The sequence below is a fragment of the Sinorhizobium chiapasense genome (genome assembly GCF_036488675.1).
Taxonomy (GTDB): Bacteria; Pseudomonadota; Alphaproteobacteria; order Rhizobiales; family Rhizobiaceae; genus Sinorhizobium; species Sinorhizobium chiapasense.
On sequence record NZ_CP133148.1, the window covers coordinates 2,719,655 to 2,775,876 of the forward strand.

The 56,222-nt window shown below is 61.4% G+C and carries 56 protein-coding genes (2 of these 56 running past the window's edge); 29 read left to right on the plus strand and 27 right to left on the minus strand.

The window, feature by feature from the left end; all coding sequences use genetic code 11:
• On the minus strand, nt 1-265 hold the 5' portion of the coding sequence (locus RB548_RS13155; protein WP_331371740.1) for a secondary thiamine-phosphate synthase enzyme YjbQ. Its footprint begins 158 nt before the window's first position; 265 of the gene's 423 nt are visible here — the first part of the coding sequence; its start codon is at nt 263-265; its stop codon lies off the left edge, out of view.
• Nucleotides 266-522: 257 nt separating this feature from the next.
• Nucleotides 523-876 carry a DUF1428 domain-containing protein gene (locus RB548_RS13160; RefSeq protein WP_331371741.1) on the minus strand — a complete coding sequence of 118 codons (354 nt, stop codon included), beginning with the start codon at nt 874-876 and terminating at the stop codon, nt 523-525.
• A gap of 217 nt (nt 877-1,093) precedes the next feature.
• On the opposite strand from RB548_RS13160, the gene RB548_RS13165 reads away from it, so the two are divergent.
• On the plus strand, nt 1,094-1,546 hold the full coding sequence (locus tag RB548_RS13165; protein WP_331371742.1) for a VOC family protein: 453 nt from the start codon (nt 1,094-1,096) through the stop codon (nt 1,544-1,546).
• 8 nt (nt 1,547-1,554) lie between these two features.
• Here RB548_RS13165 and RB548_RS13170 read toward each other — a convergent pair whose 3' ends face one another.
• Nucleotides 1,555-2,124, minus strand: coding sequence for a transglycosylase SLT domain-containing protein (locus tag RB548_RS13170; RefSeq protein WP_331371743.1), 570 nt, complete (start codon nt 2,122-2,124; stop codon nt 1,555-1,557).
• A gap of 70 nt (nt 2,125-2,194) precedes the next feature.
• Here RB548_RS13170 and RB548_RS13175 point away from each other — a divergent pair, with 70 nt between their 5' ends.
• On the plus strand, nt 2,195-2,908 hold the full coding sequence (locus RB548_RS13175) for a DUF2066 domain-containing protein (protein ID WP_331371744.1): 714 nt from the start codon (nt 2,195-2,197) through the stop codon (nt 2,906-2,908).
• Nucleotides 2,909-3,160: 252 nt separating this feature from the next.
• Here the strand turns inward: RB548_RS13175 and RB548_RS13180 are convergent, their stop codons facing one another.
• From RB548_RS13180 to RB548_RS13210, 7 genes are all read right to left on the minus strand, one after another.
• Nucleotides 3,161-3,454: a GYD domain-containing protein gene (locus RB548_RS13180; protein WP_225106605.1), complete on the minus strand. Its 294-nt coding sequence runs from the start codon at nt 3,452-3,454 to the stop codon at nt 3,161-3,163.
• A gap of 342 nt (nt 3,455-3,796) precedes the next feature.
• Nucleotides 3,797-5,857, minus strand: coding sequence for an RNA polymerase sigma factor RpoD (gene rpoD, locus RB548_RS13185; protein ID WP_331371745.1), 2,061 nt, complete (start codon nt 5,855-5,857; stop codon nt 3,797-3,799).
• Nucleotides 5,858-6,473: 616 nt separating this feature from the next.
• On the minus strand, nt 6,474-7,508 hold the full coding sequence (tdh, locus tag RB548_RS13190) for an L-threonine 3-dehydrogenase (RefSeq protein WP_331371746.1): 1,035 nt from the start codon (nt 7,506-7,508) through the stop codon (nt 6,474-6,476).
• Nucleotides 7,509-7,542: 34 nt separating this feature from the next.
• Entirely contained in the window at nt 7,543-8,730 is a 1,188-nt protein-coding gene (locus RB548_RS13195; protein ID WP_331371747.1) for a glycine C-acetyltransferase, read from the minus strand.
• Nucleotides 8,731-9,165: 435 nt separating this feature from the next.
• Nucleotides 9,166-11,031, minus strand: coding sequence for a DNA helicase RecQ (recQ, locus tag RB548_RS13200; RefSeq protein ID WP_331371748.1), 1,866 nt, complete (start codon nt 11,029-11,031; stop codon nt 9,166-9,168).
• Nucleotides 11,032-11,282: 251 nt separating this feature from the next.
• Nucleotides 11,283-13,265: a DNA primase gene (gene dnaG / locus RB548_RS13205; protein ID WP_331371749.1), complete on the minus strand. Its 1,983-nt coding sequence runs from the start codon at nt 13,263-13,265 to the stop codon at nt 11,283-11,285.
• Nucleotides 13,266-13,446: 181 nt separating this feature from the next.
• Nucleotides 13,447-13,896, minus strand: coding sequence for a GatB/YqeY domain-containing protein (locus RB548_RS13210; RefSeq protein ID WP_331371750.1), 450 nt, complete (start codon nt 13,894-13,896; stop codon nt 13,447-13,449).
• A gap of 327 nt (nt 13,897-14,223) precedes the next feature.
• On the opposite strand from RB548_RS13210, the gene carA reads away from it, so the two are divergent.
• Nucleotides 14,224-15,429 (plus strand): glutamine-hydrolyzing carbamoyl-phosphate synthase small subunit, encoded by a 1,206-nt coding sequence (gene carA, locus RB548_RS13215; RefSeq protein ID WP_331371751.1) that lies wholly within the window; start codon nt 14,224-14,226, stop codon nt 15,427-15,429.
• A 68-nt stretch (nt 15,430-15,497) separates the two neighbouring features.
• Here the strand turns inward: carA and RB548_RS13220 are convergent, their stop codons facing one another.
• A complete protein-coding gene (locus RB548_RS13220) occupies nt 15,498-16,382 on the minus strand; it encodes a LysR substrate-binding domain-containing protein (protein ID WP_331371752.1) in 885 nt (294 codons plus the stop codon).
• Between the two features lie 117 nt (nt 16,383-16,499).
• Between RB548_RS13220 and RB548_RS13225 the strand changes: the two genes are divergently transcribed.
• On the plus strand, nt 16,500-17,261 hold the full coding sequence (locus RB548_RS13225) for an SDR family oxidoreductase (protein ID WP_331371753.1): 762 nt from the start codon (nt 16,500-16,502) through the stop codon (nt 17,259-17,261).
• Between the two features lie 23 nt (nt 17,262-17,284).
• Nucleotides 17,285-18,151, plus strand: coding sequence for an NAD(P)-dependent oxidoreductase (locus tag RB548_RS13230; RefSeq protein ID WP_331371754.1), 867 nt, complete (start codon nt 17,285-17,287; stop codon nt 18,149-18,151).
• Between the two features lie 124 nt (nt 18,152-18,275).
• On the opposite strand, the gene RB548_RS13235 is transcribed toward RB548_RS13230, so the two are convergent.
• Nucleotides 18,276-19,478, minus strand: coding sequence for a pyridoxal phosphate-dependent aminotransferase (locus RB548_RS13235; protein ID WP_331371755.1), 1,203 nt, complete (start codon nt 19,476-19,478; stop codon nt 18,276-18,278).
• A 564-nt stretch (nt 19,479-20,042) separates the two neighbouring features.
• Here RB548_RS13235 and RB548_RS13240 point away from each other — a divergent pair.
• The 3 genes from RB548_RS13240 to RB548_RS13250 all read left to right on the plus strand — a co-directional run bounded on the left by RB548_RS13240 (nt 20,043) and on the right by RB548_RS13250 (nt 21,923).
• Nucleotides 20,043-20,255 (plus strand): hypothetical protein, encoded by a 213-nt coding sequence (locus tag RB548_RS13240; RefSeq protein WP_331371756.1) that lies wholly within the window; start codon nt 20,043-20,045, stop codon nt 20,253-20,255.
• Entirely contained in the window at nt 20,248-20,649 is a 402-nt protein-coding gene (locus tag RB548_RS13245) for a sortase family protein (RefSeq protein WP_331371757.1), read from the plus strand. Before RB548_RS13240 ends, RB548_RS13245 begins: the two co-directional genes overlap by 8 nt.
• Nucleotides 20,650-20,732: 83 nt before the next feature.
• The gene (locus RB548_RS13250) at nt 20,733-21,923 is read left to right on the plus strand and encodes a PQQ-dependent sugar dehydrogenase (RefSeq protein WP_331371758.1); all 1,191 of its coding nucleotides are present in this window, start codon (nt 20,733-20,735) and stop codon (nt 21,921-21,923) included.
• 44 nt (nt 21,924-21,967) lie between these two features.
• Here the strand turns inward: RB548_RS13250 and RB548_RS13255 are convergent, their stop codons facing one another.
• Nucleotides 21,968-22,405: a hypothetical protein gene (locus RB548_RS13255; protein ID WP_331371759.1), complete on the minus strand. Its 438-nt coding sequence runs from the start codon at nt 22,403-22,405 to the stop codon at nt 21,968-21,970.
• Between the two features lie 223 nt (nt 22,406-22,628).
• On the opposite strand from RB548_RS13255, the gene RB548_RS13260 reads away from it, so the two are divergent.
• From RB548_RS13260 to RB548_RS13270, 3 genes are all read left to right on the plus strand, one after another.
• Complete coding sequence (locus RB548_RS13260; protein ID WP_331371760.1) at nt 22,629-23,525, plus strand: DMT family transporter; 897 nt, start codon at nt 22,629-22,631, stop codon at nt 23,523-23,525.
• A gap of 778 nt (nt 23,526-24,303) precedes the next feature.
• Nucleotides 24,304-24,519 carry a cold-shock protein gene (locus RB548_RS13265; protein WP_128442587.1) on the plus strand — a complete coding sequence of 72 codons (216 nt, stop codon included), beginning with the start codon at nt 24,304-24,306 and terminating at the stop codon, nt 24,517-24,519.
• 146 nt (nt 24,520-24,665) lie between these two features.
• Nucleotides 24,666-25,082 (plus strand): BA14K family protein, encoded by a 417-nt coding sequence (locus RB548_RS13270; RefSeq protein WP_331371761.1) that lies wholly within the window; start codon nt 24,666-24,668, stop codon nt 25,080-25,082.
• A gap of 220 nt (nt 25,083-25,302) precedes the next feature.
• Here the strand turns inward: RB548_RS13270 and RB548_RS13275 are convergent, their stop codons facing one another.
• Nucleotides 25,303-25,944 (minus strand): MBL fold metallo-hydrolase, encoded by a 642-nt coding sequence (locus RB548_RS13275; protein ID WP_331371762.1) that lies wholly within the window; start codon nt 25,942-25,944, stop codon nt 25,303-25,305.
• Between the two features lie 125 nt (nt 25,945-26,069).
• The gene (locus RB548_RS13280) at nt 26,070-26,225 is read right to left on the minus strand and encodes a hypothetical protein (RefSeq protein WP_331371763.1); all 156 of its coding nucleotides are present in this window, start codon (nt 26,223-26,225) and stop codon (nt 26,070-26,072) included.
• Between the two features lie 214 nt (nt 26,226-26,439).
• Here RB548_RS13280 and RB548_RS13285 point away from each other — a divergent pair, with 214 nt between their 5' ends.
• Nucleotides 26,440-27,069, plus strand: coding sequence for a DUF1236 domain-containing protein (locus RB548_RS13285; protein ID WP_331371764.1), 630 nt, complete (start codon nt 26,440-26,442; stop codon nt 27,067-27,069).
• A 462-nt stretch (nt 27,070-27,531) separates the two neighbouring features.
• On the plus strand, nt 27,532-27,798 hold the full coding sequence (locus RB548_RS13290) for a hypothetical protein (protein ID WP_331374965.1): 267 nt from the start codon (nt 27,532-27,534) through the stop codon (nt 27,796-27,798).
• 223 nt (nt 27,799-28,021) lie between these two features.
• On the opposite strand, the gene RB548_RS13295 is transcribed toward RB548_RS13290, so the two are convergent.
• Nucleotides 28,022-28,912, minus strand: coding sequence for a branched-chain amino acid aminotransferase (locus RB548_RS13295; RefSeq protein WP_331371765.1), 891 nt, complete (start codon nt 28,910-28,912; stop codon nt 28,022-28,024).
• Between the two features lie 268 nt (nt 28,913-29,180).
• Here RB548_RS13295 and RB548_RS13300 point away from each other — a divergent pair, with 268 nt between their 5' ends.
• The 4 genes from RB548_RS13300 to RB548_RS13315 all read left to right on the plus strand — a co-directional run bounded on the left by RB548_RS13300 (nt 29,181) and on the right by RB548_RS13315 (nt 32,878).
• Entirely contained in the window at nt 29,181-29,660 is a 480-nt protein-coding gene (locus tag RB548_RS13300; protein ID WP_331371766.1) for a MarR family winged helix-turn-helix transcriptional regulator, read from the plus strand.
• A 142-nt stretch (nt 29,661-29,802) separates the two neighbouring features.
• Nucleotides 29,803-30,504: a response regulator transcription factor gene (locus RB548_RS13305; RefSeq protein ID WP_331371767.1), complete on the plus strand. Its 702-nt coding sequence runs from the start codon at nt 29,803-29,805 to the stop codon at nt 30,502-30,504.
• Between the two features lie 14 nt (nt 30,505-30,518).
• On the plus strand, nt 30,519-31,901 hold the full coding sequence (locus RB548_RS13310; RefSeq protein WP_331371768.1) for an ATP-binding protein: 1,383 nt from the start codon (nt 30,519-30,521) through the stop codon (nt 31,899-31,901).
• A gap of 194 nt (nt 31,902-32,095) precedes the next feature.
• Complete coding sequence (locus RB548_RS13315; protein WP_331371769.1) at nt 32,096-32,878, plus strand: hypothetical protein; 783 nt, start codon at nt 32,096-32,098, stop codon at nt 32,876-32,878.
• Nucleotides 32,879-32,933: 55 nt separating this feature from the next.
• Here RB548_RS13315 and RB548_RS13320 read toward each other — a convergent pair whose 3' ends face one another.
• From RB548_RS13320 to RB548_RS13345, 6 genes are all read right to left on the minus strand, one after another.
• Nucleotides 32,934-33,617: a glycosyltransferase family protein gene (locus tag RB548_RS13320; RefSeq protein WP_331371770.1), complete on the minus strand. Its 684-nt coding sequence runs from the start codon at nt 33,615-33,617 to the stop codon at nt 32,934-32,936.
• Between the two features lie 324 nt (nt 33,618-33,941).
• Nucleotides 33,942-34,505, minus strand: coding sequence for a protein tyrosine phosphatase (locus RB548_RS13325; protein ID WP_331371771.1), 564 nt, complete (start codon nt 34,503-34,505; stop codon nt 33,942-33,944).
• A gap of 5 nt (nt 34,506-34,510) precedes the next feature.
• A complete protein-coding gene (locus tag RB548_RS13330; RefSeq protein WP_331371772.1) occupies nt 34,511-34,852 on the minus strand; it encodes a tRNA-binding protein in 342 nt (113 codons plus the stop codon).
• A 26-nt stretch (nt 34,853-34,878) separates the two neighbouring features.
• A complete protein-coding gene (gene proC, locus RB548_RS13335) occupies nt 34,879-35,697 on the minus strand; it encodes a pyrroline-5-carboxylate reductase (protein ID WP_331371773.1) in 819 nt (272 codons plus the stop codon).
• Between the two features lies 1 nt (nt 35,698).
• Nucleotides 35,699-36,199: a type III secretion system chaperone family protein gene (locus RB548_RS13340; RefSeq protein ID WP_136506450.1), complete on the minus strand. Its 501-nt coding sequence runs from the start codon at nt 36,197-36,199 to the stop codon at nt 35,699-35,701.
• Nucleotides 36,200-36,745: 546 nt separating this feature from the next.
• A complete protein-coding gene (locus RB548_RS13345; RefSeq protein WP_180938567.1) occupies nt 36,746-37,012 on the minus strand; it encodes an accessory factor UbiK family protein in 267 nt (88 codons plus the stop codon).
• A 185-nt stretch (nt 37,013-37,197) separates the two neighbouring features.
• Between RB548_RS13345 and lgt the strand changes: the two genes are divergently transcribed.
• The 6 genes from lgt to RB548_RS13375 all read left to right on the plus strand — a co-directional run bounded on the left by lgt (nt 37,198) and on the right by RB548_RS13375 (nt 43,706).
• The gene (gene lgt, locus RB548_RS13350) at nt 37,198-38,040 is read left to right on the plus strand and encodes a prolipoprotein diacylglyceryl transferase (protein ID WP_408642417.1); all 843 of its coding nucleotides are present in this window, start codon (nt 37,198-37,200) and stop codon (nt 38,038-38,040) included.
• A gap of 12 nt (nt 38,041-38,052) precedes the next feature.
• A complete protein-coding gene (locus RB548_RS13355) occupies nt 38,053-39,156 on the plus strand; it encodes a class I SAM-dependent methyltransferase (protein ID WP_331371775.1) in 1,104 nt (367 codons plus the stop codon).
• A gap of 251 nt (nt 39,157-39,407) precedes the next feature.
• On the plus strand, nt 39,408-40,202 hold the full coding sequence (pgeF, locus tag RB548_RS13360; RefSeq protein ID WP_331371776.1) for a peptidoglycan editing factor PgeF: 795 nt from the start codon (nt 39,408-39,410) through the stop codon (nt 40,200-40,202).
• A gap of 1 nt (nt 40,203) precedes the next feature.
• The gene (locus tag RB548_RS13365) at nt 40,204-41,355 is read left to right on the plus strand and encodes a M24 family metallopeptidase (protein ID WP_331371777.1); all 1,152 of its coding nucleotides are present in this window, start codon (nt 40,204-40,206) and stop codon (nt 41,353-41,355) included.
• A gap of 179 nt (nt 41,356-41,534) precedes the next feature.
• On the plus strand, nt 41,535-42,458 hold the full coding sequence (locus tag RB548_RS13370; protein ID WP_331371778.1) for a hypothetical protein: 924 nt from the start codon (nt 41,535-41,537) through the stop codon (nt 42,456-42,458).
• Between the two features lie 315 nt (nt 42,459-42,773).
• The gene (locus RB548_RS13375) at nt 42,774-43,706 is read left to right on the plus strand and encodes a ribose-phosphate pyrophosphokinase (protein ID WP_331371779.1); all 933 of its coding nucleotides are present in this window, start codon (nt 42,774-42,776) and stop codon (nt 43,704-43,706) included.
• A gap of 171 nt (nt 43,707-43,877) precedes the next feature.
• Here RB548_RS13375 and RB548_RS13380 read toward each other — a convergent pair whose 3' ends face one another.
• Nucleotides 43,878-44,912 (minus strand): aldo/keto reductase, encoded by a 1,035-nt coding sequence (locus tag RB548_RS13380; protein ID WP_331371780.1) that lies wholly within the window; start codon nt 44,910-44,912, stop codon nt 43,878-43,880.
• Nucleotides 44,913-45,036: 124 nt separating this feature from the next.
• On the opposite strand from RB548_RS13380, the gene RB548_RS13385 reads away from it, so the two are divergent.
• Nucleotides 45,037-45,957, plus strand: coding sequence for a LysR family transcriptional regulator (locus tag RB548_RS13385; protein ID WP_331371781.1), 921 nt, complete (start codon nt 45,037-45,039; stop codon nt 45,955-45,957).
• Between the two features lie 18 nt (nt 45,958-45,975).
• Here RB548_RS13385 and RB548_RS13390 read toward each other — a convergent pair whose 3' ends face one another.
• The 4 genes from RB548_RS13390 to RB548_RS13405 all read right to left on the minus strand — a co-directional run bounded on the left by RB548_RS13390 (nt 45,976) and on the right by RB548_RS13405 (nt 50,021).
• A complete protein-coding gene (locus RB548_RS13390; RefSeq protein WP_331371782.1) occupies nt 45,976-46,563 on the minus strand; it encodes a hypothetical protein in 588 nt (195 codons plus the stop codon).
• Nucleotides 46,564-46,767: 204 nt separating this feature from the next.
• Nucleotides 46,768-47,157: a DUF779 domain-containing protein gene (locus RB548_RS13395; RefSeq protein WP_331371783.1), complete on the minus strand. Its 390-nt coding sequence runs from the start codon at nt 47,155-47,157 to the stop codon at nt 46,768-46,770.
• 85 nt (nt 47,158-47,242) lie between these two features.
• Complete coding sequence (gene adh, locus RB548_RS13400; protein WP_331371784.1) at nt 47,243-48,751, minus strand: aldehyde dehydrogenase; 1,509 nt, start codon at nt 48,749-48,751, stop codon at nt 47,243-47,245.
• Between the two features lie 313 nt (nt 48,752-49,064).
• Nucleotides 49,065-50,021, minus strand: a complete 957-nt coding sequence (locus RB548_RS13405) for a helix-turn-helix domain-containing protein (RefSeq protein WP_331371785.1) — start codon at nt 50,019-50,021, stop codon at nt 49,065-49,067.
• Nucleotides 50,022-50,326: 305 nt separating this feature from the next.
• Between RB548_RS13405 and RB548_RS13410 the strand changes: the two genes are divergently transcribed.
• From RB548_RS13410 to pth, 5 genes are all read left to right on the plus strand, one after another.
• Nucleotides 50,327-51,508: a benzoate/H(+) symporter BenE family transporter gene (locus tag RB548_RS13410; RefSeq protein ID WP_331371786.1), complete on the plus strand. Its 1,182-nt coding sequence runs from the start codon at nt 50,327-50,329 to the stop codon at nt 51,506-51,508.
• Between the two features lie 159 nt (nt 51,509-51,667).
• Nucleotides 51,668-52,285 (plus strand): 50S ribosomal protein L25/general stress protein Ctc, encoded by a 618-nt coding sequence (locus RB548_RS13415; protein ID WP_331371787.1) that lies wholly within the window; start codon nt 51,668-51,670, stop codon nt 52,283-52,285.
• 383 nt (nt 52,286-52,668) lie between these two features.
• Nucleotides 52,669-55,041, plus strand: coding sequence for an EAL domain-containing protein (locus RB548_RS13420; RefSeq protein WP_331371788.1), 2,373 nt, complete (start codon nt 52,669-52,671; stop codon nt 55,039-55,041).
• A gap of 25 nt (nt 55,042-55,066) precedes the next feature.
• A complete protein-coding gene (locus RB548_RS13425) occupies nt 55,067-55,801 on the plus strand; it encodes a substrate-binding periplasmic protein (RefSeq protein ID WP_331371789.1) in 735 nt (244 codons plus the stop codon).
• A 254-nt stretch (nt 55,802-56,055) separates the two neighbouring features.
• Nucleotides 56,056-56,222 carry the beginning of an aminoacyl-tRNA hydrolase gene (pth, locus tag RB548_RS13430; protein WP_331371790.1) on the plus strand. 553 nt of this gene lie beyond the right edge of the window, so only the first 167 of its 720 coding nucleotides appear in the window; it begins with the start codon at nt 56,056-56,058; its stop codon lies beyond the right edge, outside the window.

Here is a 56,222-nt window from a genome sequence, read left to right on the forward strand (position 1 = left end):
CGTCCGGCCCCTCCTGGGTGTGAACGATCCAGCGCATCGAGGGGTCTGACGACGGCGGCACCAGACGGCGAAAGAATTCGTTGAGATCGCGTTTCACGTCCGGGTCGGCGTTTTCCTGGATGAGCAAGGATGCGGACGTATGACGGACGAATAGGGTGAGAAGCCCCTCCGCGACGCCTGATTGCCGCACGAATTCGGCAGCCGCATCGGTGAACTCGTAGAGCCCCTGTCCACGGGTTGCGATGGTGATGACGGTCTGCGGCATTGCGGCTCTTCCCGTTCGCTACGGCGCGCGTCATATCAGACGCGCAATGGACGCCGTGGCACTTTGAATTGCTGCATGTTTTCATCCTCAAATCGGCTACGATTCAAGGAAACATGCAGTAGCGGCGACAAACTTCTCCTTGAACGAGTGAATTTAGGAAGAATATCCAGCGGTTCAAAATCCGGGACAGCCCGCGCGGGAACGAACGGAGCATCAGGGCCGCATCTTGCCAACCGGCGAAGCGCGGCCCCTGCGCGCTATAGTTCCAGAAACGGCTCGAAGCCACCATAAATCATCCGCTTGCCATCGAAGATAGACTTCCACTCGTCTCCCTGAAGCCGCGGATCGGCTATGACCCTGGCAACGATCGCATCACGATCCTGGCGCGACCGGTAGACGACCCAGGAGAAGACCACCGTCTCGTCGTCCTTCGCCTGCACGGCGCGTGGAAAGGACGTCAATTCTCCATAGGGTACGTCGTCTGCCAGGCACTCGACGTAGTTGAGCGCACCGTGTTCCTTCCAGACGTCGCCCGCCCGGCGTGCGAGCGCCTTGTACTCCTCGACCTTCTCCTTCGGCACCGCGACGAGAAAACCATCAACATAGGGCATCTTCATCTCCTCCTATTGCCTGGACAGGCAAAGGACGATCGAAGCGGAAAGGTTCCGACAGCGGATGATGATTTTTCATCATTCTTGCCGCGTCCGCGAAGAAGAGGCCGTCTTCGCTGGCGTATCTGGGCGAATTGCGCAGAATGCGTAATTGATTGTCGGAATGGCCTCTTCCCGTTCGTCTTTGATCTGTAACGACGATCAAGGGAGAAACGCCATGCAGAAGATCACGCCTTTCCTCTGGTTCGACAACCAGCTTGAAGATGCCATCGAATTCTACACCTCCATCTTCCGCGACGCCCGCGTCAAGGACCTCAAGCGTGGACCGGACGGCAAGGCCTTCACCGCGACCTTCGAGCTCGAAGGCCAGCAGTTCATGGGATTGAACGGCGGACCGCATTTCAAGTTCACCGAGGCTATTTCGTTTTTCGTCCGATGCAGCGACCAGGCGGAGGTCGACTATTACTGGGACCGGTTGATCGAGGGCGGCACGCCGCAGCAATGCGGCTGGCTGAAGGACCGTTACGGCGTTGCCTGGCAGATCATTCCCGACGCGCTCATCCGCCATCTCAATGACGCGGACAGCGCAAAGGCCGGCCCGGTGCAGCAGGCAATGATGGGGATGGTCAAGATCGACGTCGCGGGACTGGACGCCGCCGCAGCCGGGTAGCGTCTCGTTTAACTACCGCAGCCGCGCAGTTGCTGTGCGTAGAGCGTCGCCATGCCAGAGGCACGCTTTGCGCCCGTCTGCGCCGTTTGGCTCCAGTTGCCGCGCGCGTAGCCGCCATGACCGTGGTAGTAGGCGATGTAGAGCCGATAAGGGTCGCTGAGCGCGATGCCGTTCTGCTGGTGGCTTTGATTGTGGTACCAGGCGATGAAGCGGATAGCGTCGGCGAAATCCGTCCGGCGTGCCGTCCAGCGTCCGGTTTCGGACTGATAACGCGCCCAGGTGCCGTCGAGCGCCTGCGAGTATCCATAGGCGGAGGAGACGCGCGTCCAGGGAATGAAGCCGAAGAGCTTGGTGCGCGGCGGCCTCGCGTTGTGCTGGAAACCGGATTCCGTGTAGATCGTCGCCATCAGCACCGGAACGGGCACGCCGTATTCGCGCTCCGCCGCATAGGCGGCCCGACGCCAATTGTTGAAAAGACCGTCTCGCTGCTCGAAAACCGCGCAGGCGTTCCGGGTGTTTTTCGGCACCGTTCCGCAGCCGGCCAGCAACAGGAGGACGACGACAAAAACGCAACGCATCGCGGAACCTCTCGTTTGCGAGAGATTGATAAAGCGTAAATCTTAAGGATCGGTTTTGAGGCGAAGTTGAATGGCCGCCAGAATGACAGCTGTCCTGCCGTTTCTCGTCACGCTTGCCGGCGTTATCTCGTCGGGGATGGCACAGGCCGCCAACGCGCAGGATCTTTACGTCAGCGACGCGATCGTTACCGGAACCGGCGAGGAAAACCGGGAAATCGGTTTCCGCGAATGCCTCGGCGAAGTCTTGGTCAAGGTCTCCGGCGACCAGCGTGTGCTGGCCTCGCCGGCGCTCGCGCCGCTTATTGAACGCGCCGGCAGCTTCGTCGCGTCCTTTGCCTATCGCGATCGGCTGGAGGGTATTCCGATCCACGACGAACAGGGCACGCACGACCGGCCGCATGACCTGACCTGTCATTACGAACCGGCAACGATAGACCGGCTGCTTGACACGCTGGGAAGCAGACCCTGGCCGCAGCCGCGCCCGAGGATTGCCGTGCTTCTCGCCGTCCAGGACCAAAAGCGCGGCTTCATGCTGACGAGCGACGGCGCTGAGAGCCCTTACATGGCGGAGTCGCTCGCCGCCGCGACCGTGCCCCTCGCGCTTGAATCAAGACTGCCGGACCGGAAAACGCTTGCCGCGGAAAAGCTCGAGTTCGGCGTCCTGTCGAGCGAACAGGCGGTGCGGCTGGAACAATTGGCAAAGAAGATCGGTGGCGATGTCGCCTCGCCGGTAAGATTGCCTGGAGCGACGAAGCGCTCGGCTGGATCGCCGAGTGGCAACTGAATAGCGCCGGAAAGACGCACTGGTGGCACGTCCGCGGCGTCAGCTTCGACGAGGCGTTTCGCAATGCGATCCGCGGCGCGGCGCAAATCCTGTCGGGCAACGGCGGGCCTTGATGCAGGCCAATTCATCTCGCCGCGACGGCGTCATCGGTCGCAAGATGAAGTCGCCGCCCTGACGGGCATCGAAGCCGAGATCATCTCACTGTTTCACTGAAAACAATGAGATGATCCAACTCTTTGAAAACGACCCGGTCTAGCCGAGTGTGCCGATCAGTTCACGATAGGCGGCCTCCGGAAATGCCTTCAACGTGCGGGTGCGCACATTGCCATTCATCCCAAGCGTCAACGCAAACCGTGCTGCGACCGCGTCGTCAGGCGCCTCGCAAACTGCGACCATGTCGTATTCGCCCATCGTCAGATAGAAGTCCTTGAAGGAACCGCCCATTTCGGAAAGCACCTTCCTGGCGGCATCCAACCGCTTCGGGGACTCGCGTACATTCTTGATACCCTGCTCGGTCCAATTGAGAAGCACGACATAAGTGGTCATCTCACACCTCCCCACAGAGCATTCCGCTTCCGGATGAAAGCGAACAAAATGCTCTGGATTCAAAGGACTAGCGGGATGGGGAACATGTACGCGGTTTTCCGCCCCGCATCCCGCTCTAACTCGTTCGCGCGCCGATGATGCGTTCATCGCGCGGCGCTCTTGGTTTGCACCCCGCGGTGCGTTTTCCCTGCGTCGCGGGATCGCTGCAAGCCGCAAAGTATAATCCCGTGGTCATGGGCGAACAAGCGCGGCCGGAACAGGGTGCGTCAGCAAAAAGGGGAAAGAAGGGGGCATAAAAAAGCCGGACGCGAGGCCCGGCTTTTTAGACTTTATCTGTTTCGCTTAGCTGTCAAGGAACGAGCGCAGCTTGCGCGAACGGCTCGGATGCTTGAGCTTTCTCAGCGCCTTCGCTTCGATCTGGCGAATACGTTCGCGGGTAACCGAGAACTGCTGGCCGACCTCTTCGAGCGTGTGGTCCGTGTTCATGCCGATGCCGAAACGCATGCGCAGCACGCGCTCTTCGCGCGGCGTCAGAGAAGCGAGAACGCGGGTCGTCGTTTCACGCAGGTTCGCCTGGATGGCGGCGTCGATCGGCAGCAGCGCGTTCTTGTCTTCGATGAAATCGCCGAGGTGTGAATCTTCCTCGTCGCCGACCGGCGTTTCGAGCGAGATCGGCTCCTTGGCGATCTTCAGCACCTTGCGCACCTTCTCGAGCGGCATGGCGAGCTTTTCGGCCAGTTCCTCCGGCGTCGGCTCGCGGCCGATCTCGTGCAGCATCTGGCGCGAGGTACGGACGATCTTGTTGATCGTCTCGATCATGTGCACCGGAATGCGGATCGTGCGGGCCTGATCGGCGATCGAACGGGTGATCGCCTGCCGGATCCACCAGGTGGCATAGGTCGAGAACTTGTAACCGCGGCGGTATTCGAACTTGTCGACCGCCTTCATCAGGCCGATGTTGCCTTCCTGGATGAGATCCAGGAACTGCAGGCCGCGGTTGGTGTACTTCTTGGCGATCGAGATGACGAGACGCAAGTTGGCCTCGACCATTTCCTTCTTGGCGATGCGCGCCTCGCGCTCGCCCTTCTGCACCATCGAGACGATGCGGCGGAACTCGGCGATGGAAATGCCGGTCTCGGTCGCCAGATTCTGGATTTCCTGGCGGATGTCGCGGATCGTCTGGTTCTCGGCCTTGGCAAACTCCTTCCAGCCCTTGCCGGCGAGGTTGCTGATCGACTTCATCCAGTTTGGGTCGAGCTCGGCGCCCGAATACTGCTCCAGGAACGAGTCGCGCTTGACGCCGTAGGATTCGGCAAGACGCAGCAGCCGGCCTTCGTTCTGCATCAGGCGCTTCGAAATGTCGTAAAGCTGCTCGACCAGCGCGTCGATGCGGTTCTGGTTGAGCGACAGCGACTTCACAGCCTTGATCAGCTCATCCTTGAGCTCCTTGTAGCGGCGCTCCTGCGCCGGCGACAGCGTGCCGGTCGCGGCAAGGCGTGCTTCCACCTGCTGGTCCTGCAGCTTGCGGAGCTTCTTGTAGGTCTCGGCGATGATGTCGAGCGTTTCCATCACCTGCGGGCGCAGTTCCGCTTCCATCGCGGCGAGCGAGAGGTTCGATTCGTCATCGTCCTCTTCCTCTTCTTCGGGCGGTTGGCCGTCGCCGCCGACATTGGTGATGTCGTCGTCATTGGAGGCAGCTGCGCGCGTCTTGCGCACCTTTTCCTTCTCTTCGGCCGCCTTGCGGTCAGCCTCGATCTTTTCCGGGCTCTGGAACTGCGGAGCAGCCTTCGCCTCGGGACCGGAATAGGTCGTTTCGAGATCGATGATCTCGCGCAGCAGCGTCTGGCCTTCGTTCAGTTCATCGCGCCAGATGATCAGCGCCTGGAAGGTGAGCGGGCTCTCACAGAGACCGGCAATCATCGTCTCGCGGCCAGCCTCGATGCGCTTGGCGATCGCAATTTCGCCTTCGCGGGAGAGAAGTTCGACCGATCCCATCTCGCGCAGATACATGCGCACCGGATCGTCGGTGCGATCGGTCGGCTCCTTCTTCTTGCCGGTCACAAGCGCGGTGCCGCTCGAGGTGGTGAGTTCGCCGCCCTCGCCATCACCGTCGTCGCCGCTGTCTTCGTCGTCGCCGCCAGCGGCGGCTTCCTCGGCTTCTTCATCCTCGATGACGTTGATGCCCATGTCCGAAAGCATGGCCATCGTGTCTTCGATCTGTTCGGAGGTGACCTCCTCCGACGGCAGGACCGAATTCAGTTCGTCCATCGTCACATAGCCGCGTTTCTTGGCGGCCTTGATCATCTTCTTGACAGCGTCGTCGGAAAGGTCGAGAAGCGGGCCGTCCGGAGCGCCTTCGCGTTCAACGTCTGCTTCTTCGTTTTCTTTCACTTTAGTTGCCATTTATTCGTCGCTTTCCTTGTCGCAACCAGCGTGAGCCTGGTGCCAATGCCGCTTCGGGGTCCGGGCGCCGCGCACCCGCCACCGACTCATTTCCCCTGACGTAACGGGATGAAGTTTAATTCCTGATTAACCACGACAACGATCGCGGTTGAGCGGGCAAGCTTCGACAGTCTTGCCACTGAAACGTCTCTGGCATGATTTTCCTGTCCGCCGTACCGTGTCGCCATTTCTGCTTGAAATGGTGATTCCCAGAATTTTTGATCCCGTCAAGCATTTCCGGTGAAAAACCGCGTAAATCGGCAAAAAACGCTTATTCGCGGGTTTTTGCGCTGTTTATCAGCTTTCGCTCAAGATGTAGGAGCGGTCCAAAAAAAGACAAGGGTGGTGCGGGTTTTCCAAGGCTGAAGTAAGGAAGCCGGCCGCCGGAGCCACCTTCGGCGGGCCTTACAACTGCAGTGCCGCGCGTCTTGTCAGACGCGCAAAGGTCGCTGCAGCACTTTGAATTGCTGCATGTCTTTGTCCTTAAATCGAGGTCGAGGAGACATGCAGTAGATCGAGATCCAATTCGGGTTTACAAACCGAACCGTCGACGTCAGTCAGCGCGAGCTGGCGATCTCTACCAGTCCATCACGACCTTGCCGGAATTTCCGGACCGCATCGCCTCGAATCCCTCGCGAAAATCGTCGATGCCGATCCGGTGCGTGATGACCGGGGACAGATCCAGCCCGCCCTGGACGAAGGCGATCATCTTGTACCAGGTCTCGAACATTTCGCGGCCATAGATGCCCTTCAGGTTGAGCATCTTGAAGATGACCTTGTTCCAGTCGATCTCGAACCCGGCCGGCGCGATGCCGAGGATGGCGATCTTGCCGCCATTGTTCATCTTGTCGATCATGTCGCGGAACGCCGGCGCCGCACCGGACATTTCGAGACCGACGTCGAAACCTTCGGTCATGCCGATCGATCGCATCACGTCGGCGAGGTTTTCCTTGGACGCATCGACGACATAGTCGATACCGACCTTGCGGGCGAGTTCGAGGCGCGTCGGGTTGATGTCGGTGATCACCACCTTGCGCGCGCCCGAGCGCTTGGCGACGAGCGCGCCCATGATGCCGATCGGGCCCGCTCCGGTGACGAGCACGTCCTCGCCAACGAGATCGAAGGAAAGCGCCGTGTGAACGGCATTGCCGAAGGGATCGAAGATGGCGGCGATCTCGTCCGGCACATCGTCAGGGATCGACACGACATTATATTCCGGGATGCAGACGAACTCGCCGAAGGAGCCCGGACGATTGACGCCGACACCGAGCGTGTTGCGGCAGAGGTGCCCCCTGCCCGCCCGGCAATTGCGGCACTTGCCGCAGACGATGTGGCCTTCGCCGGACACGCGTTCACCCACGTGATACTTGGTAACCGCGGAGCCGACTTCGGCGATCTCGCCCATGAACTCATGGCCGACGACCATCGGCACGGGGATGGTCTTCTGCGCCCACTGGTCCCAGTTCCAGATATGAACGTCGGTGCCGCAGATCGCCGACTTCTCCACCCGGATCAAAACGTCGTTGGGCCCCACTTCCGGCACCGGAACGCGCTCCATCCACAGCCCGACTTCCGGCTTCGTCTTGACCAGCGCCTTCATCATGTTCGTCATCGCAGGATCCTCACTCGCCCCTCAACCCAACTCTTTAGATCACGCCCAGTCCGCGACCGACTTCTTCGAAGACAGCGATCGCCCGCCGCACATCCTGTTCGCTGTGCGCGGCCGACATCTGGGTGCGGATGCGCGCCTGCCCCCGTGGCACCACGGGGAAGGAGAAGCCGATGACATAGACGCCCTTCTCCAGCATCCGTGCGGCCATCTCCTGAGCGAGCGCCGCGTCACCGAGCATGACGGGAATGATCGGATGCCCTTCTCCGGCAAGCGTGAAACCGAGCTTCGACATTTCGGCCCGGAACAGCGCCGAATTCGCATAAAGCCGTTCGCGCAGGTGATCGCCGTTCTCGATCAGGTCGAAGACCTTCAGCGAAGCAGCGGCGATCACGGGCGCCAGCGTGTTGGAGAAAAGGTAGGGTCGCGAGCGCTGGCGCAGCCATTCGACGACTTCAGCCTTGGCCGAGGTGTAGCCGCCAGAGGCGCCGCCGAGCGCCTTTCCAAGCGTGCCGGTAATGATATCGACCCGGCCCTCGACGCCGCAATGCTCGGCGGAGCCGCGGCCGTGATTGCCGACGAAACCGACCGCATGGCTGTCGTCGACCATGACCATCGCGCCGTATTTCTCGGCAAGATCGCACACCCCCTTAAGGTTCGCGATGATGCCGTCCATTGAGAAAACACCGTCGGTGGCGATCAGATTGAAGCGGCTGCCTTCGGCCTTCTTCAGCTCCTCCTCGAGCGCCGCCATGTCGTTGTTGGCATAGCGGAAGCGCTTCGCCTTGGAGAGCCGCACGCCGTCGATGATCGAAGCATGGTTCAGCGCATCGGAGATGATCGCGTCTTCCTCACCAAGCAATGTCTCGAACAGCCCGCCATTGGCATCGAAGCAGGAGGAGTAGAGGATCGTGTCTTCCATTCCCAGGAAGGACGAGATGCGCGCTTCGAGCTGCTTGTGCTCTTCCTGCGTGCCGCAGATGAAGCGCACAGAGGCCATGCCGTAGCCGTAGCGATCGAGCGCCCTCTTGCCGGCCTCGGCAAGCTCCTGGTTGTCCGCCAGGCCGAGATAGTTGTTGGCGCAGAAATTCAGCACGCGGTCGCCTGACGCCACCTCGATTTCACCCGCCTGCTTCGAGGTGATGACACGCTCCGACTTGTAGAGGCCGGCTGATTTCAGGCCTTCGAGTTCGGAACGAAGATGGGATAGAAAGGCTGAGGTCATGGTTGGCCACTCGCTGTAAGAAGGATGTTTCGAACCCGGGCATCTCACGTTCGCGCGCCCTGCGGACACACTGACAACTTGGATCTGCACCTACAGCGCCGCGCGTCTTATCAGACGCGCAAAGGACGCCGTAGCACTTTGAATTGCTGCATGTTTTTATCCTTAAATCGGTTAGGATTTAAGGAAACATGCAGTAGGCCCTTGCAAAGCTCGACTTTGAACTTCGGTGGAGCGCTAGACGACTAGCACGACGGGCCGTTTCTTGCAGCAATTTCCAGCGCCTTGGGAAGGCCGGAACGCACCGAGCAATGAAAACGACAGGGGCTTTCGCGCTGGACACCGCCCGTCGACACTTTCTGTCCCACAGCGCGCCTCAGGCGACATTTTCGTTCCTCAGGGCGGGTCGATCAGTGGTGAGGCACCGACTGCGGCGACCTACCCATCGAGGTAGCCGTCGATGACCGCCAGGAATGCCTCGCCGTAGCGTTCGCGCTTGCTCTCGCCGATACCGGGAATATCGAGGAGTTCGTCGAAGTCGCGCGGACGCTGCTTGGCGAGCGCGATCAAGGTCGTGTCCGGGAAGACGACATAGGGCGGCACGTTCAATTCCTTGGCGATCGAGAATCGCTCGGCACGCAGGCGTTCGAAAAGCTCGAGATCAGTGCCGGCAAGATCGGCCCTCTCGCGCTGAGTGCCGGGCTTGGTGGTTCGGGCGGCCTTGCCCGAGGTCGGCCTGTCCTTGCGAAAGAAGACCTGGCGCTCGCGCTTGAAGACGGCGCGCGCCTCCGGCTCGAGCTGAAGCGCCCCGAAGGCGGAATGATCGACCCTGACGAGGCCGGCGGCGAGCAACTGCCGGAACACCGATTGCCACGTGCGCGCCGGCAAATCCTTGCCCGCCCCGAAGACCGGCATATCGATATGGCCGAATCGCTCGGTTTTCTCGTTGATCGTCCCCATGAGCACATCGATCACGTGGCCGGCGCCGAAGCGCTCGCCGGTCCGATAGATGGCCGCGAGCGCCTTGATCGCGGCTTCGGTACCGTCCCAGGTCTCGACCGGCTTCAGGCAGGTGTCGCAATGGCCGCAGCGGCCGGGATGCGCCTCGCCGAAATGCGCCAGGATCGCCTGCCGCCGGCAGCCCGCCGTCTCGCAGATCGCAAGCAGCGCATGGAGCTTCGACCGCTCGATGCGCTTGATCTCCTCCGCAGCAGCGCCCTCGTCGATCATCCTGCGCCGCTGGATGACGTCGGCCATGCCATAGGCCATCCAGACTTCGGAGGGCAGCCCGTCGCGGCCCGCGCGGCCAGTCTCCTGGTAATAGGCTTCGACCGAGCCCGGCAGATCGAGATGGGCGACGTAGCGCACGTCCGGCTTGTCGATGCCCATGCCGAAGGCGACCGTCGCGACGAGGCAAAGGTCTTCCTCCTTCAGGAAGGCATCCTGATGGGCATCTCGCAGGACGCGGTCCATGCCGGCATGATAGGGGAGCGCACGCACACCCAGCGCGTTCAGCCATTCTGCCGTGTCCTCGACCTTGGCGCGCGACAGACAATAGACGATGCCGCTCGAGCCCTTGAAGCGAGAGAGGAATCGAAGAAGCTGCTGGCGCGGCTGATCACGCTCGACGATCTCATAGGCAATGTTCGGCCGGTCGAAGCTGGTCGTGAAGACCTTCGCTCCGGTCAGCGCCAGCCGCTCGATAATGTCGTCGCGCGTATGCGGATCCGCGGTGGCCGTGAGTGCGATGCGCGGCACGCCGGGAAAGCGCGACGCGAGACAGTCGAGGCCGCGATATTCCGGCCGGAAATCATGCCCCCACTGCGAGACGCAATGCGCCTCATCGATCGCGAAGAGCGCAATATCCATATCGCCGATCATCTCGGCGAAGCCGTCGGTGACGGCACGCTCCGGCGTGACATAGAGCAGATCGAGCGCGCCTGTCGAAAGCGCACGACGGACCGCGATCGCCTCGTCGCGGGTCAGTGAGGAATTGAGCGCGGCGGCGCGAATGCCGAGCTGCTTCAGCGCCTCGACCTGGTCGCGCATCAAGGCGATCAACGGAGAGACGACGACGCCAACGCCGCTGCGGCAAAGTGCGGGAATTTGAAAGCAGAGCGATTTGCCCGCCCCCGTCGGAAAGAGCACTACGGCATCCCCACCCGCCACCACATGCTCGACCACCTCCTGCTGCTGACCGCGGAAGACGGAATAGCCGTAGACGCGTTTCAGAATGTCGAGAGGATTGGCGACGCCTTGGCTTTCGAACAGGCGCGCAGCGGAAGCATTGTCGTTGTGAGGCATAGAATCGCTTTCGTCGGGCGGCTGAGTATGGGGTTTGGGCAGGCGCGATGTAAACCGCTTGAGGCTCGCAAGAAGAGCATCGCCTCGCTCGGCAGCTAACGCCCCTCACCCTGCCCTCGTACGTCGCATCTGGGGCTAGCGTCGTGCACCAAATGCAAGAAGCCTTGCCGAGCCGGCACGGCATCCCCCTCCTCCCCGCCCGCGGGGGGAACGTCGTGGCAGCGGGATGAGGAGCGGTCTGAGGCGATCGCTTACCGCGCAGCCGGACCCTTCACCCTCCCCGAAAGCACGCCGAAACCTTCGATGATGGCCTCCTGGTTCTCGAGCCGCGTTACTTCGAGTTGGACCTCCTGAAGCGTCCTGAGCAACTGCGGCACGACCTCCAGATCCCCCTCCTCCGTGGCGTGGGCCAGTTCACGCTCCAGTTCGCGCCGCTGCCAATGCAGGGCTTTGCTGCGCCTGTGGAGGGCAAGCGCCTGAAGGTAACCCTCGCGTGCATCCTCGGGCGCCGCCGCGGTCGTCGCGGTCCAGAGGCGCGCATAGCGTACCTGCTGGTCGAGCCCTCCAATCAATGTGCCGAAGCCATCCGCCTCCAGTTGCTCGATGAGGGCCTCCCGCGTCAGTCGCGGCCCGTTCGCCGCCGCGGCATTCAGCACCATGGCCCAGCAGCGCTGCAGGTCACGGTGGTCGAACTCGATCGTCGAGATCTCATCATATTCATCGAAAAGCAATTGCGGGTGGTTGACGATGGTGAGTGCCAGCACGCTTTCACGCAACAGCGGCACCGCCTGCTGGCCGCTGACGAGAGAAGAGCGCGCCAGACGATCGGAGATCGCGGTCGGGCCGGCGGCCATGTTCCGGGCGCCTGCGGCACCGCGCGGGCCCCCACTCTGGCGTCCGCCCCGCTCGAACGGCCGCCGTTCATTCCTGAACGGCGCACTGCCCTGCAGAAAGACATTGAGGCGGTCGCGCATGTCCTGGCCATAGTGGCGACGCACGCTCTCGTCGACGATGACGGACGTCACCTGCCTCAACCGCGCTTCGAGTTCGGCACGTTTTTCCGGCGTGTCGAATGCGCCGCCCTGGACCTCGCGTAGCCACACCATTTCGGCGAGCGAACGGGCATTGGCGAGCACCTTGTCGAAAGGTTCGCGTCCGTCATGGCGGACGAGATCGTCCGGGTCCTTCCCGTCCGGCAGCATGGCGAAGCGGACCGATCGTCCGGGCTTCAGATGGGGGAGCGCCAGGTCGACGGCGCGGTTGGCGGCGCGGATGCCGGCGCCGTCACCATCGAAGCAGAGCACGGGCTGCGGCGTCATCTTCCAGAGAAGATCGAGCTGGTTTTCAGTGAGCGCGGTTCCGAGCGGCGCCACGGCATTCTCGATGCCGGACTGATGGAGCGCGATCACGTCCATGTAGCCTTCGACGGCGATGATCGTGCCGGCGCCATCGGCGCCCTGCGAGGCCCGCCGGGCACGCGCGAAATTGAAGAGCACGTTGCCCTTGTGGAAGAGCTCCGTCTCATTCGAATTCAGATATTTGGCCGGCGCGTCGGGCGACATGGCGCGGCCACCGAAGGCGATCACCTTCTCGCGCGCCGAAAGGATCGGAAACATGATGCGGTCGCGGAAGCGGTCGTAAGAGACCGGCACGTCGGCGCCATAGACAACGAGGCCGCAAGCTTCGATCTGCTCCTTGCCGACGCCCTTGCCGGCGAGAAATTCCTTTAGCGCGTTGCGGCTATCGGGTGCAAAGCCCAGCCGAAACGTCTCGATCGTACGCCCGGTCAGCCCTCGCTCGCGCAGATAAGCCCGTGCCTTGGCACCGTTTGCCGTCTGGAGCTGGTCCTGGAAGAACTGCGTCGCCATTTCCATGACGTCGAGCAGGCTGGTGCGTTCCTTCTCGCGCCGCTCGGCCTGCGGGTCGGGCTGGGGCATCGCGACGCCGGCCATGTCCGCGATCTGCTGCACCGCTTCAGGAAAGCTCAGGCCTTCGAGATCCGTCAGGAAGCGGAAGTGGTCACCGGAAACGCCGCAGCCGAAACAATGATAGCGGCCCTTGCGGTCCTCGCAGTGGAAGCTCGGCGACTTTTCACCGTGAAAGGGGCAGCAGGCCCAGTAGTCGCCGCGCGAAACATTGGTCTTGCGGCGGTCCCACGTGACGCGCTTGCCGATCACGTCCGAAATCGGAACGCGATCGCGTATCTCGTCAAGGAAGGTCTGTGAAAAGCGCATGGATAGCCGATACCTCTAGCCGGCCTTCCATACAAGCAGTATGGGCAGCGGAAGTCGTAGCCACTATCCGCCGTGCCCGCAATTCACAGGTAGATATCGCGCGCGCCGGAGCTCGAAGGCGGGGCCGATCGGCGTCGGCGACGGGAAAGGCAATACGCCCGCCACAAGCGGGCGCACGGGCTTACTTCAGCAGTTCCTTGACAAGGCCGGACGCCTTGGCGAAATCCATCTGGCCGGGATAGCGCTCCTTCAGTGCGTTCATGCACTTGCCCATGTCGCGAAGGCCGTGGGCGCCCGTCTCCTGGATGATCGCCGCACAGGCCTGCTTCACTTTGTCCTCTGAAAGCTGTTCGGGGAGGAACTGGTTGATGACGGCAATTTCCTGGCGTTCCTGCTCGGCGAGTTCGGGGCGGCCGCCCCCGTCGTAAATGCGGGCGGATTCCTCGCGCTGTTTGATCATCTTGGCGAGGATCTGCATGATCTCGTCGTCGCCGACCGGATCCTTGCCCTGGCCGCGATTGGCAATATCGCGGTCCTTGATCGCCGCCTGGATCAGCCGGACGGTCGAAGTGCGCCGTGCGTCCTTGGCCTTGAGCGCTTCTTTCAATGCGTTCGCGAGTTGGTCGCGCATGTCCTTACTCCATGTCGAAACCGGCCCGCGGAGCTCATGCCCGCAACCGGTTCGATTACGTCGTTGTTGTCGTCGTCTTAAACCAGTGCGGCAGGTGCAATCAAACGGATTACGCAACCACTTGAATTATAAGGAACTTTATTTCCTCGCAATTCATGGCGGCCGGTTGACCCGGTCAAGGCCTTTCGTTATTTTCCGGCACCTGCACGAACATCGGCATGAACCTTTTCTCGCGGGGTTTCCGCGCGCCATGCCGCATGCGATTTGAAATGGCGCTGAACCGACCGGCTTTCAAGCCTCGCTTTCCGCCGCAACGGGATAGGAACGATGACCGCGACACCCGCATGGACAACCCAGAAACCCACCGCCCTTCTCGTTCTGGCCGACGGCACGGTGATCGAAGGCAAGGGCATCGGCGCGACCGGCAAGGTTCAGGCCGAGGTCTGCTTCAACACGGCGCTGACCGGATACCAGGAGATCCTGACCGACCCCTCCTATCTCGGCCAGATCGTCACCTTCACCTTCCCCCATGTCGGCAACATCGGCACCAATGACGAGGATATCGAGGACCTGACGCCCGCCGCCCGCCACGGCGCCGTCGGCGTCATTTTCAAGGCAGACATCACCGAGCCCTCCAACTACCGCGCCGCCAAGCACCTCGACGCTTGGCTGAAGGCCCGCGGCATCATCGGCCTTTGCGGCATCGATACGCGCGCGCTAACCGCCTGGATCCGCGAAAACGGCATGCCGAACGCTGTCATCGCCCATGACCCCGCCGGCGTCTTCGACATCGACGCGCTGAAGGCCGAGGCCAAGGCCTGGAGCGGTCTCGAAGGCCTCGACCTCGCCAAGGTCGCAACCTCCGGCCAGTCGTATCGCTGGGACGAAAAGCCCTGGGTGTGGAACGAGGGCTATTCGACGCTCGGTGAAACGGAAGCCGCCTATCACGTCGTCGCCCTCGACTACGGCGTCAAGCGCAACATCCTGCGGCTCTTCGCCGGTCTCAACTGCCGGGTCACGGTCGTCCCGGCACAGACCAGCGCGGAAGAAGTTCTGGCGCTGCAACCGGACGGCATCTTCCTTTCCAACGGTCCGGGCGATCCGGCCGCGACTGGCGATTACGCCGTTCCGGTAATCCAGGACCTCCTGAAGACCGATATTCCGGTGTTCGGCATCTGCCTCGGCCACCAGATGCTGGCGCTGGCGCTCGGCGCCAAGACCGAGAAGATGCACCAGGGACACCACGGCGCCAACCATCCGGTCAAGGATCACACCACCGGCAAGGTCGAGATCGTCTCCATGAACCACGGCTTCGCGGTCGATTCGAAGTCGCTGCCGGAAGGCGTTGAAGAGACTCACATTTCCCTCTTCGACGGCTCGAACTGCGGTCTACGCGTAACCGGCAAGCCGGTTTTCTCGGTCCAGCACCACCCGGAGGCGTCGCCGGGTCCGCAGGACAGCCACTATCTCTTCCGCCGCTTCCTCAACCTGGTGCGCGAGAAGAAGGGCGAACCGGCGCTCGCCGAACGCTGAGAAACACTCCCGCTTTTATAGAGGGCCCGCTCGCAGCGGGCCTTCTCTTTTTGCCGTCGTGTCAAAGACTACCCAAGCTGCGCCGCAATGAAATCGACGGTGGCGCGCACGGACGGCAACTGCCCCCGCCGGTGCGGCATCAGGATCGTCGTTGTCACATGCCCCGCGGTCCACTGGGGCAGGACGCGAACGAGCACCCCGCCGGCGATCTCGTTGCGACAAAGCTTGCCGGGCAAGGCGGTTATGCCGAGCCCTGCCACCGCGGCCTCGCGCAGGACGTGCGATTCATCCGCCACAAAGCGCGGCTTGGACGACACGCTGACAACCGTTCCGTCCGGATGCTCCAGCGTCCAGCTGCCCGATGTCAGCGATGTCAGCAGGCCCTCGTGATGTTGCAAGTCTTCGGGATGCACCGGCGCGTTGCGCTGGTCGAGATAGGCCGGCGACGCCACCAGCCAGCTGGCCTCCGAAGCGACGCGGCGCTGCACGAGGCCGGAATCGGCAAGCGGCGCAAAGTGGTCGCGCACGGCGATGTCGAAACCTTCCTGGATGAGATCGACGAACCGGTCGGTCGCATGCACCATAAGACGGATCTTCGGGTAGGCGATCGCCAGCCGCGGCAACAATGGCGCGAGCGAAAGCTGCGCTGTCGGAACGGATGCCGTGATTCTGACAGTACCGCTTGGCTCTGCAAGCCTTCCCTTGACCACGCTCTCGGCGGCTTCCGCCTCGATGAGCATTGCCGCTGCATGACGGTAGAAATCCTCCCCCGTCTCGGTCGCTGCGAAACGGCGCGAAGTGCGGTTGATGAGCCGAACGCCCAATGCCTTTTCGAGTTCCGCCACACGCTTGCTGAGCGTCGACTTCGGCACATTGAGGGCGCGCGCCGCCGCGGCGAAGCCGCCGTGGTCAACGACGTGAACGAAGAACATGAAGTCATTGAGGTTTGCCATCAGCCAGAGAAAAAGTCCGTATTTGTGGATGATAAGTCCACGTTAAGCCATCTGGCGCACGTTCGTCCATAAATGCATCTCTTCCTCATCGTTAATCGAACGCAAGAGGAAGACATCATGACTATCTACGAAGGTAAGAAGGCCGTCGTGATCGGCGGCACCCATGGCATGGGGTTGGCTACGGTCGCGCGGTTGGTTGAAGGCGGCGCTGATGTGCTGCTGACGGGAAACAACGACGACAACCTCGCAAAAGTGAGGGAGAGGTTCGGCACGCGCGTTCATGCCTTGCGCTCCGACATCGCCGATCTCAAAGACATTGCAGCTCTCGGCGCTGCGGCCGGACAGAAGATGGGCGCGATCGATCTTCTCCACATCAACGCTGGCATTTCGGAACTTGAGCCGTTCGATCAGGTGACCGAGGCATCCTACGACCGCCAGTTCGCAGTGAACACCAAGGGTGCCTTCTTCACTGTCCAGCGGCTGGCCCCGCTGATCCGCAAGGGCGGCTCGATCGTCTTCACCTCATCCGTCGCGGACGAAGGCGGATATCCGGGCATGAGCGTCTACAGCGCCACCAAGGCGGCGCTCGTCTCGTTCGCCTCCGTGCTTGCGACCGAGCTCCTGCCGCGCGGCATCCGCGTCAACACTGTTTCCCCTGGCTTCATCGACACGCCGACCAAGGGCGCCGCCGGCCTCGCCGATGCCGAACGGGCCGAGTTCAAGGCGTTGGGCGACGCGGTCACGCCGATGAAGCGCAACGGTACGGCCGACGAGGTGGCGCGCGCCGTGCTGTTCCTCGCTTTTGCGGCGACCTTCACGACCGGCGCAAAGCTCGCAGTCGACGGCGGCCTCGGGCAGAAGCTCGCGACCGCCTTCTGACGCGAAACAGGAAAGGAAGAAGCATGAGCAGGATTTCGGTTCTCGGCCTCGGTGCCATGGGTGCCGCACTCGCCGCAACCCTCATTCGGAAGGGCCATTCCGTAACCGTCTGGAACCGCACGGCGGCGCGCGCGGAGCCGCTTGCCAGCGCGGGGGCAACGATCGCAGCGACGCCCGCCGAAGCTGTGGCGGCAAGCGACCTCACGATCCTCTGCGTCGTCGACTATGCCGCCGCAGGCGCGGTGGTGGCTGAGGCGCAGGACGCGCTCCGCGGCCGCGATCTCGTCAATCTGACGAACGGCACGCCACGCGAAGCGAAGAAACTCGCCGCCTGGGCCGAGGAGAAGGGGGCGGCCTATCTCGACGGGGGCATCATGGCCATTCCGCCGATGATCGGCGAGGCCGGCGCCTTGATCCTCTACAGCGGCACGGACGCGCTCTTCGAGCGACACAAGCCGTCGCTCGATGCCCTTGCCGAAAGCCGCTATCTCGGCGACGACACGGGGCTGGCGGCGCTCTATGACCTCGCGCTGCTCTCCGGCATGTACGGCCTCTTTTCGGGTTTTCTGCATGCCGGCGCGCTCGTGGCAAGCAGCGGCCGCAGGGTCGGCGATTTCCTGCCGCTTCTCCTGCCGTGGATCGAGGCGATGAGCGGCACCCTGCCCGACCTTGCCGACAAGATCGACAACGGGCTGCACGATCGCTCCGTGGTTTCGAGCCTCGCCATGCAGGCGATCGCGCTCGAAAACATCGCCAAGGCGAGCACGGAGCAAGGTGTCGCGCCGGACTTCATCGAACCGATGCTTCGGCTCGCCGCTCGCCGGATTGCCGAAGGTCATGGCAGCGGCGATATCTCGGGCGTGATCGAGGTAATCCGGAGAAAAAAGTGAGTCCGATTTCAGCGCGTTAGCACCGTCGCCTGAATCGGATTGGCAAGTCGTTGAATCGCTTTGTGAGCGGCAACAAAAAGCCCGCCAGCATAGGCGGGCTCTTCTCTTGCGGCAGAGGCCGCTCTTATTTGCAGGCGGCGCAGAAGCGCTGGATGCGGCGGCAGGCCTCTTCGAGCAGTTCCTCGGAGGTCGCATAGGAGATGCGGAAGTTCGGGCCGAGACCGAAGGCCGATCCGTGGACAACCGCAACGCCTTCCGTTTCCAGAAGCTCGGAGACGAAGTCCTCATCCGTCTCGATGACCTTGCCGGACGGCGCGGTCTTGCCGATGAGGCCGGCGCAGGACGGATAGACGTAGAAGGCGCCTTCCGGCGTCGGGCAGGAAATGCCCTTGGCCTGGTTCAGCATCGAGACGACGAGATCGCGGCGGCCCTGGAAGATCTCCTTGTTGCGCGGGATGAAATCCTGCGGTCCGTTGAGTGCCTCGACCGCAGCCCACTGCGCGATGGAGGTAGCGCCCGAGGTCTGCTGGCCCTGGATCATGTCCATCGCCTTGATGAGCTCAAGCGGGCCGGCCGCATAGCCGATGCGCCAGCCGGTCATGGCATAGGCCTTGGAGACCCCGTTCATCGTCAGCGTGCGATTGTAAAGGCCGGGCTCAACCTCAACCGGCGTGGCAAACTTGAAGTCGCCATAGGTCAGGTGCTCGTACATGTCGTCGGTCAGCACCCAGACATGCGGATGCTTCAGCAGTACGTCCGTCAGCGCCTTCAGTTCGTCATGCGAATAGGCAGCGCCCGAGGGGTTGGACGGCGAATTGAAGACGAACCACTTGGTCTTCGGCGTGATCGCCTTTTCGAGATCCTCGGCCTTCAGCTTGAAATTGTTTTCCTGCTTGGTCGCGACGAAGACCGGCGTGCCGCCGCAAAGCGCCACCATCTCCGGATAGGAGACCCAGTAAGGTGCCGGGATCACCACTTCATCGCCGGCATTCAGCGTCGCCATGAAAGCGTTGAAAAGAATCTGCTTTCCGCCGGTGCCGACGATCGTCTGCGCCGCCGTGTAGTCGAGATTGTTCTCACGCTTGAACTTCTTCGCGATCGCTTCGCGCAGTTCCGGAATGCCGGAAACGGGCGTGTACTTCGTCTCACCACGGTTGATCGCATCGATCGCGGCCTTCTTGATGTTGTCCGGCGTGTCGAAGTCCGGCTCCCCTGCACCGAGTCCGATGACATCACGGCCTTTCGCTTTCAGCTCACGGGCTTTCTGCGAAACGGCGATGGTGGCGGAAGGCTTTACACGGGAAAGGGCATCGGCAAGGAAGGCCATGGTGTGAGGTCCTGATCGTTTCGAAACGGCGTGAAGCGCTACGGAACGGAAAGTCAGGCTCCATAGCGGTTAGGTCTATGTCGAAAGAAGCCCGGTCTTGCAAGCGCTTGAGCGGCAAAAACGGCGGCAAGGCCGTGCAAAATGCGTCACCATGACAAAGTTTCATGAATGCCATCTACAGCGCCGCGTGCCTTACAAGACGCGCAAAGGACGCAGTAGCACTCGGAATCGCTGCATGTTTTTGTCGTTAAATCGGCTCCGATTTGAGGAAACACGCAGGTAGGCGATCGATCGGCCACGCCCTTGCGCTCAGGCATGCACAGGTCCTGGCGAAGCCATTTCCAGCTCGCGCCCAGCGGGCGGCGCTGCGGGAGAATGACAACAGAAACGGGCAGTCGCTGCTCCAGGTTTTCTTCTGAAAAATCAGCGTGTTTCGCCGGTTTCCGCAATGCCTTAATTTGGTCACAACAACTGTCGCGGAGCGCCGCAATTTAGTCCCGCAAGAGCCGATTTCCGGGCCTTCTCTGCCATGACGTGAATGCATTGGCATCTTGGGGGTATGCAATGTTTCTCGATGACGAAGTCGCCGCCGCGCGCACTCGGCGCAACGAGGCGCGCTGGGGCTTCTATCTGGCGCTCGCCGCACTTGCAGCCTGCATCGTGATGATCCTCGGCCTGATGCTGCTTGCCATCGCGCTGCTCGCCGGCACGACCTTCGCCCTTTGGCGGCAGCAGATCGCCGCGTTCGTTGTCGCAAGGGTTCACCGGCATGGCTGACGACGATGACCTGTCCGACCGGCCTGCCGGATTCCTTGCCAGGCTATCGGCGATCGAAACGATCGTCGTGGCGATCATCGCCCTCATTGCCCTTGCCGGCCTGCTGCTGATCGGCAAGGGCTTCTACATGAAGGCCAGGGCCGAGGTCTCGCAGGCGCTGTTGCGAAAGAGTTTCGAGGAGCCGCTTCGCGGTGCTGCCAACGGCAGGCGGGCCGGCGAAGCCCGTTGGCACGCAAACGGCATCAACACGTCGGCCAGCGGGCGCCACCTTGCACTCGCCACCTGCTGGCCCTTCGACGCCGTCGAACAGGGGCCGATGCGCTACATCGTCAATGCCGAACTCGTCGGCGAGCAACGCGCGCTTCCGCTCACCACAGGCTCGATCTCCCGATAAAGCCGTTTTGATCCGATGTGACTTGAAAGGCAGGCGTCTGCGCCCCAGCTTACCTCAACCAAAGGCGCAATCCGGAGAATGCCATGTGGCGCTCGCTCTCGAGGGCAGGTTTGACGAACATCCCGACCCTGTTGACGCGGTCCGCGGCCTCTCTCCTGTCCGGTTTTCTATGCCTCCTCGCCCCGCATGCAGCGACCGCACAAGACGCGCAGGAATTTTCAACCCAGGCAGGGACGGTCCTTGTCGAAACGCTCGCGACCGGACTCCGCCATCCCTGGGCCGTGGAGGTGATGCCGGACGGCGGTCTCATCGTCACCGAGCGCCCGGGACGGTTGCGCATTCTGCGCGACGGCGAGCTGTCCGCCCCGATCGAAGGCGTGCCCGATGTGGCCGCTCGCGGACAGGGCGGGTTGCTCGATGTCGCCCTGGATCCGCAATTCGCCACCAACCGGGCGCTTTACCTGACCCATTCCGCCAGTGACGGCGACGGCTATGGCACGGTGCTCGTTCGAGCCACTCTTTCCGACGACCAACGGCGCTTGACCGACGTGAGGGAGCTGTTCCGGATGAGCAAGTTCACCGGCGGGGGCCAGCACTTCGGTTCGCGCATCGCCATAGACAAGGACGGCAGCCTGTTCTTCGGTATTGGCGATCGTGGTCAACGTGACCGCGCCCAGGACCCGCGCGACCATGCCGGCGCCATTCTGCACATCAATCCCGACGGCAGCATTCCGGCGTCCAACCCATATCGCGGCGGCACCGAGGGTCGCGCCGAGATCTGGTCGAAAGGACACCGCAACCCGCAAGGCATCACCTTCGACCAGGGCGACGGCAAGCTCCTGACGGTCGAACACGGCGCGCGCGGCGGCGATGAAGTGAACAACCCGCAGCCGGGTAAGAACTACGGCTGGCCGGTGATCACCTACGGCAAGGACTATTCCGGCGCTGAGATCGGCGAAGGCACGGCCAAGGACGGCTTTGAACAGCCGCTCTATTATTGGGATCCGTCGATCGCCCCGGGGGCGCTCGCCGTTTACCGCGGCAGCATGTTCCCGGAATGGGATGGAGACTTGCTGGTCGCCGCGCTGAAATACCAGCTGCTCGCTCGCCTGGAGCGAGACGAAAACGGCGCAATCACCTCCGAGGAACGGCTGTTCGACGGCGAGTTCGGCCGGATTCGGGACGTGGTCGTGGCACCGGACGGCGCGCTGCTGATAGTGACCGACGAAGACAATGGCGCCATTCTCCGGGTCTCCAAGGCTCCGACGCAGTAACGGCGCTCACAGCAAACAGTTTTCCGTGCGGATTTCGCGTAGTTTCAGCCTGTGCGCAGCGATGCCCGTACCTCCTTGCGAAACATGAATTTGAGCCCCGACCAGACCGGGTCGATGGCGCAGACTTTTACATCGACGAGATCGAGCGGCAGAAAAGTCTCGCGCAAGGCATTCTCGGTCAGGGTCGTCGCAACACCCGAGGCCCGTTTCGGCCACGAGACCCAGAGCATTCCATCCGCCTTCAGCCACGCCGCAAGCATCTCGGCCCGGCTTTCGAGCACGATCCGGTCGGTTTCGAAGACATGGATGTAGTCATAGCGGCGCGAGGTGATCCGGCCGATCGACGTGTCGATGAGGGCGAAACCGGGAAAGGCAGCAATTTCAGGAAGGTCGGCTGGGACGGCGAGAAGCAAGGCGGCCTGCCCGTCGCACAGGCCGAGCTTTTTTGTCAGTGGCGTTCCAGAGTAACCGGTGTCGCTCATGGGGTCACGTCGCCGTTGTGGAGATGGTCAGAGCGCATCGCTTGCCTCTCGGCAGCGGGCATCGTTCGTCGAGCATCTTCGTCACGTCACCGGTTTACCCCATCGAGGAGGCGGAGGATGAGGCTTGCCCGGCAAAAACGCAACTGATAGAGCGGCTATGCAATCACCGGAGCATGGCTTTGGATTGCCTCGTCCAAAACCGTCATGATCCGGGAGCACAGCCGTGACTCGCCTCCAGGCCAATCTTTTCCTGCTGTTTTCGGGCGCGATCTGGGGCGCCGGTTTTGTCGCTCAATCGACGGCGATGGAGGCAATCGGCCCGCTCTGGTTCATTGGCCTGCGTTTCGCGATCGCGACGATCGTCGCGCTGCCACTGGCGGCTGTTGAAGGAAGGCTCGCCAAGACGCCGCTTCCACAAAAGTCGATCCGCAACTTCATCATCATCGGCCTGGCACTCTTCGGCGGCGCGGTCACGCAGCAGTTCGGACTTCTGACGACGAGCGTCACAAATTCCGGCTTTCTGACAGGGCTCTACGTCGTCTTCGTACCGATATTGACCGTCGTCTTCCTGCGCCGCAAGCCGCATTGGGTCATCTGGCCGGGCGCTTTGCTTGCGACCTTCGGCATCTTCCTGTTGAGCGGTGGCGCACTTTCGAGCCTGACCGGCGGAGATCTATTGACGATCATCTGTGCGCTGTTCTGGGCGATCCAGATGCTGCTCGTCGGCATCTTCGCCTCCGATAGCGGTCGTCCGATGCTGCTGTCGATGGTGCAATTCGCCGTCTGCGCCGTTCTTGGTTGCCTGCTCGCAGCCTTCACCGAACCCCTAAGCCTCAGGGTGATCACCGACGCCCTGCCCCAGATTCTTTACGCCGGCATCTTTTCGAGCGGCGTCGCCTTCATCTGCCAGGTCGTCGGCCAGCGCTACACCACGGCACCACAGGCGGCGATCTTCCTGTCGAGCGAAGCCCTGTTCGCCGCCCTTTTCGGCGTGCTGCTGCTTGGCGAAATCATCACGCCCATCGGTTACCTCGGCTGTGCCGTCATTTTCGTGGCGATGCTGGCGGTCGAACTCATTCCGGAACTGGCGAAAAGACGCGAGGCGGAAGCTGCGGCTTGATTCGATACACTACAGCGCCGCGCGTCCTGTCAGACGCGTAAAGGTCGCTGTGGCACTTTGAACTGCTGCGTGTCTTTCTCCTTAAATCGAGGTCGATTAAGGGAGGCATGCAGTAGGCAAGAATTTCTGCACCGTGGGCAAGCTGAACTTACGGTATTACTTATTACTGTCCAAAAGCGCCTATTTTGCTTCAAAATGAGACGGCCAGGCGACGGCGCGACCAAAGCCGCGGTATTCCTTGTAGTTTTTCTGCAAAGTTCGGCGCTAGGACTATGTCGCATGCGGAACATGAGACATATCAGGCGCTTGCGATTTTTCTAACGAAACTGCCAAAAGCCGCAGCATGATCGTGAGCGACAAAATATGGCGCAAACAGTCAAGTCTTCCCGCAGCTGTGTTCAAAAAGCTGTGATTTCAACAGCTTGCAACACATTCTGAATATCCCGCGCCGGAACCGCAACTGATCGGTTTTTGAGCAATGAGAAGCGGCAATACCTCGTCAGAAAAGTTTTGCTTGCCAATTCAAAATAAACCCATCACTCTTACTGTGTTCGGGCAATCTGCGAACACGGGAAGATCTTGAATTATAAGCGGGTCGGAGACGCAAGCCACTCCGGGCGCCAGACCGGGGGGAGGCTTATTTTCCCTTCCTATGGCTGGTCGCGATAACAGGACCCTTTCCTCAAATTTCGAGAACTGCCTGCCCCCACGCCCATTTTGGGCAAAACTGCAATGCTGCCCGCGCCGTCAAGCGGGTGGAGAGAAAAGGACCTGACGCATGGCCGAAACTGGCACTGTAAAATTCTTCAACACTGACAAGGGCTTTGGTTTCATCAAGCCTGACAACGGTGGTGCGGACATCTTCGTACATATTTCTGCCGTGCAGGCTTCGGGCCTGAGCGGCCTTACGGAAAACCAGAAGGTAAGCTTCGACACTGAACCGGATCGCCGCGGCAAAGGCCCGAAGGCGGTCAACCTGCAGATCGCCGGCTGATACGGCCTCTGCTGACAGATTATAAGTTGCAGCCCGGCAAATTTGCCGGGTTTTTTCATTCAGGCTCCGTTCAGTTTGGGCACCATAGAGTCCGTTCATGATGAAAACCGGAACTGATTCCGGCCCCATGCATAGGATTGAAGCCCATGAACAAGTTCATCAAAGCCGCCGTTCTCTCGGTTGCCGCAGCGACCATGGTTCTCCCGACCTTCGGCACCGCCCAAGCAGGAGGCGACGATCACGATGATGCGTGGGCGGCAGGCGCAGTAGGCCTCGTCACTGGAACGCTCATCGGCGGCGCGATCGCCTCGCAGCCGCGCTACTACAGCGAGCCGGTCTATCGCGAGCCCGTCTATGTCGATCCGGAGCCCGAATATTATGAGCCTCGCCCGGTTTACCAGGCCCGCCCGGTCTATCGCCGGGTTGCCGTCGAGAGCTACGGCCTCGAACCCTGGACGCCGGCCTGGTACCGCTATTGCTCGCAGCGTTACCGTTCGTTCGATCCGGACAGCGGCACTTTCGTCGGCTATGACGGCCGCAGTCATTTCTGCACAGCCGGTTGATCGACAGCGCCGTGCGTCTTATCAGACGCACAAAGGACGCTGTAGCACTTTGAATTGCTGCATGTTTTTGTCCTTAAATCGGGTACGGTTTAAGGAAACATGCAGTAAGCGCTATCAAAAGGCACATGCCCCGCGCGAGGCATGTGCCTTTTTTATTTCTCTCCGTGCCACACAGCGACCTTTGCTTCCCTCAGTCGGGTGAAGGACTCATGTCGCGATGTCAGAGACCCCTGAGATAGGGATTGCTGCGGCGTTCCTCACCGATCTGTCCGCCCGGACCATGCCCGCAGATGAATCCGACATGATCGCCAAGCGGCAGGATCTTGTCGCGAATCGAGGCCAGCAGCTGCTGGTGATTGCCGCCGGGCAAGTCGGTGCGCCCGATCGAACCGTGGAAGAGCACGTCACCGACATGGGCGAAATTCTGCTCCCTGTTGAAATAGACCACATGGCCCGGCGCATGCCCCGGGCAATGCAGCACCTCGAAAACATGATCGCCGAAGGTGACGGTATCGCCGTCTTCGAGCCACCGGTCGGGAAGGACGTTCTGCACCTTCATCGTCAAGCCGAAGCGTTCCGCCTGGCTCTCCAATCGCTCGAGCAAGGGCTGGTCGTCCTTGTGCGGACCGATGATCTCGAGCCCCAGCGCCTCCTTCAATTCCTTGGCGCCGCCGGCGTGATCGATATGGCCATGCGTAAGCCATATCGCTTTCAGCGTGATGCCGTTCTCACGAATAGTCTGCAGGATGATGTCGACGTCACCGCCGGGGTCGACCACCACCCCCTCCTTGGTTTCACTGTCGAACAGGACCGTACAGTTTTGCTCGAAATGCGTAACCGGGATAATGCCCGCCTGTAACATGCGACCGCGCCTCGCTTCTGGATCGTATGGGGGACAAGGCAGGCGTAACCGCCAGGCATCCCAAGCCGATCTCAATCCGTTCCGCGGCCACCTATAGCGACATACGGGCGTGATGACAGCCCAATTCAGCGCAGCGCGGCGATTTCTGGCGCAGGTGTAGGCGGAGAGAAGTGCACCGTCGTCAACAGCAGGGCCGATACCGCTAGCTTCGACGCCACGACGACAATCACCAGTGGACGAAGCCTCTGGGCCGTGGTCCGGCCCTCATCGATGAGTTCCATTTTATCACCTTCGGATCGCTGTAGATCCGCCCTTTTTGGGACGGGAAGATATCGAAATTTCACGTGGCCTTTCCGCGGTCGGGCCGGCCGGCCGTATCGGTTCGATCGCCGGAGCGGGAGCAATATGTCCCATCCTCATATTTCGTGATGTCACGGGGGGAACATCCCGGCTCTGCGAGGCGTTTCGCACCCATCACGCAACAGGAGCAAGACGATGAAAACCCCTTCCCCCCACCTGTTTCGAGCGGTCGCGGCAGCGGGTTTGATGCTCGCCGCTGGCATCTCGACGACCTATGCAGCAATGAGCGCAATCGCCGTTACGGATCTGAACATCCGCGCAGGCCCGGGGCCGCAATATCCGACAATCGGCCTTGTAGCGCGCGGCGGCGCTGCGATTCTTGATGGATGCATTCAAGGCAGCAATTGGTGTCAGGTCAGCGTCAATGGTGTGCGCGGCTGGGCCTATGCCCGCTATCTTACAACCGATCTCGGCGGATCCGCCGTTGTGGTCGAGCAGCGCCGCACCGAGCTCGCAATTCCTTCCGTAACGTATCAGGTACAGCCAGGCGATCCGGTGATTACAACGACCTCCGAGCCGCTGGAACTGATCGGTCCGGTCGAACAGGTTGACGCCATCGCGCCACCTGCGGCGGTGCGCACCTATATCACCGCCAACCCTGCCGATACGGTTTACCTCGAAGGCGAGCCCGTTATCGGCGCGGCATTGCCGAGTACAGTGGCCGTCCGGCAGATCCCAGACTACGACTATGATTATGTCAGCATCAACGGACAGCCCGTGCTGGTAGAACCGGCGACGCGGCGCATCGTTTACGTCTATCGCTGACACTATCGACAGCCAGCGCGCGACTGTCTCCTTAAATCGACCTCGATTTAAGGACAAAGACATGCAGCAATTCAAAATGCTACAGCGCCCTTTGCGCGTCTGATAAGACGCGCGGCGCTGTAGGTCCAGCGCGCTGAGCGATTCGTCGGATCACGCGCCAATATGCGCCTTCCATCGAGAAGAAAGCTTGATCTGCGTTCGAAATTACTCGGACTTCTTCTTCTAACAGCACCATTTACTATTTGCCAATTCCTTCCACCAAACCCGGAACCCGAGCTAAATATCAAAATAGATCAAAGCATTACAGTAATTCCCGAGTCCATTCCAAGCACTGGCACTCACCGCCGCCTCCCCACAACCTCAACGTCGAAATTGACAGTTTTCGCTTTCGGTCTCAACCTGTCCGTGCCGGATCATCGGCGCATCGCGGCTCATGGACGGGGGCCGCAGACGGAGGGTTCAATGGAAGCATTAATGCCTATCATTACCCAGTTAATCGCGGGGGCGGCTGGTGGCAATGCAGCCAGCGCCATGCTGAAGCAGCAGGCATTCGGGGTTGTTGCGCGCACGATCGTGGGAGCCATTGGCGGCCTCGGCGGCGGGTTCCTGATCCAGATGCTTGGCGGCGAAGCGGCAGCCACCGGCCTTGTCATGCAGGCAATTGGCGGAGTTGTCGGCGGCGGCGTGCTGAGCGGCATCGTCGGACAGTTCCTCGGCAAAACAGCGTGACGTCTCCCGAGCGATATCCGTAGCAAGACAAAAGGCGACCGCAGGTCGCCTTTTCTGTTTCTGAATGCTTTAAAGGACGCCGTCTCCGGCTCTTCGGAGGCGCAATCGTTGTCCCAGGTCTCCTGCATGTTTTCCTAAATCGCACCCGATTCATGGATAAGACATGCAATTCAAAGTGCTACAGCGTCCTTTGCGCGTCTGATGAGACGCGCGGCGCCGTAGACTATTCTGCCGCCGCGGCGACCGGATTAACTTCCTTCGTATAGTCGTTCATCAGCGTTTCGGTGATCGTGGCTGGCGCGAAGCGATAGGGGCCGATCTCCGATACCGGAGTGACCTCGGCGGCCGAACCGGTCAGGAAGCATTCCGAAAAACCGGAAAGCTCTTCCGGCATGATTACCCGTTCGACCACCTCGTAGCCCCGGCGCTTGGCAAGCTCGATGACGGTCCGGCGCGTGATGCCGTCCAGGAAGCAGTCCGGCACAGGCGTATGGAGAACGCCGTCCTTTACGAAAAAGATGTTGGCGCCGGTCGCTTCGGCCACCTGACCGCGCCAGTCGAGCATCAGAGCGTCCGCATAGCCCTTGGCTTCGGCCGCATGCTTCGAGATGGTGCAGATCATGTACAGGCCGGCGGCCTTGGATTTCGACGGCGCGGTCCGCGGATCGGGACGACGATACTCGGCGATATCAAGGCGAATGCCCTTCAGCTTCTCGGCCGGATTGAAATAGCTGCCCCATTGCCAGATGGCGATGGCGACGTTGATGCGGCTGTTCTGGGCGGAGACGCCCATCTGCTCGCTGCCGCGCCAGGCGATCGGGCGCACATAGGCTTCGGAAAAACCCTGGCGCTTCAGCAACTCCTTGCTGGCACTGTCGAGTTCATCGACCGAATAGGGGATCTTGAAGCCCAGAATGTCGGCAGACTGGTGAAGCCGCTGATTGTGTTCCGTAAGCTTGAAGATGCGCCCGCCATAAGCGCGCTCCCCTTCGAAGACCGCGCTCGCATAGTGCAGCCCATGCGTCAGCACATGTATCTTGGCATCCTTCCAGGGCACGAACTCGCCATTGAACCAGATTTCACCGTCCAACTGATCAAAGGGAATGGCTGCCATGGTGTTATCCTCCGGCGCATGTGCGCCATAACTATTGTTGATTATCTTGCTGTTTCCAGTTTATCGGCAAATAGACTGGGGGAGAATTCAATTTCACGATTTTGGATTTGCCAACGAAAACGCGCGGCCTATCCTCCAGCGGCGACGCCGGGCCTGATGCCTGCCCGACGAGCCGATCGCTATCAATGACGTAAAAATATGTCAACAAAACTGACATATTTTGCGATATATTTCGTAAGGCACAATTTGGTTGAAAGGAAAGAACTGCGTGCCCGGCCAACCCAAGGACAACACCGAGTACCTGACCGAAGTTGCCGGTGAGGAGGACACAATAGACTTCGAGATCATCGAACTGCTGTTCTTTGCCTATCGCGATTTCACCGGTGATCCGGACGCCATACTCGAAAAGAGCGGCTTTGGCCGCGCACACCACCGCGTCGTGCATTTCGTCAACCGCGAGCCCGGAATGACCGTTGCCGACCTTCTCGAGACATTGAAGATCACCAAGCAGAGCCTCGCACGCGTTTTGAAGCAGCTCATCGATTCCGGCTATATTCGTCAGGTAACCGGCCCCGAGGACAGGCGGCAGCGAATGCTTTACACCACGCAGGAAGGCAAGGCGCTGGCCCGTGCGCTTGCGGAGCCACAGTCCCGCCGCATAGCCGAGGCATTGGCAAAGACCGGTCCCGGCGCGCGTGAAACAGTGAAGCGTTTTCTCGCCAACATGAAAAATGCCGCCGCGGACTGATGTTCACGGGGTCTGCGTCTTGAGCTTGATTCGAGCGAGGAAGACAGACCCCTGGAATCGGGGAATTGGGCGGCCGCCACGCGTCTGCTTGAATGCTTGATCCAGCCAGCCGGGCTTTGCGGAAAATGAGGGTAGTCGAGCCATGACAGTTAAAGCGAAAGTCTCCGACGATGCGGCGCATCTTCTGATCGTCGATGACGACCGGCGGATTCGCGACCTGCTCAATCGCTACCTGGTCGAGCAGGGTTTCCGTGTGACGACGGCGGCCGACGCCGACGAGGCGCGGCGCAAGCTGATCGGCATCGATTTCGACCTCCTGATCGTCGACGTGATGATGCCCGGCGAAAGCGGCATTCAACTGACGCAGAGCCTGAGGCAGATCAAGACGGTGCCGATAATCATGCTGACGGCGCTGGCGGAATCGAATTCGCGCATCGAGGGCCTTGAGGCCGGTGCGGACGACTATCTGCCGAAGCCCTTCGAGCCGCGCGAACTCGTGCTCAGAATCAGCAACATCCTGCGCCGCAACCAGCCGGCACAGGCGCCCAAGGTGGATCAGGTCATTTTTGGTCCCTACACCTTCTCCGTGGTGCGTAAGGAGCTCCGCCGCGGCGCCGATCATATCCGGCTGACCGACCGCGAGCAGGAAATCATGACCCTGTTTTCCCAACGCGCCGGGGAGACCATTCCGCGGCATGAACTGATCGGAGACGACGCCGAGGTCGGTGAACGGACGATCGACGTGCAAATCAACCGGCTGAGGCGCAAGATTGAGGATGACCCGTCCAACCCCATCTGGCTTCAGACGGTCCGCGGCATCGGATACCGGCTGAGTGTGGACTGAAATGCGGGAGAGTCATGGCAAGCTTTGACAGCATCAGGCGCGAAAGAACGGGCCCGGCCGACGGCGCCTGGAAACGCCTGACGCGGTGGTTGCGCCGCCGCCTGCCGATCGGCCTCTACGCACGTTCGCTGCTGATCGTCATCATTCCAATGGTACTGCTGCAGTCGGTCGTCGCCTTCGTCTTCATGGAGCGCCACTGGCAGCTCGTCACGCAACGCCTCTCGGCCGCCGTGACCAGCGACATAGCCGCGATCGTCGATCTGATCACGACCTTTCCGCGCGATGGCGATATCGACCAGGTCGTGCGCATTGCCCGTGAACAGCTTAATCTCAACATTGCCGTCGAGCCTGGCGGCGATTTGCCACCGCCACGCCCCAAGCCGTTCTTCGAAATCCTCGACCAGATTCTGAGCGAGGAGATTTCGAACCAGATCCGCCGCCCCTTCTGGATCGACACTGTCGGCAACTCGAAGATCGTCGAGATCCGCATCAAGCTCGACGACGGCCGTATTCTGAGGGTCTATGCCCGGCGCAACCAGGCCTATGCATCCAACACCCATATCTTCCTGGTCTGGATGGTCGGCGCCTCGCTTGTGCTGCTGACGATCGCGATCCTCTTCCTGCGCGGGCAGATCAGGCCGATCCTCGCGCTGGCGAGCGCCGCGGAAAGTTTCGGCAAGGGCCAGAAGATCGACGACTTCGCGCCGCGCGGGGCCGAGGAAATCCGCCGCGCCGGTCTAGCCTTCATCCTCATGCGCGAGCGCATCGAGCGCCAGATCGAGCAGCGGACCGCAATGCTCACCGGCGTCAGCCATGACCTGCGCACGATCCTCACGCGCTTCAAGCTGCAGCTCGCACTCGCCGGCAACAACCCGGACCTCGAAAGCCTCAACCAGGATGTCGAGGACATGCAGAACATGCTGGAGGGCTACCTTGCCTTCGCACGGGGCGAGGCAGAAGAGGACGTCGGCGAGCTGAAGCTCAGCGACCTCATGACCCGCCTTGCAGCCGAGGCGGAGCTATATGGCAGGACGCTGACGACCTCCATCGACGGAGAAGACGATATCCGGGTGAGGCCCGCCGCCTTCACCCGCCTCGTCGCCAATCTCGCATCGAATGCCTATCGCTATGCCAATTCGGTACGGATCGAGGCGCGCCACAGTGCCAAGTGGCTGACGATTACGGTCGACGACGACGGCCCCGGCATTCCGGAGTGGTCCAGGGAGGACGTGTTCAAGCCGTTCTTCCGCCTCGACGAGGCCCGCAATCTCGACAGTTCCGGTACGGGGCTCGGCCTGGCGATCGCCCGCGATATCGCGCGAAGCCACGGAGGAAACGTCACGCTCGGCGACAGTCCGCTCGGCGGTTTGCGCGCGACGGTACGCGTGCCGACCTGATGTCGATGGCATTTGTGCGACCAACGCGCGGCGCGGCGCGTGCGGAGCTTCCGCATTCCTTGGCGCGTAGAGCGGGCCGTGGACAGCAAAGTCGGCAAGCGCGCTGCTCGGGAGTCGTCACCGTTCGGGATTGGCGAACGGGCCGCCTTTAGCTATCAATGCTATAACCGTCCAACAATCGGGAACCGCCACCGATGGCTATCGAAGCGATTCTCTCCGGATATGAAATCGTGGCCCTGATTGCCAACAGCGAAGACGTCGACGTCGACGCGGTCGTGCGCGCAATGCCGGAAAGAACGCTGTATGTCTTCTTTACCGGCTGCGCAAAGGTGCTGACGCGTCCCTTTGACAGGGATGCGGTGCTTTGCCACCGGCTCGTCGCCGACGGCACGCGCTTCCTGAAGTCGCAGAAGTATTTCGACAGGGCGTATTCGCTCTTCTCGCAGCCGCTCAAGGCCGAGATTGGCGTTCTCGCCGATCGCGGCGTGCCCGAAGGCGCGCCGCGGGTGACGACTGCACGCAGGAGCACCCTTGTGCCCTACTCCCTGGACTTCGACCACGCTTTTGGGTCGCTCTATCCGGTCGGCCGCATGCCGACAACTGGCTTTGCCGTCGCCCTGTGGCTGGTCGAGAAGGTCCCGCACGCAAATGTCGCTCTCTGCGGATTTACAGGCACGGCGGGTCTGCAGTTCAACATGTATAGCGAGCACGACTGGACCTTCGAGCAGATCATGTTGCAACTTCTCGCCAAGAAGGGGCGCATCCGACGCTTCGAAGAGAGACTTTGCGAACCGGCAGGCGCGTTGGCGCGCATCTGCAGCCGCTTCCCCGAATTCGACGAGGCAACGATCGCACTCGTGGCCGCCAACGTGCTGGCAAGCCGCTTGACCGGCACGGAGCGTCAGGTCGCCAGGCTTTGGGCAAGGACGAAGCTCGAGCGCAAGATCCGCGGATTCTTCAAACGCTTCAAACGTTGATACCCGCGCTGCGGGTTGCCAAATTGCCGTTGGAGCTGGCCGGTGTCATGCGGCATTACCGTTGCGCAACAAAGAGGACCCGATCGCGGGTGGCGAACCACTCCTCGGCATAATCATCGTTCTTGTATTCCGCAAAGTACGGGCCTCCGTCGGTGAAGTGCACGAGGTTGGCCGCCGGATTGTAGTCATACTCGTTGACCAGCCAATTCCAGGTCGGCGGCAGTGCACCGATCAACTCCTCCGATTCCAGCCATTTGAACTGGTGCAGTTGCAGGCCGGTTGCCGTGTTGACGTAGTCCGGCGTAAGCGCCGTGCATTTGGCGTTGTTGAAGAGGATGACGCTCGACCAGTTTTTCTTTTCATATTTCGTTTGCGTCTGACCGAGGAACTTTGTCTCGATTTTGGGCGTGTACTCGTGCTTCACGCACATCACGGCATAGCGCTCGTCGCGTAATTGCCACAGCCGAGCGATGTCGGTTCGCATCAGCATGTCGCAATCGGCGAAGAGACTCCATCCCTGATAGCGACTGAGATAAGGAACGAGGAAGCGGGAAAACGAGAACTCGGTCGACTGCAACGGATTGCGCTCGCGGGTGAAAATCCCTCCCAGAGTGCTCAATGCGATTGGTAGAAACTCAACCGGAATCGAGCTCTTCTCCAGAATGCTCTGGCAAAAAACGTGATAGGCGACGACCTCCTTGCTGTCGAAGCCGATGAAGACGCGCGTCGTGTTCACCATTTCTCCTCCCACCGAAATCATCGCCGGCCGCGTGCCAGCCATGTGGCACAGCAACCAACCCGGGAAGATTCGCGACAGGACAAGCCATAGTCAAGGGCTCCATATGCAAAATGCCTGCTGCATGTGTCCTTAAATTGATTTCGATTTAAGGACACATGCAGCAATTCAAAATGCGGCCCTTGCACGTCCGATGACACGCGGCCTCTGCGATCCAACGAAAGCTGGCCGGCTCCGATTCAAGAATAAGGCCATGCAGTAGTCGCCCACGTCGATGATTTTGAGCTGATTCAATCCAAAATCATCGCGATCTAATAAAGAATTACGCTACCTCGAATAGGTGGACGTAAAGCCGCGTCGCTTGTTGAAGCGGTGCCAGGCGTCGATCCGCCGTGGATGGCGAGCGCGCATTGCGTCGAGCGGGGCAAGCAGCCTGCCTTCGCTGCCAAGGGACGCATCGAGGATTTCGATGATCCGGCGGTTCGGCCAGGGCTTGCGGGTGATCGTCAGCAGCGCCGCGAAGGCCTCCTCTTCCCTGCCCTTTCCCAACTGATGGGCAATCAGCCCGTAGGCGAAGGCCGTCGAGCGGCTGACACCGGCATGGCAATGAACCAGGATACGGCTCGATCGATCGTCGGAGACCCGCCTCATGGCCCCGAAGACATCGTGGACGAGATCAGGGAAATGCCGCGTCGCGCCGACATTTTCCTGATCTCGCATGCGCACGATGCGGTGCGCGACATCGGCGATGACCGGCACGTCCGCATCCGGCAGTTCCGGATCGAGAAGCGAAAGCACATGGCTCGCCCGCCATTCTCGCGCGACCTCCGCCGCACGCAACAGGCAGGAAACCTTGACGCGTTCGGGGATCAGGTCGCGGTCAATCGTCATGATGCTCACATCAACTTCTTGCCGTTCGGAACAGGCTTGTCGGTCGCCGCCAGCACAATCGCCCCTGCCTCATCTTCAAAGCCGAGGGTCAGCACCTCGGAACGCACGGGGCCGATCTGGCGCGGAGGGAAATTAACGACGCCCAGCACCTGCCGTCCGACGAGATCCTCCGGCTTGTAGTGGACCGTAATCTGCGCCGATGACCGTTTTATGCCGATGTCAGGGCCAAAATCGATTTTCAGCTTGAGGGCAGGCTTGCGGGCCTCCGGGAAAGGCTCGGCCTCGATGATCGTGCCGACGCGAATGTCGACGCGCTCGAAATCGGCGAAGGAAATGGTTTCGGCCATCATCGTGCTCTTGAATTTGCGGTGACTTATCCGGCCAGTTCCTCTGCCCGTTTGCGCGCGGCCGCAATGGCCTTTTCGAAGAGCGGCTGCATTCCGTCGTCGGCCATCAGAATGTCGAGCGCCGCGGCCGTTGTGCCGCCGGGAGAGGTTACGTTCTGGCGCAGCTGCGCGGCTTCGTCGGGGGACTGATGCAGGAGTTCACCAGCCCCCGCGACGGTTTCCCGAGCGAGACGCATGGCGAGGTCCGCCTTGAGACCGGCCCTGCGCCCGGCCTCCGCCATGCACTCGACGAGATAGAAGACATAGGCCGGCCCACTGCCGGAAACGGCCGTCACGGCATCGATGTCGGCTTCGGTCTCGACCCATTCGACCGGACCGCTGACTTTCAGCAGGTCATGCACCAGAGTACGCCGCGCCTCGGTTACGCGAGCATTCGCGTAGGCGCCGGTCACGCCGCGGCCGATCATCGCCGGGGTATTCGGCATGGCACGCACGGTCGCGGCCTCACCGAGATGGCTTTCGATGAACCGGAGCGTCTTGCCCGCGGCGACGGAAACGATGACTGTCTCCGGACCGACAAGCCCTTTGAGCGGCGGCAATACGGTGTCCATAATCTGGGGTTTGACGGCCAGGAAGAGCACGCCCGCCTTGACGCCTTCCGGCGCGGACGTGGCATGGCTGACGCCATTGTCGGCAATAAGCTTGGCCATCGCCGGCGGCGGACCCGGATCGATGACGAGGACGTCGCCGCCCTTGACGCCGCTCTTCAGCCAGCCGCCGAGCATCGCGCCGCCCATATTGCCGGCGCCGATGAGGACGATTGGACCAGACACGGCTACAGCCATCTCACGCCTCCCCGACCGTTTCGAACAGCACTGCATCGACTGCACGCTGCGCATCCATTCCGGACCAGACGACGAACTGGAAGGCCTGGAAATAGGATTCGCAAGCATCGAGCGCGCTCGACAACAGCACCTCGACCTGCTGATTCGTCGGTTCCGCGCCGCCCGCGAGCAAGAGAGATTGGCGGAAGATGATGACTTCTTCTTGGCGCCAGAGATCGAAATGCCCCATCAACACCTGACCGTTGATATGGGAGAGCAGGCGGATCACCTCGTTGACGCGGCTTTCCGGCACCTTGATGTCAAAGGCGCAAGCCAGATGCAGCGCCTCGAACTCCTCCATCCAGGAGAAGGAAACGTGATAGTCCGCCCATTTGCCTTCGACCGTCATGGCGATCTCGTCTTCGCCGGATCGCTCGAAAGACCAGTCATTGTTGGCGGCCACGAACTCGATCATATCGACCGGGTTGGACTGGCGCTCGACTTCCATTTCCAAAAGGCTCATGCATCACCCTTACGGCGCGGCACAGGCGCGCATAATCGCGTTCACAAGACGCAACGCTGCAAACCCAATACCGGATACGGACACACTATGATTGCTGGACGCACGGCCATCCTGGCTTACTTACCCTGCCCGGAGCTTACGTGATCCGTTTCGAATCATCATTTAAAATCAGTGTATAACGGCAGAGTCAGCCTGCCAGCCCCTCGGGCGAAAAATTGCGACGAAGAACGACGCTCGCGTTGCGATTTTGATTCAGCACAGATGCTTAAACGACTCTGCCATAAGGACTTTTTGGCAGTGTCCACAGGTGGAAAACTTTTCGGATTTTATCAACCCTGCGGCGCGTCCTGACAGACGCGCAAAGGACGCTGTAGCACTTTGAATTGCCGGATGATTCCGCATTCCGGAACCCGATTTAAGGAATCATGCAGCAAGCGCGGCCTTATAGCGCACGGCAGTCTCTGCCCGGGCGGGGCGGGAATCGCTCCGAAACAAGCCCGGAGACGGAGCGAGCGGAGCCGCGAGAAGCGCGGCTCCAGTCGGTCGTTACTTCTTCTTTCCGGTCTCTGCGAGGCGCGCTTCGAGCGCTTCGATGCGGGCGAGAAGCGCGTCGTTTTCCTCGCGCGCCTTCACGGCCATTTCCTTGATCGCCTCGAATTCCTCGCGCTTGACGACATCGAGCGAGTTCAGCCAGCTCTCGGCCTGCGCGCGAAAAGCTGTCTCGACCTCGCGTCGCACGCCTTGGGCAGCGCCCGCCGCATCGGTCATCAGCTTGGCAAAGTCGTCCAGAATGCGGTTGGCTCCTGTGCTCATCGTCAAGATCTCCATTTCAGCATCTCGCGCAGCAGCGCGATCATGAAATTGAGGTAGGATTGTCGGCGAAAGGATGCAAGAAAAATAAGACGGCGCCGAGGTGACAGGCCGCACCGGGCGGCTTGACCCGCCCGGATTCGATCGCCATGTTCCGCCAAAACAACCGGCCGGCACGAGACAAGACCTTGGAAACAATCGCCACCCGCCTCGCCATCCTCCCCTTCCCGGAAATCGATCCCGTCATCTTCACGATCGGGCCGCTTGCCATTCATTGGTACGGCCTCGCCTATGTCGCGGGCATTCTCATCGGCTGGCTTTATGCGCGCCGCATCATTCAAAACGCCGCTCTCTGGCGCAACGGCACGCCGGCCTTCAATCCAACCCAGCTCGACGATTTTCTGCTCTGGGCAGCCGGCGGCATCGTCCTTGGCGGGCGCATCGGCTACATCCTCTTCTATGACCTCGACTCGGTGCTGCACAACCCGATCCGCGCCATTGAAATCTGGAACGGCGGCATGTCGTTCCACGGCGGCCTCCTCGGCACGACGCTCGCGATTGTCGTCTTCGCGAGGCGAAACGCCATCGCCGTCTGGAGCCTGTTCGACGTCGTCGCCGCCGTGGTGCCGATCGGCCTCTTCTTCGGCCGCATCGCCAACTTCATCAACGGCGAGCTCTGGGGACGTTTGTCGTCCGTGCCCTGGGCAATCGTCTTTCCAACCGGCGGCCCCTTTGCCCGCCACCCGAGCCAGCTCTACGAGGCGGCGCTTGAGGGCATTCTGCTCCTCGTGGTGCTTGCCTATTTCGTCTACCGCCGCAACGCGTTGAAGGTACCCGGCCTGATCTGCGGCATATTCGTCTGCGGCTATGCCGCGAGCCGCATTTTTGTCGAATTCTTCCGCGAACCGGACGCTCAGATCGGCTATCTGGCCGGTGGCTGGCTGACCATGGGCATGGTGCTTTCGCTGCCGATGGCGCTCGCAGGCATGTGGGCGATCGCGCGCGCGCGCCGGGCAGCAGCGACCGCATAACTGGACGGGTGCATGACGAATCTTCTTGCCGACAAGATCAAGGCGCTGATCAAGGCCAACGGGCCGATCAGCGTGACCGACTATTTTTCGCTCTGCCTCGCCGATCCGCAGCACGGCTACTATCGTGTTCGCGAACCCTTCGGCCGCGCCGGCGATTTCACCACCGCGCCGGAGATCAGCCAGGTTTTCGGCGAGATGATCGGCATATTCCTCGTGCACGCGTGGCAGGAGCACGGCCGCCCTGAACCCGCAATCATCGCCGAGGTCGGCCCGGGCCGAGGCACGATGATGTCCGATATGCTGCGCGTCATCGCTCGCCTGGCGCCCGATCTCTACCGGTCGGCCAGCGTGCATCTCGTAGAGACGAGCGAGCGGCTGCAGAAGGTGCAGGCCGAAACACTCGTGGGACACGAGGGCAAGGTTCATTGGCACGCGAGCTTCGAAACCTTGCCCGCGGGCTTTCTGCTGCTCGCGGCGAACGAGCTTTTCGACGCAGTTCCGATCCGGCAATTCGTTCGCACCGCGCAGGGATTCCGTGAGCGCATGATAGGTCTCGATGCCGACGACAACCTGATCTTCGCGGCCGGCGTCGCGGGCATCGATCCGTCGCTTCTGCCGTCGCCGGCGCAATCGGTCGGCGAAGGTACGATTTTCGAGACAGCCCCGGCACGCGACGCGGTCATGGCCGCGCTATGCGAGCGCCTTCGCACGGGCAGCGGCACGGCGATCATCATCGACTACGGACATCTGGCGACCGGCTACGGCGATACGCTGCAAGCGGTCCGCGAGCATCACTATGACCCTCCGCTCGCCAGTCCCGGCCAGGCGGATCTCACGAGCCATGTCGATTTCGAACAGCTTGCCCGTCGCGCGAAGGCGGAGGGGTTGCAGATCAACGGGCTTGCTCATCAGGGTGACTTCCTCGTCGGGCTCGGGCTGCTCGAACGGGCGGCGGCACTCGGCCGCGGCAAAGACACGCTGACGCAGGAAGGCATTCGCTCCGCCGTCGAACGGCTCGCGGGCTCGGGAGCCGGAAAGATGGGCGAACTGTTCAAGGTGCTCGCCGTCAGCAGCCCCGAAGTCACGCTGGCACCGTTCCAGAAGAAGGCGCAGTGACGATCAACCGCCTGCGGCGCCATGCACCCTTTCGGGTGCGCAACGACGGCGGCAACAGCTTGAATTGCTGTATGTTTTGTACTCAGATCGTTTCCCGTTCAAGGAAACCCGCAGCAGGCCGGCTGTGGTTCGGCGATTGACAGTGCCAGCATGCCGCGTCAACATCGCGCCGCAAATCAGCCGCAAATCACCGGGCCGCGACGCGCCCTCAATTCCAATGAAACCTTAAGATAGCAAGGGCGAGAACACCGATGCAGGACGATGCCTCGCTTTCCCCGGTTCAGAGTCCGCTCTTCAGCGCCAAGGCGGGACCGGCGATCGCACACGGCTATTTCACCCGCAAGGGCGGCGTTTCCGAAGGCATTTATCGCGGCCTGAACGTCGGTCTCGGCTCGAAGGACGACCGCGAACGCGTCGGCGAAAACCGGGCGCGCGTCGCGCGCTGGTTTCATGCCGAGCCGCGGCGCCTTGCAACCGTTCATCAGATCCACTCGCCGGACGCCGTCGTCGTCGACGGCAGCTATGATGGCGCGCGCCCCGATGCCGACGCGCTGGTGACCGCGACTCCGGGCATCGTGCTCGGCGTTCTCTCAGCCGATTGCGGGCCGGTGCTCTTCACTGATCCGCAAGCCGGCGTGATCGGTGCGGCCCATGCCGGTTGGAAAGGCGCGCTTGACGGGATCCTTGAAAGCACGATCGAGGCGATGATCTCGCTCGGCGCGCGCCGTGAACGGATCATCGCCTGCCTTGGCCCATCGATCAGCCGGACCCACTACGAGGTCGGAGCCGAATTCGTCGAACGGTTCATTGCCGCCGACGAGAACTATGTGTCTTTCTTCAGCCCTTCCGGACGGAACGGCCATGCCATGTTCGACCTGCCCGGGTTGACGATCCGGCGACTGACGGAATCCGGGGTGACGGCGGAAAACCTCGACATCTGCACCTACGCGGACGAGGACCATTTCTTTTCCTACCGCCGCACGACACACAGACAGGAGCCAGACTACGGCCGGCAGATGTCGGCGATCTGCATACGGGAGATTTGAAATGGCGCTTCAATTTGCGGCAGAGGAATACGCAGCCCGCCTTGCGCGGCTGACGGCCAGAATGCAGGAAGAGAAGCTCGACGCCCTGCTGCTCTTTGCCCAGGAGAGCATGTACTGGCTGACCGGTTACGATACGTTCGGCTACTGCTTCTTTCAGTCGCTGGTCGTCAAGAGGGACGGCTCGATGGTGCTCTTGACGCGCTCGGCCGACCTGCGTCAGGCGCGTCACACGTCCAATATCGAGCGCATTGAAATTTGGGTGGATCGTGTCAATGCCGATCCGGCGGTGGATCTCAAGAATCTCCTGAACGAACTCGACCTGCTCGGCTGCCGCATCGGGGTCGAATACGACACGCACGGCATGACTGGCAGAACGGCGCGACTGGTCGACCACCAACTCGCCAACTTCGGCGAATTGATCGACGCCTCGCTGCTTGTGAGCCGCCTTCGCCTGATCAAAGGCCCCGCCGAAATCGCCCATGTCGAAAAGGCCGCCGGCCTCGCGGACGACGCGCTCGAAGCGGCTCTGCCATTGATCCGCCCGGGCGGCAGCGAAGCCGCCATTCTCGCGGCCATGCAGGGCGCGGTCTTTGCCGGCGGTGGCGACTATCCGGCCAACGAATTCATCATCGGCTCGGGCGCCGACGCCCTGCTCTGCCGCTACAAGTCGGGCCGGCGCACGCTCGACGCCAACGACCAGTTGACCCTCGAATGGGCGGGCGTCAGCGCCCATTACCATGCGGCGATGATGCGCACCGTCGTGATCGGAGAGCCGACCAACCGCCACCGTGAGCTCTACAGCGCCTGCCGCGAGACGATCCAGGCGATCGAAATGGTGCTCCGCCCCGGCAACACCTTCGGCACCGTCTTCGACGTCCACGCCAGGATCATGGACGAGCGTGGCCTGGCTCGCCACCGGCTGAACGCCTGCGGTTATTCTCTCGGCGCGCGCTTCTCGCCCTCCTGGATGGAGCACCAGATGTTCCATGTCGGCAACCCCCAGGAGATCGAGCCGGACATGTCGCTCTTCGTGCACATGATCATCATGGATTCCGACAGCGGAACGGCCATGACCCTCGGCCAGACCTATCTCACGACACCCGATAAACCGCGCGCGCTTTCACGCTACGGACTGGACTTCATTTCTGCGTAAGGAAATCCGCCTATGATTTCCGACCGAGACGGACGAACGGAGGCAGCTTCCTAGAGAATCCCTTGTGCGTTCATTGAACGCACGGCGCCCTAGAAGTTGTCGCGAACCGGAACGGGATCAGGGCGTGCGAAGCACCCATCCCGCTCCGACTGTTAGAGTCGAGACGGACGGTGGGAACGATGCGAAAGCTGATCATGCCTATCGCAAGCCTTGGTCTTGCAACAGCACTTACGGCCTGCAACAGCACGGATGTGCTGATACCGCAGGTGGACGTGGGCGCGGGGACCTTCCGTTCCCCGCCCGTGACGCAGTCCGATCTCGACACCATGTCGACGCAAACGGCCATCGTTCCGGTGCAAACCGTACCGCCGAGCAACACGGCTTTCTCCGCGCAGCCGAACATTTCGGGCGCGCCGGCGCACACGCAATATGCCACCGGCAACACGGACTACACCGACCCCGCGGGCACGCTCGAGGGTCAAGCGAGCCTTCTTGCCGAAGGCGCGGCACCGATCCAGACAAATGAGGTTCAGACGGGGCAGGCCCAGGCCGTACAAGGCGAGACCGGGCAAGACGAGACCACGCAGGTTGAGGTAAGGAAGGTCCAGACCACGCGCATACAAAGCCCCGCGCCTCCGCAGGAGCCGGCCGCGCAGCAATCCTTGACGGAATCAGCAGCGGCAGCGCCGCAACAGGAGGCAAACCAGGCCGCCGCCTCTCCAGCAGCCGCAAGCGGTTCAGGCGGCATTCGCTTCCTGCCGATCATCGGCGCGCCGGTTGAGGCCGTGACTCCGCTTTCAAAGCAACTCGGCACCGACGCCCGCGCGCAGGGGCTGGCGATCAAGGGCTCTGCGGACCAGACGAGCGAGCATATCCTCAAGGGCTATTTTTCGGCGCTCAACGACGGCGGCAAGACGACGGTGGTCTATGTCTGGGACATTCTCGATGGCAGCGGCAACCGCCTGCACCGTATCCAGGGACAGCATACCGTCGCAAGCACGGCGGCCGAGCCCTGGAGCGCGGTTCCGCCGGAAACAATGCAGGCAATCGCCACCAAAACCATCAAGGCCTACCTCGATTGGCGTCAATCCAGAGCAGGATGAGGAAAGCGCGGTTTCCGCCCACATCCCGCTCTAAATTACCAGAAACAATCACGATCCATGATTATGGGTTCGGTCGACCCAAAATCGTCGTGATCTTGGCCGGTTGGCACAAAGTTTTTAGGGTAATGGCCTTTGCGCCGCAGCATTCCCCCTTGCATTCGAGTTCAGGGACGCTAAAAAGCGGCCGATCAGCTCTGAACAGCGGCCATTCCGTAAAGATTGCCGCGATCGGAATGGCTCACGGAATTTGCGCGGAAAAAACCGCCCCGGACTGCACGCCGGACGGAGGCCGCGCCAGCTCAAGGCGGACCGTCAATGAAGGTTTTCGCAGGCAATTCGAACCGGCTGCTTGCCGAAGCGATCTGCAACTATCTCAACCTGCCCCTCGGCAAAGCTACAGTAAGGCGGTTCGCCGACCAGGAAATCTTCGTCGAAATCGGCGAAAACGTGCGCGGCGAGGATGTGTTCATCATCCAGTCCACCTCGTTTCCGACCAACGATCACCTGATGGAACTGCTCATCATGATCGATGCGGTGCGCCGCTCTTCCGCCCGCCGCATCACCGCCGTCCTTCCTTATTTCGGCTATGCCCGACAGGACCGAAAGCCCGGTCCGCGCACGCCGATCTCCGCCAAGCTGGTCGCCAACCTCATAACCGAAGCCGGCGCCGATCGCGTTCTCACCCTTGACCTTCACGCCGGCCAGATCCAGGGCTTCTTCGACATTCCGACCGACAACCTCTATGCGGTTCCGATACTGGCCCGCGACGTCAAGGAGCATTACGATCTGAAGAACGTCATGGTCGTTTCGCCGGACGTCGGCGGCGTCGTGCGTGCCCGCGCGCTTGCAAAACGTCTCGACTGTCTGCTGGCGATCGTCGACAAGCGCCGCGATCGCCCGGGTGAATCGGAAGTCATGAACGTCATCGGCGATGTGAGCGGCAAGGACTGCATCCTGATCGACGACATCGTCGATTCCGGCGGCACGCTTTGCAACGCCGCCGAGGCCCTTTTGAAGAATGGCGCCACCAGCGTCACCGCCTACATCACCCACGGCGTGCTTTCCGGCGGTGCGGTTACCCGCGTCGCCTCCTCCATGCTGAAGGAGCTGGTTATTACCGACTCTATACAGCCGACGACGGCCGTGCAGTCCGCGCACAATATCCGCGTGATCTCGACCGCCGCCCTGATCGGCGAAGCGATCAGCCGTACAAGCCAGGAAGAATCGGTTTCGAGCCTCTTCGACTGAGACCGTTCGGTCCGAGGCTGAGAATGTATCAATGCCGGCGCCTCGAGCGCCGGCGTTTTTCTTCCTGCATGATTCCTCAAATCAGAATCGATTTGAGGGCAAAATCAGGCATCGATTCAAGGTGCTACAGTAACCTTTGCGCGTCTCAAAAGACGCGCGGCGCTGTAGAGCTTATCGATTTTTCCCCAAGACCTGCGCCACCGGCTGGTCGGCGAGATTGTCGATAAACCAGTTCGGATAGACCGGTGCCGGCATGGTCTCGGCATCGAGCGCCGCGATCTCGCTTTCCGTCAACGCAAGCTCGGCGGCGCCGAGATTGTCTTCGAGCTGATGGAGCTTGGAGGCGCCGAGCAGTACGCTCGTCACCGCATTCTTCGCCAGCAGCCAGGAAATCGCCACCTGCGCGACACTTGCCCCATGCGCATCGGCGATCATGCGCATGCGCTCGACGAGCCGGAAGCCGTGCTCCTTGTCGAAGGGCAGAATGTCGAAGCCGGAATAGCGGTTGTCGGGATCGCCGAGATTGTCGCGGGTGTACTTGCCGGAGAGGAAGCCCGCGGCGAGCGGGCTCCACACCGTCATTCCCAGGCCATAGCGTCTCATCATCGGGATCACGTCGCGTTCGACGTCCCGGCCGAGAAGAGAATAGTGCATCTGACCGTGCGTGAAGCCCGCGAAACCGGCGGCTTTCTGGATTTCGAGCGCCGCCGCGACCTTCCAGGCTGACCAGTTCGAGAAGCCGATATAGCGCACCTTCCCTGAGCGGACGACCTCGTCCAGCACCGACAACGTCTCTTCGAGTGGTGTGTAGGGATCCTCCTTGTGGACGATGTAGGCGTCGATCCAATCGGTGCCGAGCCGTTTCAGACTCTGGTCCACGGACCAGAGAACGTGGCGGCGGGAAAGGCCGGCCTGCGTCAGCGGCGTGCCGGTGCGAAAGCCGACTTTGGTGGCGATCACCACCTCGTCACGGCGCGTCCTGAGCGTCTCGCCGAGAATGCGCTCCGACTGGCCGGAAGCATATCCATCGGCAGTGTCGAAAAAATTGATGCCGGCATCCAGCGCCCTCCCGACGAGTGCGGCCGCCGCCTCGGCATCGGTCTTGTAGACCGCGCCGATGCTGCGATCGCCGGCCGTGAAAGTCATGGCACCGAAGGCGAGACGCGAAACCACGAGACCGGTATTGCCAAGCGTTGTGTACTGCATGTTTTCCTCCGTTCTGCCCGATTGGCCTGTTTGCGGTTGGCGACGATCATGCCAAAGCGGATTATTGCGAAAAATAGGATGTCGCTATAAGCGTTACGAAGAATAACTTCATAATGGCGCGACAGTGGCAGCCGACCCCTTCAGCGGTTTGACGGAATTCCTGGCCGTGGCGGAGCATCGCAGCTTCACCGCCGCCGCAGCCACGCTCGGCGTTACGCCGAATGCCGTCAGCCAGACGATCAGGGCGCTCGAGAGTCGGCTTGGGGTTCAGCTCTTCGTTCGCACCACGCGTCGCGTGGCACTGACGGAGGCAGGCAGTGCGTTTCTGTTGCGCGTGCGCCCTGCGGCATCCGAGATCGCCGAAGCCCACGACCTGCTTGGCGGTTTTCGCGACCGGCCGATCGGCAACCTCCGCCTGACCGTCCCGCGCATGGCGATCCCGCTCGTTCTGACGCCGCTGCTCCCACGCTTTCGGCAGGCTTATCCGGACGTGTCCGTGGAAATCTCGATCGATGACGCGGCGATCGACATCACCGAACGCGGCTTCGATGCCGGCATCCGCATCGGCGAGGCCGTCGAAAAGGACATGGTTGCGGTCAGGCTCACTCCCGACATCGCCTGGGCCGTCGTCGGCGCGCCGTGCTATTTCGCCAAACAGGGACGTCCGGCAACGCCGGAGGAACTGACGCGGCACGAGGCGATCCGCTGCCGTTATCCCACGTCGGGCACGGTCTATCGCTGGGAGTTCGAGCGCGAGGGGCGCGATTTCTCCGTCGACGTTCCGGGCGGGCTGACCGTCAACGACTTCCTGCTGCTCATCGAACTGGCGGAAGCCGGGACGGGGCTGGCCTACCTGCCCCAGCCGTCGGTCCGCGAGGCAGTCGCAGCCGGGCGTCTCGAACGCGTGCTGGAGGCGTATCTTCCGACCTCGCCCGGCCTCTTCATCTATTTTCCCGCAAAGGCCCAGACCCAGCCCAAACTGCGCGCATTTCTCGACCTGGCGGCCAAGATCGGGCGCGAGAATAAATTGGCAGCGGGCCGCTGACTTCGGCAAGTCGCGCGGCTACGCGGCGAATGGCTTTGCCAGTTCCTCCGGCTTTGGAGGACTGTTTTCGAGAAGGGTCGCCACGGGTTCCGCATCATCGAGTACCAGAACTTTCACGACTTGCGACAGCGCATTCAGCTTGACCGCTGCAGGATCGGGGGATGCTTCCGCGGCAGCGATTTCCGCGTCGAACGCAGCCTGTTTTTCGGCAATCTCCTCTTTGAAGATTTCACCCTTCATCGCAGCCACAGACGGAATGGTCGTCGTGATTGATGCTTCTTCCGGCAGATCCGTATGTATCGTGAACTCTTCCGGCGGAAAGCTTTCCCGATGCTTGATAATCAAATCGGCGAGCGCAATGTGCTTGGCGTTGTCCGGGTGGATTCCGCCCAGCGTCGCCCCGCGTTTCATCGCGGCATCATAGGAATCCGAAAACTCTTTCTGAAAGTCGCGAATCCCTGCGATGGCGTTGAAAATAGCTGCTGCTACCGCGTCGGAACTGGCCTTGAACACAGGTGAGTGGAGGAAATCGATGGCCGACACCTGCGAACCGGACCGCAGGATGGCCAGAGCAGCAGAATTGCCCGCCGGTGAGATCATTGTCATGAAATGCTTCCTCGAAAATTTCAATGCCTGCATCAGCATCGAAATCAATCAGCACCTGCGGCCTCATGCCCAGCAGAGAATCGAGCCATCGCGACTATAGGTTGCATGAATTTAAGCGAGCTTAACAGCGCATTGGCTGTCTCGGGAAATCATCTGTCTGAGTTGACCGCTGAGCATTTACGAAAGTGACCGGCGCAGCCGGCACTAACTGCCGCCACGGGCCAGGGATTGTACCGCGCAAGCCTCGCCTCCGCCAAGCAGACGCGAGCGCGTCAAAAAACGCTTCTCCCGGCCGTTGTCGAGCGAGAACATCCCGCCCCTGCCGGGGACTACATCGATGATCAGTTGCGTGTGCTTCCAGACCTCGTACTGGCTGGCGCTGATGTAGACCGGCACCCCATCGATCTCGCCAAGCCTCACATCATTGTCACCGACGATATAGTCGCCAACGGGGTAGCACATCGGCGACGAGCCGTCGCAGCAGCCGCCCGATTGATGAAACAGGATATTCGGATGATCGCGCCTGATTTCGCGGATGAATTCGATCGCCGCATCGGTCGCAAGTACCCGCAGTTCCTTTTCGTCGTCCGTCATCACAGTCTCCTCGCCTCACATAAGCCAGCAGGCGCCCGATGAGAGATCGGGAGCCTGCCGGGAAGATCACCGGTGAAAGCCGGGATCAGAAGAAGCCAAGCGCCTTCGGGCTGTAGCTCACCAGCATGTTCTTGGTGTGCTGGTAATGGTCGAGCATCATCTTGTGCGTCTCGCGGCCGATACCGGACTGCTTGTAGCCACCGAAAGCGGCATGCGCCGGATAGGCGTGGTAGCAATTGGTCCAGACACGGCCGGCCTGGATGGCGCGTCCGAAGCGATAGCAGCGGTTGGCATCGCGGCTCCACACGCCGGCACCGAGGCCGTAGAGCGTGTCGTTGGCGATCTCCAGCGCCTCTGCCTCGGTCTTGAAGGTCGTCACCGAAACGACGGGTCCGAAGATCTCCTCCTGGAAGATGCGCATCTTGTTGTGGCCGCGGAACACTGTCGGCTTGACGTAGAAGCCTTCGGACAGCTCGCCTTCGAGCACGTTGCGCCCGCCGCCCGTCAGCACCTCGGCCCCTTCCTGCTTGCCGATATCGATATAGGAGAGGATCTTTTCGAGCTGCTCGCTCGACGCCTGCGCGCCGATCATCGTTGCCTGGTCGAGCGGGTTGCCCTGGCGGATCGCCTCGACCCGCTTCAGCGCCCGCTCCATGAAACGGTCATAGATGCTCTCCTGGACAAGCGCGCGGCTCGGGCAGGTGCAGACCTCTCCCTGGTTGAGCGCGAACATGGCAAAGCCCTCAAGCGCCTTGTCGAAATACTCGTCGTCCTCGGTAAGCACATCGGCGAAGAAGATGTTCGGCGACTTGCCGCCGAGCTCGAGCGTCACCGGAATGAGGTTCTGGCTGGCATATTGCATAATAAGCCGTCCGGTCGTCGTCTCGCCGGTAAAGGCGATCTTGGCGATGCGGGGACTGGTGGCGAGCGGCTTGCCAGCGTCAAGGCCGAAGCCGTTGACGATGTTGAGCACGCCCGGCGGCAGGAGGTCGGCAACGAGTTCTGCCCAGACGAGAATGGAGGCAGGCGTCTGCTCGGCCGGCTTCAGCACCACGCAGTTTCCGGCGGCAAGCGCCGGGGCCAGTTTCCACGCGGCCATCAGGATCGGAAAGTTCCAGGGGATGATCTGGCCGACGACCCCGAGAGGCTCGTGGAAATGATAGGCAACCGTGTCGTGGTCGATCTCGCCGATCGAGCCTTCCTGAGCGCGGATGCAAGCGGCGAAATAACGGAAATGATCAATCGCCAGCGGAATGTCGGCAGCCATTGTCTCGCGGATCGGCTTGCCGTTGTCGAAGGTTTCCGCCCGCGCCAGAAGCTCGAGATTGGCCTCCATGCGGTCGGCGATCTTCATCAGGATGTTGGAGCGCTCCGTCGTCGACGTCCGCCCCCATTTTTCTCGCGCCGCGTGCGCTGCATCGAGCGCGGCTTCGATATCGGCGGCATCGGAACGGGCGATCTGGCAAAGCGTGCCGCCGGTGACCGGCGTCGTGTTGTCGAAATAGCGGCCCGCGACCGGCTCCCGCCATTCGCCACCGATGAAGTTTCCATATTTCTGTTTGTACGGGCTCTCGACGATCTTCTGATGCAACATGGCTTCCTCCCTTCGAACAGCAGTCCTTTGCTGTGCGAGGAAGGGTGCGGTGAAATATCGAACGGTGATAGAGAGCCGCCGCACTCGATGGTGTCATCTGTTTCAGAATTGAGACAGACCGGCCCGGCCCGGCGTGCTGCAGCGCAGCATCGGCAGGAACGGGACGATTTTTCAAGCTTGTCCGCCCCTCATCCGCCTGCCGGCACCTTCTCCCTGCAAGCGGGGCGAAGGGACGAGCGGCAAACCCCCAGTCCCCTCTCCCCGCTTGCGGGGAGAGGGTTAGGGTGAGGGGCTCTTCGTGGATAAGCGCGCCTCAGTTCAGCGAAAGGCGCTTCATCTTGCGGTAGAGCGTAGCGCGGCTGATTCCAAGGAGGTCGGCTGCCATCGAGACGTTGCCTTTCGCCCGCGACAGCACGCGACGCAGCGCCGCCCGCTCGGCGTCCGGCAGTTCCCCTCCGTCCCCGGGCGGCTCCTCCTGGAGGAGGTCGGAAGCCGGAACGCCCGCTGCAATCCGCCTGTCATCAAGGCCGAGCCGTTGCCGCGCGGCGCGGGTCGCACCTAGCACGAGATCGTCGCGGTCGACAGCAAGCAATGCCGGCCCTGCCCTGTCCACCGGTACGAGCACGATGCGCGCCCCGGCAAAAGCCCGCCGGAAAAGATTGGCCTCGATACGGGAGGCGGCGTCGCGCACCGCCTGGGAAAGGATCGACACCGTTGCATCGGACGCGTCATCGCGGCAGGTGGAAATGTCGATCGCTCCCGCGAGGTGTCCCGCCTCGTCCCGGATCGGCGCCGTCGCGCAACTCAGGCCGATATTGCGGCTCAAGAAATGCTGGTCACGCTGGATTACGACAGCGCGTTCGTCCGCGATCGCCGTGCCGATGCCATTTGTACCGACGCTCGCCTCGCTCCACACGGTTCCCGACCACAGACCGACATCGCGAAATTCGGCATCGTCGCCGACCGCGCCGCGGCGTTCGAGCGCAACGCCCTTGTCGTCGGTCAACAGAAGGCAGCAGCCGGCCTTGCCGACGACAGCGAACAGCCGGTCGAGTTCTGCGACCGCCTCCGCAACCAACACGCCGGAACGTTCGTGCGCCTGCCGGAATTCGTTATCCGTGAGCCGTAAGGGCGAACGGGCCTCCTCCGGCGCCAATCCGTGCAGCGTCATGCAGCGGCGCCACGATGCCGCAACCGGCGAACTCGCCGCGGCCGACGATTGATGCGCGATCCTGTAGACGTGTTCGGAATGATCCCTGACAGCAGGCATCCGCTCCCTCCCTGAAAGCGTCTCGGCGGAGACGGGTCTGCCGATCTCCCATTCGGCATGCCTCCGGCTAGCGACACTATAGGCATCGATTGCGCGGCCGGTCCAGCCAGACGAAGGTCGCGCCGTCAAGCGCCTTCATGGATATATCAAGCGTCACCGCCCACCGTGCCGCGTGTCTTCAGACGCACAACGGACAGTGTAGCGCTTTGAATTGCCGGATGTTTTTATCCTTAAATTGGGCATTGGGATATGCTACTCGATGGCGTCATTTCGCGCCCCCGCCCCGCAACGTCCGGTTCTTCGCCATGCTTCGCGACTTTTCGCTTCAAAGCCTTTTCATGGGCCTGCTGATCGCCTTTGTCGGTTTTGCGAGCTCTTTCGCCGTCATCCTGAACGGACTTGCCGGTGTGGGCGCAACGGCCACCCAGGCCGCCTCCGGCCTGATGGCTCTATCGATTTCGATGGGGGTATGTGCAATCGTCATCAGCAGCGTGACGCGACTGCCGATCAGCGTCGCGTGGTCGACCCCTGGCGCGGCATTGCTTGCAAGCTCGACCGCCGTCGAGGGCGGTTTCAATGCCGCGGTCGGCGCCTTTCTCGTTTGCGGTCTGCTGATCGTCATCGCCGGGCTTTGGAGGCCGCTCGGCAGGATGGTTTCCTCGATCCCCTCGGCTTTGGCGAACGCGATGCTTGCCGGCGTACTCATCGGCCTGTGCTTCGCACCGGTCAAGGCAATCGCCGTCAATCCCCTCTTCGGCCTGCCGATCATACTCGCCTGGGCACTGGTCGGCAGCATCAACAAGCTCTATGCCGTCCCGGCCGCCCTCCTCGCCTTCGTCCTCGTCATCGCCTTCGGCACCGAAATGCCCGACGGCATCCTTGCAAGGCTTTCGTCGGCGCTGATTCCCCAAGCCGAATTCGTCTTCCCGGTCTTCAACGCCGCCGCCATGGTCAGCATCGCCCTGCCGCTCTTCATCGTGACGATGGCATCGCAGAACATTCCCGGCATCGCCGTTCTGAAGGTCAACGACTACCACCCGAATCCCGGTCCGCTCTTTGCAACGACCGGCCTCTTTTCGATGCTGAGCGCTCCCTTCGGCGGCCATGCGGTCAACTTGGCGGCGATTACCGCTGCCATGTGCGCCGGTGTTGATTCCCACCCCGACCGCGTCCGCCGCTACTGGTCGGCGATCAATGCCGGCATTGTCTATATCGTCTTCGGCCTGCTCGCCGGCGCCGTTACCACCTTCGTCAGTCTCGCGCCGCCGGTGCTGATCGAGGCCGTCGCGGGGTTGGCGCTTGTCGGTGCCTTTGCAAGCTCGGCCATGGCGGCGTTCAGCGAAGCACAGACGCGCGAAGCCGCCGCGATAACCTTTCTGGTAACCGCATCAGGCGTCAGCTTCGCTGGCGTCTCCGGCGCCTTCTGGGGTCTGGTCGCCGGCGGCCTCATGCTCGGGCTCGCCCGGTTTACCAAGCGAAAGGCATGAACCGGGGCGCCTCGCCTTGCATTTCCGCCCGTTCTCGGTTATGGACCCCGCGTCCGCGCAGACACCCTTGGAGGCAACGCGGATGAAGCTGCCAGTCAGCTTCAGGTTTTTCCGCTTCTTTGACGGACGAACTCTCCAAATAACCAGAAAGGTCTACCCATGAGCCAGACTTACGAGCTCAAGGCCGAGACGCGCGAACGGGTTGGTAAGGGGTCCTCCCGTGAACTTCGCCGCAACGGTCTTATCCCGGCTGTCATCTATGGTGACAAGCAGGCCCCCCTTTCCATCGCGCTCTCCACCAAGGACGTGACGATGAAGATCCACGCCGGCGGTTTCATGACCACCGTCGCGATCATCGAAGTCAACGGCGAGAAGATTCGCGTCCTGCCGAAGGACTATCAGCTCGATCCGGTCCGCGACTTCACCATGCACGTCGACTTCCTGCGCGTCTCGAAGGACAGCCAGGTTTCCGTCCAGGTCCCGGTTCACTTCGAGAACGAAGAGAAGTCCCCGGGTCTCAAGCGCGGTGGCGCCCTGAACATCGTTCGCCACGAAGTCGAACTGAACGTTTCGGCCGACAGCATCCCGGAGTTCCTGACCGTTGACCTCACCGGCCTGAACATCGGCGACACCGTCCACATCTCGGACATCAAGCTTCCGGCCGGCGCGACCCCGGTCATCGCCGATCGCGACTTCACGGTCGCCACGATCGCCGGCCGCGTGATGGAAGCCGAAGAAGAAACAGCAGAAGAGGCTGAGGGCGAAGCAGAAGAATAATCTGCGTCTCGCGTATCCGCCAGCCCACTGACGGCTGACAAGACCAACCCGCTCCATGTCACATGGGGCGGGTTTTTCATTTCCGGCCGCATGTTTTCATCCTTAGGCCGATGACGATTTAGAAACATGCGAAGCGACTTGTGTTGCACACGGCCCAGACTTGGGAGCATCAGGACTTGGGAGCGCCAGGACTTGCCGTTTGCCAAGCATCATCATCGGCTAATGCAAGCGCAGCGTCTCGTCAGCGCGCTCATGAAATCTCGGCGTGCAACTTCAGCAACATTTAAGGTTTTGATGATGTTCTGCCGGTGGGGAGACATTGGTGGCAGTCCAAGAGAATTAGCAATGAATAAAATGGCAGCAACTGCCGAGCGGGGCATGCGATGATGCACTCGGTGGAAAACCGGTTTGTTGCGATCATCGGCGGCGCGATGTTTGTATTCGTCGCCCCGTTGCTCGCGCTCTTCCTCACCATATCCAGCGAACGCGTCGCGCGCGAGCGCCTGCAGAATGTCGAGCTTTTGATGGAGGCCAGCGGCGAAGCGCTCGGCAAGCCGATCTGGGATTTCGACCAGCAAGGCATCGACCGGATCGCCCGCTCGCTGATGAACGCCCCCGATATTCGGGCCGTCACCATTCGCGATGCGAGTGGAAATATCCTTGCTCAATTGCCGCGGGGAGGCATTGGCGGCACCACTCCAAACCGCTCCTTAAAGACCACGATCGCCTTTGACAGTGTCGAGGGCGTCAAAGAGGTCGGTACGCTCGAGGTCGTCGTCCCGACGCCCGGCATCCTTTCTCGCTTCAGCAAGGACGAATGGACCGTCCTCGCCATTCTTCTATTTGCCGTCGCGATCGTCTTTGCGGCGGCCCTCGTCGGCAATCGTTTCACCGTGATCCGCCCGCTGATGCGACTGACCGCCGCAATCGAGGCGACACGGCGGCTGGGATCCCGCCACCGGGTCGACTGGACTTCGGACGACGAGATGGGCACGCTCGCGGCGAACTTCAACGAGATGCAGGATCGCCTGGAACGCGAGGAAACCGAACTCAAGATCGCTCACGACCGCGCGACCGAAACCTATAATCTCACGCCGGCCATGCTCTTCTCGCTCGACGCTGGAAACAGGCTGAGCGCCGTCAGCGATTACTGGTTGCTTGCGACGGGCTATGCTCGCGAAGAGGTCATCGGCCGCACCTTCACCGATTTCATCGATCCGTTGTGGCACGAAGCCTATCGCCTTCGCGCAAAGACGACCGCGGTCGACAATGACGATATCAGCGAAGTAACGCTGCCCTTCCGCAAGGCCGACGGCGAGTTCATGACCGTCCTGATCCTGGAGTCGGAAATGGCCCATGGCGGCGATCTTTCGCTATCGGTCATGACCGATGTCACGGCGCTCAAACAGGCGGAGAGCCGCAACCATGCCCAGGCGATCACCGATCACCTGACCGGGCTGCTCAATCGCCAGGGCTTCGAAAGCGCGCTCGACGACGCGATCCGCAACGCTGACGAGTGCGGCATGCAGCTGGCCTGCCTGTTCATCGACCTCGACCGCTTCAAATGGATCAACGACAATTTCGGCCACGCCGCCGGCGACGCCGTTTTGCGCCAGACCGTCGAACTGATCCGCACGACGCTTGGCGCAGATGACGTGATGTCGAGGCTCGGCGGCGACGAATTCGCCATTCTCGTTGCGGCAACGGACGTCGCCGCGCTCGCCTACGAGATCGCCGAGCGCATCTGCGCGGCGCTGCGCGAACCGATGCCGATTGCCGGCAACGAGCTGTCGGTCAGCGCAAGTGTCGGCGTTTCGGTCTACCCGACGCATGCGTCAAGCGCCTCAGACCTTCTCTTGAAGGCCGACATGGCGATGTATGCGCGTAAGCGCGACGGCAAGAACGGCTTGCGGATTTTCGACGCGAGCATGCTCGACACCGCACGCGAGCGCCACGAGATCGAGCAATGCATCGAAACCGGCCTGAAAGAGGATTGGTTCGAGGCCTGGCTGCAGCCGATCGTCAGCCTTGGCGACGGCCAGATCGTCGGTTTCGAGGCGCTGATGCGCCTCGATCATCCGGAAAAGGGGCTGATGCCGCCCGGCAAGATCATCGGCATTGCCGAGGAGACAGGCACGATCGGCCGCATCGGCGACCGCGTGCTCGACAAGGCGATCCGCCACCTCGCCGCGATCTCCGAACTGGATGGAACGCAGAACACCTATCTGGCGGTCAACTTCTCGCCTCTGCAGTTCGAGCTGACCTTACCCCACAAGCTGGCTGCGCTGCTGCTCAAGCACCACATTTCGCCGCAGAGGATCGTCATCGAGATCACCGAGGCGGTGCTGATGCTGGACAATCCCGAGGTTCACGCAGTCCTAAAACAACTCAACGAGTTCGGCTGCCGCATCGCGCTTGATGATTTCGGCACCGGTTACTCGTCCTTGAGCTATCTCAATCGCTTCCCCGTCGATATCGTCAAGGTCGACCAGTCCTTCACCCGGTCGCTGAGTTCCGGCACCGCCGACGTCAGGCGCAAGAGCCGCATGCTTATTAAGGGCATTCGCACCATTTCGCATCAGATGGGATGTACGGTCGTCGCCGAAGGCATCGAGACGAAGGAGCAGTGGCAGCTTCTGCGCAAGCTCGGCGTGGATAATGGCCAGGGTTATCTCTTCAGCCGGCCCATGCCGATCGACGGCATGTTGGCCCTCCTGGAGAACGAATCCGAAGCCAAGGCGGCCAATCCGGCATAGTGCCGCTCGAAAGGGAGAAAAGGGCGTGAAGCATCTGATCCTGGCATTCCTGCTCGGTCTTTCCGCCACCGCTCACGCCGAGACGATACATTTCGTCACCGAGGAATACCCGCCCTACAACTTCTCGACCGCGAGCGGCGCGAACGGCGCATCGGTCGAACAGGTGGCACTGATCATGAACGCCGTCGATCTCCCCTACGATATCGAGGTCCTGCCTTGGGCGCGCGCCTTCGCGCTTGCCGAAAGCCAGCCTTTCCATTGCGTTTTCACCACCGGCCACGACGCAGAGCGAGACAGGAATTTCAAATGGATCGAGCCGCTCCTCGTCGATCACCTGATCATGGTGCGACGCAAGGGTGCGGCGATTGTGCCGCAAACGATCGATGAGGCGAAGCAGTTCGTCGTCGGAACACAGCGGGAAGACTTCTCCGCCGCCTACCTGAAGGCGCACGGCTTCGAGAAGATCGATTATGCCGCCAATCTCGACTCCACCATGAAGAAGCTCGCCGCCGGTCGCGTCGATCTGCTCATGACGTCTGAAAAAACCTTCGAGACCATGCGGGCCGACGGCAAACCGGTCGAGGCGGCATTGGTGCTGGAAGGCAAGCAATACGGCATCGCCTGCCACCGGGACATGCCCGATGAGATCGTTGCCCGTATGCAAGCCGAACTCGATCACCTGATCGCCAACGGCACGCAGGACCGGATCTTCGAGCGATACGGCCTGCGCCCGAACCGCATCGAGCAGGCGGCGAAATAAGGATTGACTTTCCCCGGACCGCGATGATTTTGGGTTGAAACAGCAGGGTGCGTGAAATGCCCCTCACCCTAACCCGCTCCCCGCAAGCGGGGAGAGGGAACAAAACGGCGCCGCATGTGCCTTCTCCCCGTCGAAACGGGGAGAAGGTGGCCGGGAGGCCGGATGAGGGGCAGAGGCGGACGGAAGACCTACCCCTTCGTCATCCTCTCGAAAATCTCGGTCCGATAGAGCAGAAGCATTAGGAGTATGGCGACATGCTGATTATCGCGGGTCTTGGCAATCCGGGTTCGAAATATGCCGGGAACCGCCACAATATCGGCTTCATGGCCGTCGACGCGATACAGAGTCGCCCGAGCTTTTCCTCATGGTCGAAGAAGTTCAAGGCGGAAATTTCCGAGGGCGAGATCGCCGGTGAACGCGT

Bases quoted from the DNA above. Each gene is read 5' to 3' on its own strand.
- RB548_RS13160 (WP_331371741.1), bottom strand. From the start codon at position 876: ATGCCCTATGTTGATGGTTTTCTCGTCGCGGTGCCGAAGGAGAAGGTC.
- RB548_RS13165 (WP_331371742.1), top strand. From the start codon at position 1,094: ATGCAGAAGATCACGCCTTTCCTCTGGTTCGACAACCAGCTTGAAGAT.
- RB548_RS13170 (WP_331371743.1), bottom strand. From the start codon at position 2,124: ATGCGTTGCGTTTTTGTCGTCGTCCTCCTGTTGCTGGCCGGCTGCGGA.
- RB548_RS13175 (WP_331371744.1), top strand. From the start codon at position 2,195: ATGGCCGCCAGAATGACAGCTGTCCTGCCGTTTCTCGTCACGCTTGCC.
- RB548_RS13180 (WP_225106605.1), bottom strand. From the start codon at position 3,454: ATGACCACTTATGTCGTGCTTCTCAATTGGACCGAGCAGGGTATCAAG.
- rpoD (WP_331371745.1), bottom strand. From the start codon at position 5,857: ATGGCAACTAAAGTGAAAGAAAACGAAGAAGCAGACGTTGAACGCGAA.
- tdh (WP_331371746.1), bottom strand. From the start codon at position 7,508: ATGACGAACATGATGAAGGCGCTGGTCAAGACGAAGCCGGAAGTCGGG.
- RB548_RS13195 (WP_331371747.1), bottom strand. From the start codon at position 8,730: ATGACCTCAGCCTTTCTATCCCATCTTCGTTCCGAACTCGAAGGCCTG.
- recQ (WP_331371748.1), bottom strand. From the start codon at position 11,031: ATGCCTCACAACGACAATGCTTCCGCTGCGCGCCTGTTCGAAAGCCAA.
- dnaG (WP_331371749.1), bottom strand. From the start codon at position 13,265: ATGCGCTTTTCACAGACCTTCCTTGACGAGATACGCGATCGCGTTCCG.
- RB548_RS13210 (WP_331371750.1), bottom strand. From the start codon at position 13,896: ATGCGCGACCAACTCGCGAACGCATTGAAAGAAGCGCTCAAGGCCAAG.
- carA (WP_331371751.1), top strand. From the start codon at position 14,224: ATGACCGCGACACCCGCATGGACAACCCAGAAACCCACCGCCCTTCTC.
- RB548_RS13220 (WP_331371752.1), bottom strand. From the start codon at position 16,382: ATGGCAAACCTCAATGACTTCATGTTCTTCGTTCACGTCGTTGACCAC.
- RB548_RS13225 (WP_331371753.1), top strand. From the start codon at position 16,500: ATGACTATCTACGAAGGTAAGAAGGCCGTCGTGATCGGCGGCACCCAT.
- RB548_RS13230 (WP_331371754.1), top strand. From the start codon at position 17,285: ATGAGCAGGATTTCGGTTCTCGGCCTCGGTGCCATGGGTGCCGCACTC.
- RB548_RS13235 (WP_331371755.1), bottom strand. From the start codon at position 19,478: ATGGCCTTCCTTGCCGATGCCCTTTCCCGTGTAAAGCCTTCCGCCACC.
- RB548_RS13240 (WP_331371756.1), top strand. From the start codon at position 20,043: ATGTTTCTCGATGACGAAGTCGCCGCCGCGCGCACTCGGCGCAACGAG.
- RB548_RS13245 (WP_331371757.1), top strand. From the start codon at position 20,248: ATGGCTGACGACGATGACCTGTCCGACCGGCCTGCCGGATTCCTTGCC.
- RB548_RS13250 (WP_331371758.1), top strand. From the start codon at position 20,733: ATGTGGCGCTCGCTCTCGAGGGCAGGTTTGACGAACATCCCGACCCTG.
- RB548_RS13255 (WP_331371759.1), bottom strand. From the start codon at position 22,405: ATGAGCGACACCGGTTACTCTGGAACGCCACTGACAAAAAAGCTCGGC.
- RB548_RS13265 (WP_128442587.1), top strand. From the start codon at position 24,304: ATGGCCGAAACTGGCACTGTAAAATTCTTCAACACTGACAAGGGCTTT.
- RB548_RS13270 (WP_331371761.1), top strand. From the start codon at position 24,666: ATGAACAAGTTCATCAAAGCCGCCGTTCTCTCGGTTGCCGCAGCGACC.
- RB548_RS13275 (WP_331371762.1), bottom strand. From the start codon at position 25,944: ATGTTACAGGCGGGCATTATCCCGGTTACGCATTTCGAGCAAAACTGT.
- RB548_RS13280 (WP_331371763.1), bottom strand. From the start codon at position 26,225: ATGGAACTCATCGATGAGGGCCGGACCACGGCCCAGAGGCTTCGTCCA.
- RB548_RS13285 (WP_331371764.1), top strand. From the start codon at position 26,440: ATGAAAACCCCTTCCCCCCACCTGTTTCGAGCGGTCGCGGCAGCGGGT.
- RB548_RS13290 (WP_331374965.1), top strand. From the start codon at position 27,532: ATGGAAGCATTAATGCCTATCATTACCCAGTTAATCGCGGGGGCGGCT.
- RB548_RS13295 (WP_331371765.1), bottom strand. From the start codon at position 28,912: ATGGCAGCCATTCCCTTTGATCAGTTGGACGGTGAAATCTGGTTCAAT.
- RB548_RS13305 (WP_331371767.1), top strand. From the start codon at position 29,803: ATGACAGTTAAAGCGAAAGTCTCCGACGATGCGGCGCATCTTCTGATC.
- RB548_RS13310 (WP_331371768.1), top strand. From the start codon at position 30,519: ATGGCAAGCTTTGACAGCATCAGGCGCGAAAGAACGGGCCCGGCCGAC.
- RB548_RS13315 (WP_331371769.1), top strand. From the start codon at position 32,096: ATGGCTATCGAAGCGATTCTCTCCGGATATGAAATCGTGGCCCTGATT.
- RB548_RS13320 (WP_331371770.1), bottom strand. From the start codon at position 33,617: ATGGTGAACACGACGCGCGTCTTCATCGGCTTCGACAGCAAGGAGGTC.
- RB548_RS13325 (WP_331371771.1), bottom strand. From the start codon at position 34,505: ATGACGATTGACCGCGACCTGATCCCCGAACGCGTCAAGGTTTCCTGC.
- RB548_RS13330 (WP_331371772.1), bottom strand. From the start codon at position 34,852: ATGGCCGAAACCATTTCCTTCGCCGATTTCGAGCGCGTCGACATTCGC.
- proC (WP_331371773.1), bottom strand. From the start codon at position 35,697: ATGGCTGTAGCCGTGTCTGGTCCAATCGTCCTCATCGGCGCCGGCAAT.
- RB548_RS13340 (WP_136506450.1), bottom strand. From the start codon at position 36,199: ATGAGCCTTTTGGAAATGGAAGTCGAGCGCCAGTCCAACCCGGTCGAT.
- RB548_RS13345 (WP_180938567.1), bottom strand. From the start codon at position 37,012: ATGAGCACAGGAGCCAACCGCATTCTGGACGACTTTGCCAAGCTGATG.
- RB548_RS13355 (WP_331371775.1), top strand. From the start codon at position 38,053: ATGACGAATCTTCTTGCCGACAAGATCAAGGCGCTGATCAAGGCCAAC.
- pgeF (WP_331371776.1), top strand. From the start codon at position 39,408: ATGCAGGACGATGCCTCGCTTTCCCCGGTTCAGAGTCCGCTCTTCAGC.
- RB548_RS13365 (WP_331371777.1), top strand. From the start codon at position 40,204: ATGGCGCTTCAATTTGCGGCAGAGGAATACGCAGCCCGCCTTGCGCGG.
- RB548_RS13370 (WP_331371778.1), top strand. From the start codon at position 41,535: ATGCGAAAGCTGATCATGCCTATCGCAAGCCTTGGTCTTGCAACAGCA.
- RB548_RS13375 (WP_331371779.1), top strand. From the start codon at position 42,774: ATGAAGGTTTTCGCAGGCAATTCGAACCGGCTGCTTGCCGAAGCGATC.
- RB548_RS13380 (WP_331371780.1), bottom strand. From the start codon at position 44,912: ATGCAGTACACAACGCTTGGCAATACCGGTCTCGTGGTTTCGCGTCTC.
- RB548_RS13390 (WP_331371782.1), bottom strand. From the start codon at position 46,563: ATGACAATGATCTCACCGGCGGGCAATTCTGCTGCTCTGGCCATCCTG.
- RB548_RS13395 (WP_331371783.1), bottom strand. From the start codon at position 47,157: ATGACGGACGACGAAAAGGAACTGCGGGTACTTGCGACCGATGCGGCG.
- adh (WP_331371784.1), bottom strand. From the start codon at position 48,751: ATGTTGCATCAGAAGATCGTCGAGAGCCCGTACAAACAGAAATATGGA.
- RB548_RS13405 (WP_331371785.1), bottom strand. From the start codon at position 50,021: ATGCCTGCTGTCAGGGATCATTCCGAACACGTCTACAGGATCGCGCAT.
- RB548_RS13410 (WP_331371786.1), top strand. From the start codon at position 50,327: ATGCTTCGCGACTTTTCGCTTCAAAGCCTTTTCATGGGCCTGCTGATC.
- RB548_RS13415 (WP_331371787.1), top strand. From the start codon at position 51,668: ATGAGCCAGACTTACGAGCTCAAGGCCGAGACGCGCGAACGGGTTGGT.
- RB548_RS13420 (WP_331371788.1), top strand. From the start codon at position 52,669: ATGATGCACTCGGTGGAAAACCGGTTTGTTGCGATCATCGGCGGCGCG.